Annotated in this window: 40 protein-coding genes and 1 pseudogene; 18 read left to right on the top strand and 23 right to left on the bottom strand. The window is 70.5% G+C overall.

Annotated elements, in window-relative coordinates:
- Positions 1 to 113: 113 nt before the first annotated feature.
- A complete protein-coding gene (locus ADX84_RS15575) occupies positions 114 to 1,082 on the top strand; it encodes a nitroreductase/quinone reductase family protein (RefSeq protein WP_199776608.1) in 969 nt (322 codons plus the stop codon).
- Between the two features lie 75 nt (positions 1,083 to 1,157).
- Here ADX84_RS15575 and ADX84_RS15580 read toward each other — a convergent pair whose 3' ends face one another.
- From ADX84_RS15580 to ADX84_RS15615, 8 genes are all read right to left on the bottom strand, one after another.
- Positions 1,158 to 2,069 (bottom strand): type II secretion system F family protein, encoded by a 912-nt coding sequence (locus ADX84_RS15580; protein ID WP_049574500.1) that lies wholly within the window; start codon positions 2,067 to 2,069, stop codon positions 1,158 to 1,160.
- A 57-nt stretch (positions 2,070 to 2,126) separates the two neighbouring features.
- Positions 2,127 to 3,059, bottom strand: coding sequence for a type II secretion system F family protein (locus tag ADX84_RS15585; protein ID WP_049574503.1), 933 nt, complete (start codon positions 3,057 to 3,059; stop codon positions 2,127 to 2,129).
- A gap of 82 nt (positions 3,060 to 3,141) precedes the next feature.
- Complete coding sequence (locus ADX84_RS15590) at positions 3,142 to 4,467, bottom strand: CpaF family protein (RefSeq protein ID WP_049574506.1); 1,326 nt, start codon at positions 4,465 to 4,467, stop codon at positions 3,142 to 3,144.
- A 53-nt stretch (positions 4,468 to 4,520) separates the two neighbouring features.
- Entirely contained in the window at positions 4,521 to 4,886 is a 366-nt protein-coding gene (locus tag ADX84_RS15595) for a TadE/TadG family type IV pilus assembly protein (RefSeq protein ID WP_049574624.1), read from the bottom strand.
- Between the two features lie 122 nt (positions 4,887 to 5,008).
- A complete protein-coding gene (locus ADX84_RS15600) occupies positions 5,009 to 5,386 on the bottom strand; it encodes a pilus assembly protein TadE (RefSeq protein WP_049574627.1) in 378 nt (125 codons plus the stop codon).
- A 58-nt stretch (positions 5,387 to 5,444) separates the two neighbouring features.
- Positions 5,445 to 6,848: an AAA family ATPase gene (locus tag ADX84_RS15605; RefSeq protein WP_049574510.1), complete on the bottom strand. Its 1,404-nt coding sequence runs from the start codon at positions 6,846 to 6,848 to the stop codon at positions 5,445 to 5,447.
- Entirely contained in the window at positions 6,845 to 7,633 is a 789-nt protein-coding gene (gene cpaB, locus ADX84_RS15610; protein ID WP_049574514.1) for a Flp pilus assembly protein CpaB, read from the bottom strand. The genes ADX84_RS15605 and cpaB overlap by 4 nt, the downstream gene beginning before the upstream one ends.
- 215 nt (positions 7,634 to 7,848) lie before the next feature.
- Positions 7,849 to 8,727, bottom strand: a complete 879-nt coding sequence (locus ADX84_RS15615; RefSeq protein WP_369801089.1) for a hypothetical protein — start codon at positions 8,725 to 8,727, stop codon at positions 7,849 to 7,851.
- Positions 8,728 to 9,440: 713 nt separating this feature from the next.
- Here ADX84_RS15615 and ADX84_RS15620 point away from each other — a divergent pair.
- Together ADX84_RS15620 and ADX84_RS15625 are read left to right on the top strand one after the other, a co-directional pair.
- Complete coding sequence (locus ADX84_RS15620) at positions 9,441 to 9,920, top strand: YkvA family protein (RefSeq protein ID WP_049574519.1); 480 nt, start codon at positions 9,441 to 9,443, stop codon at positions 9,918 to 9,920.
- 70 nt (positions 9,921 to 9,990) lie between these two features.
- On the top strand, positions 9,991 to 11,199 hold the full coding sequence (locus tag ADX84_RS15625; RefSeq protein WP_049574523.1) for a TAXI family TRAP transporter solute-binding subunit: 1,209 nt from the start codon (positions 9,991 to 9,993) through the stop codon (positions 11,197 to 11,199).
- Between the two features lie 41 nt (positions 11,200 to 11,240).
- Here ADX84_RS15625 and ADX84_RS15630 read toward each other — a convergent pair whose 3' ends face one another.
- The 4 genes from ADX84_RS15630 to ADX84_RS15645 all read right to left on the bottom strand — a co-directional run bounded on the left by ADX84_RS15630 (position 11,241) and on the right by ADX84_RS15645 (position 16,451).
- Positions 11,241 to 12,719 (bottom strand): PEP/pyruvate-binding domain-containing protein, encoded by a 1,479-nt coding sequence (locus ADX84_RS15630; RefSeq protein ID WP_053107299.1) that lies wholly within the window; start codon positions 12,717 to 12,719, stop codon positions 11,241 to 11,243.
- 23 nt (positions 12,720 to 12,742) lie between these two features.
- Positions 12,743 to 13,375, bottom strand: a complete 633-nt coding sequence (locus ADX84_RS15635) for a hypothetical protein (protein ID WP_049574526.1) — start codon at positions 13,373 to 13,375, stop codon at positions 12,743 to 12,745.
- 188 nt (positions 13,376 to 13,563) lie between these two features.
- Complete coding sequence (locus tag ADX84_RS15640) at positions 13,564 to 13,860, bottom strand: YciI family protein (RefSeq protein ID WP_049574529.1); 297 nt, start codon at positions 13,858 to 13,860, stop codon at positions 13,564 to 13,566.
- 521 nt (positions 13,861 to 14,381) lie between these two features.
- Positions 14,382 to 16,451 carry an acyltransferase family protein gene (locus ADX84_RS15645; protein ID WP_234003995.1) on the bottom strand — a complete coding sequence of 690 codons (2,070 nt, stop codon included), beginning with the start codon at positions 16,449 to 16,451 and terminating at the stop codon, positions 14,382 to 14,384.
- A gap of 366 nt (positions 16,452 to 16,817) precedes the next feature.
- On the opposite strand from ADX84_RS15645, the gene ADX84_RS15650 reads away from it, so the two are divergent.
- Genes ADX84_RS15650 through ADX84_RS15660 form a run of 3 tightly spaced genes read left to right on the top strand, consistent with a single transcriptional unit; the run spans position 16,818 to position 20,853 of the window.
- Complete coding sequence (locus ADX84_RS15650; RefSeq protein WP_369801090.1) at positions 16,818 to 17,567, top strand: toll/interleukin-1 receptor domain-containing protein; 750 nt, start codon at positions 16,818 to 16,820, stop codon at positions 17,565 to 17,567.
- The gene (locus ADX84_RS15655; RefSeq protein WP_049574540.1) at positions 17,564 to 19,675 is read left to right on the top strand and encodes a hypothetical protein; all 2,112 of its coding nucleotides are present in this window, start codon (positions 17,564 to 17,566) and stop codon (positions 19,673 to 19,675) included. Before ADX84_RS15650 ends, ADX84_RS15655 begins: the two co-directional genes overlap by 4 nt.
- Positions 19,672 to 20,853: a hypothetical protein gene (locus ADX84_RS15660; RefSeq protein ID WP_049574544.1), complete on the top strand. Its 1,182-nt coding sequence runs from the start codon at positions 19,672 to 19,674 to the stop codon at positions 20,851 to 20,853. The genes ADX84_RS15655 and ADX84_RS15660 overlap by 4 nt, the downstream gene beginning before the upstream one ends.
- Before the next feature lie 95 nt (positions 20,854 to 20,948).
- Here ADX84_RS15660 and ADX84_RS15665 read toward each other — a convergent pair whose 3' ends face one another.
- Positions 20,949 to 22,274 (bottom strand): helix-turn-helix domain-containing protein, encoded by a 1,326-nt coding sequence (locus ADX84_RS15665; RefSeq protein ID WP_049574551.1) that lies wholly within the window; start codon positions 22,272 to 22,274, stop codon positions 20,949 to 20,951.
- Positions 22,275 to 22,589: 315 nt separating this feature from the next.
- Here ADX84_RS15665 and ADX84_RS15670 point away from each other — a divergent pair, with 315 nt between their 5' ends.
- On the top strand, positions 22,590 to 23,639 hold the full coding sequence (locus tag ADX84_RS15670) for a hypothetical protein (protein ID WP_049574554.1): 1,050 nt from the start codon (positions 22,590 to 22,592) through the stop codon (positions 23,637 to 23,639).
- 153 nt (positions 23,640 to 23,792) lie between these two features.
- On the opposite strand, the gene ADX84_RS15675 is transcribed toward ADX84_RS15670, so the two are convergent.
- Positions 23,793 to 24,998 carry an ROK family transcriptional regulator gene (locus ADX84_RS15675; RefSeq protein ID WP_049574557.1) on the bottom strand — a complete coding sequence of 402 codons (1,206 nt, stop codon included), beginning with the start codon at positions 24,996 to 24,998 and terminating at the stop codon, positions 23,793 to 23,795.
- A gap of 171 nt (positions 24,999 to 25,169) precedes the next feature.
- Here ADX84_RS15675 and ADX84_RS15680 point away from each other — a divergent pair, with 171 nt between their 5' ends.
- From ADX84_RS15680 to ADX84_RS15690, 3 genes are all read left to right on the top strand, one after another.
- A complete protein-coding gene (locus tag ADX84_RS15680) occupies positions 25,170 to 26,534 on the top strand; it encodes an extracellular solute-binding protein (protein ID WP_049574560.1) in 1,365 nt (454 codons plus the stop codon).
- A 3-nt stretch (positions 26,535 to 26,537) separates the two neighbouring features.
- Entirely contained in the window at positions 26,538 to 27,431 is an 894-nt protein-coding gene (locus ADX84_RS15685; RefSeq protein ID WP_049574563.1) for a carbohydrate ABC transporter permease, read from the top strand.
- A 71-nt stretch (positions 27,432 to 27,502) separates the two neighbouring features.
- On the top strand, positions 27,503 to 28,336 hold the full coding sequence (locus tag ADX84_RS15690; RefSeq protein ID WP_049574567.1) for a carbohydrate ABC transporter permease: 834 nt from the start codon (positions 27,503 to 27,505) through the stop codon (positions 28,334 to 28,336).
- A 69-nt stretch (positions 28,337 to 28,405) separates the two neighbouring features.
- Here the strand turns inward: ADX84_RS15690 and ADX84_RS15695 are convergent, their stop codons facing one another.
- Positions 28,406 to 31,495: a glycoside hydrolase family 38 C-terminal domain-containing protein gene (locus ADX84_RS15695; protein WP_049574571.1), complete on the bottom strand. Its 3,090-nt coding sequence runs from the start codon at positions 31,493 to 31,495 to the stop codon at positions 28,406 to 28,408.
- A 789-nt stretch (positions 31,496 to 32,284) separates the two neighbouring features.
- Here ADX84_RS15695 and ADX84_RS15700 point away from each other — a divergent pair.
- From ADX84_RS15700 to ADX84_RS15710, 3 genes are all read left to right on the top strand, one after another.
- On the top strand, positions 32,285 to 32,977 hold the full coding sequence (locus ADX84_RS15700; RefSeq protein WP_049574574.1) for a GntR family transcriptional regulator: 693 nt from the start codon (positions 32,285 to 32,287) through the stop codon (positions 32,975 to 32,977).
- A gap of 145 nt (positions 32,978 to 33,122) precedes the next feature.
- Positions 33,123 to 34,475 carry an MFS transporter gene (locus ADX84_RS15705; protein ID WP_049574577.1) on the top strand — a complete coding sequence of 451 codons (1,353 nt, stop codon included), beginning with the start codon at positions 33,123 to 33,125 and terminating at the stop codon, positions 34,473 to 34,475.
- Positions 34,472 to 35,404 (top strand): ornithine cyclodeaminase family protein, encoded by a 933-nt coding sequence (locus ADX84_RS15710; RefSeq protein WP_049574581.1) that lies wholly within the window; start codon positions 34,472 to 34,474, stop codon positions 35,402 to 35,404. Before ADX84_RS15705 ends, ADX84_RS15710 begins: the two co-directional genes overlap by 4 nt.
- A gap of 335 nt (positions 35,405 to 35,739) precedes the next feature.
- Here ADX84_RS15710 and ADX84_RS15715 read toward each other — a convergent pair whose 3' ends face one another.
- The 3 genes from ADX84_RS15715 to ADX84_RS15725 are packed head-to-tail and all read right to left on the bottom strand — an operon-like array spanning position 35,740 to position 38,883.
- On the bottom strand, positions 35,740 to 37,290 hold the full coding sequence (locus ADX84_RS15715; RefSeq protein ID WP_049574584.1) for a tripartite tricarboxylate transporter permease: 1,551 nt from the start codon (positions 37,288 to 37,290) through the stop codon (positions 35,740 to 35,742).
- A 1-nt stretch (position 37,291) separates the two neighbouring features.
- Positions 37,292 to 37,894: a tripartite tricarboxylate transporter TctB family protein gene (locus ADX84_RS15720; protein WP_234003997.1), complete on the bottom strand. Its 603-nt coding sequence runs from the start codon at positions 37,892 to 37,894 to the stop codon at positions 37,292 to 37,294.
- Complete coding sequence (locus ADX84_RS15725; protein WP_049574587.1) at positions 37,891 to 38,883, bottom strand: tripartite tricarboxylate transporter substrate binding protein; 993 nt, start codon at positions 38,881 to 38,883, stop codon at positions 37,891 to 37,893. The genes ADX84_RS15720 and ADX84_RS15725 overlap by 4 nt, the downstream gene beginning before the upstream one ends.
- A gap of 269 nt (positions 38,884 to 39,152) precedes the next feature.
- Here ADX84_RS15725 and ADX84_RS15730 point away from each other — a divergent pair, with 269 nt between their 5' ends.
- Genes ADX84_RS15730 through ADX84_RS15740 form a run of 3 tightly spaced genes read left to right on the top strand, consistent with a single transcriptional unit; the run spans position 39,153 to position 42,033 of the window.
- Positions 39,153 to 39,968 (top strand): IclR family transcriptional regulator, encoded by an 816-nt coding sequence (locus ADX84_RS15730; RefSeq protein ID WP_234003998.1) that lies wholly within the window; start codon positions 39,153 to 39,155, stop codon positions 39,966 to 39,968.
- Entirely contained in the window at positions 39,965 to 41,191 is a 1,227-nt protein-coding gene (locus ADX84_RS15735; RefSeq protein ID WP_049574593.1) for a CaiB/BaiF CoA-transferase family protein, read from the top strand. The genes ADX84_RS15730 and ADX84_RS15735 overlap by 4 nt, the downstream gene beginning before the upstream one ends.
- On the top strand, positions 41,188 to 42,033 hold the full coding sequence (locus ADX84_RS15740; protein ID WP_049574597.1) for a citryl-CoA lyase: 846 nt from the start codon (positions 41,188 to 41,190) through the stop codon (positions 42,031 to 42,033). Before ADX84_RS15735 ends, ADX84_RS15740 begins: the two co-directional genes overlap by 4 nt.
- 75 nt (positions 42,034 to 42,108) lie before the next feature.
- Here ADX84_RS15740 and ADX84_RS26680 read toward each other — a convergent pair whose 3' ends face one another.
- From ADX84_RS26680 to ADX84_RS26685, 3 genes and pseudogenes are all read right to left on the bottom strand, one after another.
- Positions 42,109 to 42,207 carry a DUF664 domain-containing protein gene (locus ADX84_RS26680; protein ID WP_234003999.1) on the bottom strand — a complete coding sequence of 33 codons (99 nt, stop codon included), beginning with the start codon at positions 42,205 to 42,207 and terminating at the stop codon, positions 42,109 to 42,111.
- On the bottom strand, positions 42,183 to 42,542 hold the full coding sequence (locus ADX84_RS26365; RefSeq protein WP_234004002.1) for a DUF664 domain-containing protein: 360 nt from the start codon (positions 42,540 to 42,542) through the stop codon (positions 42,183 to 42,185). Before ADX84_RS26365 ends, ADX84_RS26680 begins: the two co-directional genes overlap by 25 nt.
- Before the next feature lie 361 nt (positions 42,543 to 42,903).
- Positions 42,904 to 43,311 (bottom strand): annotated as a pseudogene (locus tag ADX84_RS26685) (class I SAM-dependent methyltransferase); the annotation flags it as partial.
- Between the two features lie 506 nt (positions 43,312 to 43,817).
- On the opposite strand from ADX84_RS26685, the gene ADX84_RS26070 reads away from it, so the two are divergent.
- Positions 43,818 to 44,702, top strand: a complete 885-nt coding sequence (locus ADX84_RS26070; RefSeq protein ID WP_234004001.1) for a DNRLRE domain-containing protein — start codon at positions 43,818 to 43,820, stop codon at positions 44,700 to 44,702.
- 381 nt (positions 44,703 to 45,083) lie between these two features.
- Here the strand turns inward: ADX84_RS26070 and ADX84_RS15755 are convergent, their stop codons facing one another.
- Entirely contained in the window at positions 45,084 to 45,710 is a 627-nt protein-coding gene (locus ADX84_RS15755) for a dihydrofolate reductase family protein (RefSeq protein WP_049574607.1), read from the bottom strand.
- A gap of 125 nt (positions 45,711 to 45,835) precedes the next feature.
- On the opposite strand from ADX84_RS15755, the gene ADX84_RS15760 reads away from it, so the two are divergent.
- Positions 45,836 to 46,231 carry a hypothetical protein gene (locus tag ADX84_RS15760; RefSeq protein ID WP_234004000.1) on the top strand — a complete coding sequence of 132 codons (396 nt, stop codon included), beginning with the start codon at positions 45,836 to 45,838 and terminating at the stop codon, positions 46,229 to 46,231.
- Positions 46,232 to 46,460: 229 nt separating this feature from the next.
- On the opposite strand, the gene ADX84_RS15765 is transcribed toward ADX84_RS15760, so the two are convergent.
- Complete coding sequence (locus ADX84_RS15765; RefSeq protein ID WP_049574616.1) at positions 46,461 to 46,655, bottom strand: hypothetical protein; 195 nt, start codon at positions 46,653 to 46,655, stop codon at positions 46,461 to 46,463.
- Between the last annotated feature and the right edge of the window lie 149 nt (positions 46,656 to 46,804).

Raw genomic sequence — 46,804 nt, forward strand, 5'->3', positions numbered from 1 at the left:
CGACCGCCGCCGTGCCCTGCCCCCGACCCGTACGGCCTCGCCCGGAAGGCGAGCGCGACGACCGCGCCCCCGGGGACGTCCGCCTCCACGACCTTCAGTGAGAGGACCGTTTCTTGACGCAGAACGACAACCAGCAGACGACCGAGGACCACACCGAGGCGGGCCAGCCGCCCGTCGGCCCCCACGAGCGCCCCGAGCCGGGAGTGAGCCCCTGGAACGCGCCGGTGGTGGCGGAGTTCCGAGCCAACGGCGGCCACGTGAGCGGTCCGTTCGCCGGAGGCGACCTGCTGCTGCTCACCACCACCGGTGCGCGCTCGGGCCGGGAACACACCAACCCGCTCGGCTTCGCGCGGATCGACGACCGCGTCTACGTGGTGGGTTCCGCCGGGGGCTCCGCGAAGGACCCCGACTGGTACCGCAACCTGCTCTCACGCCCCATGGTGACCGTGGAACTACCGGGAGAGGACTCCCGGGAGTGCGTCGCGGTTCCGCTGGCGGGCGGGGAACGCGACCTGGTGTTCGAGGAGATCGTCCGCCGCCACCCGGGCTACGGCGACTACCAGGACCAGGTGGAGCGTCGACTCCCGGTGGTGGAACTCCAGCCCTCACCGGGGTTCGGCTCCGGTGAGGTGCGCAACCTCGCCGACAAGCTGTTCCAGATCCACGCGTGGTTGCGCGGCCAGCTCGCCAACGTGCGCGGGGACGCCGAGCGCTACCTCGCCGAGCGCGACGCGGCGACGACCGCGCCGCCGATCGGGCTCAACCTCCAGATCCGTCAGCACTGCCTGGCCTTCTGCGAGTCCCTGCACTTCCACCACACCAGTGAGGACGCCATGTTCCCCCGCCTGGCCGAGGGCTTCCCGCACCTGCGGGAACCCGTCGAGCGCCTGGTGGAGGAGCACCGTGTGGTCGACCGCGTCCGGGGTGAGTTGGAGGGGCTGCTCGCCGACGTGCGCACCGCCGATCCCGTGCGGTTCATGGCCGAACTGGACCGGCTGACCGAGGAACTCGAGGCCCACCTGGACTTCGAGGAGGAAGCCCTCATCCCGACGCTGTCCGCTATCCCCTTCCCGCCCGAGTAACGCCCGTGCCGTGGGGCCCGGGAACCGCCAGCCGGTCCCCGGGCCCCACGTACGCCCGCACCGGCGCCGGTCGCCCTACCCCCCGAACAGAGTGCCGAGGTTGATCTCGGTGCCCAGGAACATGGAACCGACGATGAGGATCAGCAGACCGGGCAGCAGGGTCGCGGCGGTCACCATCGTCACCCTCGGGTTGAGGCGCTGGGCCTTGCGGCGCATGTACTGGGCGTCGGCCAGGCGCATGTCCTTGCTGATGTCCACCAGGGTGTCGCTCAGCGGGGCGCCGAGCTCCTCGGCCTGTTGGATGGCGGTGACGAACTTGCTGAGTGACTCGTTGCGGTTGCGGCGGCGCAGGGTCTCGAAGGCCTCCCGGCGCGACGTGCCCAGCTCCATCTGTCGCAGCGCGATCGTGAACTCGTCCGCCAGCACCCCCGGCATCGACACCGCCACCCGGGCGACGGCGGCCCGGAACGACATGCCCGCGCTCACCGTCACCGCGAGCACGTCCAGGAAGTCGGGCAGCTGCGTCTGCACCTCGTCGGCGCGCTCCTGGGTCTGCACGTACAGGTTGAGGTCGGTCAGACCCGTGAAGGCCAAGGCCAGGAGGGCGAGCATCGGGCTGGAGTCCGCCACCAGCACCAGTACGGCGAGGGAACCGTAGACGGCCACCTCACCGACCTTGCGACGCACGTACCGTTCCGTGGTCAGACCGTCAGGGCGCCCAGCCGCCTCGATACGGGAGGAGACGGAGGCCTTCAACGCCTCGCTCATCGAGGCCATCAGGGCTTTGGAGAAGGGGCGCCCGATTCGCTCGGTGATGCGGTGCAGGAAGAAGGTCTCGTCGCTCTTGGTGGTCACCGGAGCGTTGACCGGGTCGTCCACGGTCACCCGCGTCTGCGACTGGGTCAGGTAGAGGCCGTAGACACCGAGCAGCACGACCAGGGCCGAGGCGAGCGCGGCCGCCAGGGGTATCAGGAGCGGGAGGTTCATGGGTGTCCTTCGAGGGGGCGGGGGTCCCGGAGGACCGGGACGTGGTGCGGTCGGGCGCTACATCTTGAACCTGGTGATGCGGGCGACCAGCGCGAAACCGGTGGCGTACAGCGCCGCCACGACCAGCAGCACCGCGATCCCGGCCCCGGAGCTGGTCATCGTGCGCATGATCCCCGGCTCGATTCCGTTGACCATGAACAGGGCGCCCACCGACATGAACGCGAGCGCCCACACGGTGGAGGTCGTCTCGCTGAGGATGGTGCTCACCTCACGCCGGGTCTCCTTGCGGCTCTCCAACGTGCCGGAGATGTTGCGCAGGGCCGTCACGAGCGAACCGCCGGACCTGGACGCCACCACCAGGGTGGACAACAGCACGCCCAGCTCCCGAGAGGGCATGCGCTGGCGCAGGTCCGCGATGGCCTCCTCGAAGCTCGCACCCAGCTTCATCGACTCCGCCATCCGGCCGAGTTCCTCTCCGGCCGGGCCGTCCAGTTCGTCGGCGGCGATGGCCACCGCCGTCGGCAGCGCCAGCCCCGCGGAGGTCGCGTTGCCCAGTACACGGGCCAGGTCGGGCAGCTGGTTGGTGAACTCCTCCCGGCGCTTGACCTCGGCCCTGCGCAGGTAGGAGAAGAACAGGAACGCCACGCCCGCCGCGGCCAGCAGACCGAAGAACGGCGCGAGGACATGCCACACCACCAGGACCGTCAGCAGCGTTCCGGACACGAGCGCCACGACGAACGTGGCCGGGCGAATGTCCGTGCCCGAGCGCGCCATGCGACGAGCGAGCCGCGCACCCCACTGCGTGCGCCGCAAACGTGCGTCCAACCTGGCCAGGGGGGTGGACGCCTCGTACTCCGCCTGGTCCAGGGCGCTGCGGGCGGCGATCAGCCGCCGCTGCTCGGCGCTGGCCACGAACTCCCACAGAGCCCACAGCATCAGGAACAGAACCAGGGCGAGGCCGCCGAGGATCGCCGGAACCTGCCAGTTCACGCGGACTCCCTTCGGACCGGTACCGCCGCGCGGCCCGGTGTCGTACTTCGCTGTCGCGTCCGCGTGGACGCTGTTCGGGCCCTCACTGGCTGCCCTGCGGGCGGTCGTCGGACACGACCCCGAACACGGACGGGATGCTCTCCCCCACGTGGTACATCCGAGCGGCCACGTGGCGGGGCAGGGGATGGTGCCGGTACCGCCCCTCGACGGTGCGGTCGGGATTGGCAGGCAACGCCGCGAACTCCATGAGCCGATCCAGACGGAACTCCTCGCGGCGGCGCGAGGAGACCACGGCGATCTCGTTGATCCGCCGCGCCCCGTCCGGCCAGCGGCCCAGGTGCACCACCGCGTCCACGGCGTTGTTGATCTGGTCGCGGATCGCGTCGTAGGGGATGTTCCCCTCGCCGAGGGTCGCCAGGGTCTGCAACCGGTAGATGGCGTCGTCCGCCGAGTTGGCGTGCACCGTCACCAGTGAGCCGTCGTGGCCGGTGTTCATCGCCTGGAGCATGTCGATGGTCTCGGGGCCGCGGACCTCGCCGACGATGATGCGGTCCGGACGCATCCGCAGCGCGTTGCGCACGAGGTCGCGGATGGCGATCTCGCCCCGCCCCTCGATGTTGGCGGGCCGTGACTCCAGCCGCACGACGTGCTCCTGCATCAGCTGGAGCTCGGCGGAGTCCTCGATCGTGACGATCCGCTCCTGGCTCGGTACGAAGGCCGACAGAGCGTTCAGGAAGGTCGTCTTACCGGTACCGGTACCGCCCGACACCACGATGTTGAACCGTGCGCGCACCATCGCCGACAGCAGCACCCCGGTCGCCTGGTCCAGGCTGCCCATCCGTACGAGTTCCTCGATGGGGTAGGGCTTGGGGAAACGCCGGATGGTCAGGACCGGCCCGGACAGGGACAGCGGCGGGATGATCACGTTGACCCGCTCCCCACTGGGCAGACGGGCGTCCACCATCGGTGAGGACTCGTCCACGCGCCGGTTGACCAGCGACACGATCCGGTCGATGGTCTGGTACAGCTGCTCCTCGCCGTTGAAGGCGGCGTCGATGCGCTCCATACGGCCGCCGCGTTCCACGAACACGTTGTCGGGGCCGTTGACCATGATCTCGGTGATGCTCTCGTCGGCCAGCAACGGCTCCAGCACACCCAGCCCCAGGGCCTCGTCCACTACCCGGCGGATCAGCACCGACCGTTCGCGGTCCGAGAGCACCGGGCCCTCACGGGACAGGAGGTGCCCCACGACTCGCTCCAGGCGGACACGGCGCTGTGCCAGCGTCAGCTGGGTCAGGTCCTCCAGGTTGATCTCCTCGAGGAGGCGCCGACGCCAGTGCGTCACGCTGCCACGGTCCGCGCGCTCCTCGACGCCGCGGTCCTCCTCCAAACGGTCCTTCAGGCCCATGCCCCTCGTCTCCTCCCTCGCCGCTGCCGTCCTGGTGTTCCGGTTGGCTCGCCTCACACGTTCGGCATGTCCACCCGTCGGGTCAGAGTCAGGTTCAGCTCCACTGACGAGAACACGATCGGCAGTGGGTGCGAGACCTCCACGAAGTACCCTTCACTGTCGTTGGCCCCGCTGGTGATGGTGGCGTCGTCCAACCAGCCGGGCAGGGCGGTACGGGCGGCGTCCTCGGCCCCGGACAGCTGCTGGGTTCCCGCGGCCCGGGCGCCCGCCCTGGCGGCCGACTCGATGCGTTCGATCGCCACGAAGGCCAGGAACACCTCGATGGCCACCACCACGGTGAGCAGCAGGACCGGCAGGATCGCGGCGAACTCCAGGATGGGTCCGCCCCGGTCCGAGCGCGGACGGCCGCCGAACAGCAGGCGTCGGAGCCGCCGATGCCCGGGGGGACGTGTGCCGGAGCCGCGTGTCCCTGTTCCGCTTGCGGCGGTGCGGCTGCCGGGTCGCCGGGACGCCTGGACTCGCTCGGAGGAGGGTGCGCCGTTCAGGGTGCCTCCACCCCCTCCGGATCCGTGGTCCCGCGCGGCGCAACCTCGGTGACCACCTTCGCCTCCCCGGTGATCGGCCACGGAGCCGTCACACCTGGAAGAAACACCGGCATGTCCAGGCTCACCCGGGCGAACCGGGCACCGTCCCGCTCAACGACCTCCGTGGTCAGTACGTCCTCGCCGTCCCAGGGCGCGCGCACCCGCTTGCGCGCCTCCTCGTCGATGCGCGCCATGTCGTCCGGGGTGACGGAGGCCTGCCGGGCCGCTTCGGCCGCTCCGTGGGAGGCGTACATGGAGGTGACGCCGATCAGCAGCACCTGCCAGACCAGAGCCAGCGCCAGCATCATGAACGGCACCATGGCCGCGAACTCCACGAAGATCGCGCCTTGGTCGTCCCGGAGGCCCCGGTGTCTCCGGAGTCCCCCGCGCTCCTCAGACACCGATTCCTCCCCCCGACCGTTGGGTGCCCTGCCCCCAGGGGGAGGGGCCGGTCGGCCGGCTCTGGCTCCCGGTGGTGGTCGGATCGGGGCCCATGGCGTTGAGGAAGCCGGACACGTCCCTGGTGGTCGGACCCGACGACGGTTGGGGCCGGGAGGCCCGCCCGGCCAGCCCCTGCGGGAGTTCGGCCGAGGGCGTGGTGTGGCCGCCCAACCCGGTGCCGCCCGCGACGGCGGTGGGCGGCACGAGCAGGTCCAGTTCCGACGCGAGCCGGGCGAAGGCCTTGCGCAGTCCCTCGTCGGTCACCCGTGTGGGGTCACCGCTGTTCTCCCCGGGCTCCAGCGCCCGGTAGGCGGCGGGGACGGGCGTGCGCAGCACCTTGGTACCCAGCAGCTGCTGGAGGAACTCCGGCTGGATCTCGTTCTTGCGGCTGTGCCGGGTGACCAGCGAGTGGACATCCTCGTGCGAGCGGATCTGGAGGCGTTCCCACATCGCCATCAGCCGCTGGGCGCCCCGCAGTGCGGGAACGTCCGGGGTCACCGTCACCACGGAGCTGTCGGCCACCTCCACCGCCATCGCGGTCGCCTCGTTCATGGTGGAGCCGCAGTCGACGATCACCAGTTCGTAGCGGGAGCGCAGGGCGCTCAGGACGCGGCGGGTGGCCCGTGCGGTGACGTCCTCGCCGCGCTCGCCGTGCTGGGGCGCCAGGAGCACGTGGGGGCCGCGCGGGTCCACGTAGAGGGTCTCGGCGAGCATGCCGGGACTGATGTCGTCGGCGGCGTCCACCAGGTCCGTGATGGACCTGCGGTGCTGGAGGTTGAGGAAGGCGGGCAGGTCACCGGCCTGGAGGTCCAGGTCGACCAGGCACACCAGCCGGTCCCGGCGGGCCGCCGCCATCGCCAGGTGCACCGTGCAGGTGGTGGTGCCCACTCCGCCCTTGGCTCCGCTGAGTGTCACGATCCGACCGCGCACCCCCGAGGTGGGCAGGTCAAGCGACGCCGACTCCAGGTGGCGTCGCAGGGTTCGCGACCACTCGGCGGCCCTGGCCACCCGGGTCTCCAGCTCGGTGGCCCCGGAGTCGGCGGGGAGCACGCCCCGGGCGCCCGACTCCATGGCCGCCGTGAAGGTCTCCGGGTCCATCGACGGTGAGACCAGCAGGATCGCCAACTGCGGATGGCGGTGGGACAGGTCCCGGATCGTGTCGAAGACCGGTGCCGGACCCAGCTCCTGGTGGATGAGGACCACGTCCAGGTCGGGGTACTCGCCCGCTCCGCTGATCAGATCCGTGCTCGTGAGGCGGGACGAGACGAGGTCGGCCCCGGCCAGCTCCTCGAAGCGCGCCGCGATCACCATCTCCGTCTCGGAGGTGGGCATCCCCGCCAGGACTCGGAAGTTCACTGGTACTTACCCCCATGCGGCATGCGCCGCTCGTCGCTCTGTTCGTCCGAACCGGATCCGCCGCCCGAGTTCTCGAAGACACCTTCGAAGTCACCGCTGCACACCTGGGTGTCACCGGGGTCGCCCCCGCCCGCCGCGCTCACCAGGCCCATGCGGAGCTTGGTGGCGAACTCCTCGGCGTAGGCGAGCTGGAGCGCGGTCTGCGGGTCGAGCCGGAAGGTCACCGGCACGACGCCCGCCACTCCGCCGGCTTCGGACTCCTGACTGCGCAGCTCCCCGATCTCCAGGACCTCCACCTCGGTGACGATCCGGGTGGCGCAGGCCTCGCCGTGGTCGCGCGCCTGGAAGGTGCCGTAGATGTCCACGACCGAACCGCGCTGGACCTTGCCCGCGATACCGGTCTCGGCGTTGACCATGATCGCGATCTCCCGCTCACCCGCGGTCAGGGTCGGCTGGGGCTTGAGCATGCCGTGTTGGAGGATCGACCCCTCGGCCAGGTGGCTCGCGGCCACCAGCTCCTGCCCCTCAGGGGTCTCGATCTCGTCCAGGTCGGAGATGAAGACCTCCGGGTCGAAGTACGAGGCGGGAACCTCGACGGTCGTGTAGGAGTCCTGTCCCAGCGGTTGGTTGGCGTCGACGTCCTCGACCAGTTCCAGGACGGTGGCGACCCTGCCCACCTGGTCCTGCTGGCTGTTGAGGTAGGTGAAGACGGAGGCGAACACGGCGACGGCGCCGATAGCGGCCACGACCATGAGCAGGACGCCGCGTCGCTGACGGGGGTTCATAGGGGGTGGTATCCGTTTCCGTGTCGTCGGGGGCCGTCCGTCCTGGAGTCGGAGCGGCGAGCCCTAGCGGGAGTAGGTTCTGGGGGATTCCGTGTGGGGTGCGCCGTCCGGGTCCGTGGCGCCCTCCGACGGGTTCGGCGGAGCGGACGGTCGTTGTCCGTGCGCCGGTTCGGGGGGCGCCCCGGCGGCGTAGGCCAGGGCCTGGGGGTGGGCGCTCAGCGCCACGAACTCGACGTACTTGTGGGTGCCCCAGTAGGTGTGCCGGTGTGGTGGGCCGCGGTGGGGGCTTCGCCGCCGACCCCGCGACAGAACGGGCACGGGCTGGCGGTCACGGGTTCACCGCACCAGGCGCACTCCGTCGCCCTGAGCGCCCCGGCGGCGTAGGCCAGGGCCTGGGGGTGGGCGCTCAGCGCCACGAACTCGACGTACTTGTGGGTGCCCCAGTAGGTGCTGCCGAGGGGTTGGACCGGCAGGGTCCGGGTGGCCACCGGCTGGATGGCCTGGGGCAGGTTCTCGTCGAACACCCGGGTGATGCTCGGGTCCGGGGTGGAGTACAGCAGCTGTACCGGCTGCACCGGGCGGAAGGGGACGCTGACGGCGTCGGAGGGGCGCAGACGGCCCACCCGGGCGGAGGGAGCGCAGTAGGCGAGGAAGGAGACCGCGGGCGCGTACGAACCCATGTGCTGGCGCAGGCTCGTGGGCAGGGTGGACAGCCCGGACACCGTTCTCAGCCAGGCCCCCGCCAACAGGTGCTTGGGCAGTTCCGCGCTGAGCGCGGCCACCATCCCCGGGGGCAGGTAGGGGGACAGGTAGGCGAGCTGGTCGGCGATGAGGGAGAGGGCGAGCGGGGACAGGTCGACGCTGATCCCGGCGATGTGGTCGGTGCGCAGGGCGGCCCGCGCGAAGTCGACCGCCTTGCGGGCGTCGGTGGACTGCCAGGCGGGATAGAGCGCCACGACCCGGCGGCCCGCGCGCACCTCCTCCTTGGCGAAGACGACGAAGGCGGCGCTGCGTGCGCCCACGTCGTCGCCTGTCATGGCGAACCGCCGTGCTCCGGTCTCGCCCACGTGGCCCGTGCTGGGGATGTCCGCCAACAGGGCTACGGTCGTCGCCGACCGCGGTAGGGCATTGGACACTGGAAAGGCTCCATCGGTTCTGCGCGCTCGGGCGATGTCGGTTGCTTCAGAGACGCCCCGCGTCTCAGGTGCCACTCGGACGCATCGTAACGAATGGGTGCGGCACTGCGGGAGGCCCGGTAATCACCACCTTGGGGCACGGGTTGCGCCATGTGGTGCGTTTTCGTCAATGAGGCCAAGGTGACCCGGTGAACGGGATGGGGTCCTCGGGCTGGTAGGGGGCGGGGGAGTCGGTCGCGTGCCCGGAACGCCCAGGTCGGTTCGGCCGAGTTTCATTGAGTTGCGACACGATCTTATGCCTTCGTTCCATTTGTCCTCTTCGGATCATGGCTCCGCTTCGGGTCTCCGGCCCGTGTTCACTGGGCGTTCGTCGGTGTCGGTGCTGGTCGGATGGTCGCGGCCCGCCGGGATGGCGGATCGGATCGGCGACGGCCAGTGGCGGCGAGAGGTGCGAGGAGAGGCGGATGCGCCCGTCCTTTCAGGATGCCCCTCCGGCGCCGGAGTCACCAGTGCCGCCGGTCCTTCTGTGGACAACTGCCGACAGGGGAGGGGCGGGGCGGGGATGTCGCGTCGGTCTCGTTCGGGGTTGTCTTCCACACGACGGGGAACGATCGAGGGTGACTTCGCGTCATATCTTGAGAAGTCACTTGCCCCCTGAGGAGACGAACACGATGCGCAAGGCAAACCGGGCCGCCGCCGGTGCGGCCGCTTGGCAGGTCATCCAGAACACGGACAGCAAGGTCTCGCTGTGGGAGCGGGTCCGGGCGGTCCCCCGCATGCTCGGTGCCAAGCTGCGCGGGCGCTACCCGGAGCTCGGCGGCGGCAAGCTCTTCGCGATGCTCGTCCTGGTCGGCTACATCATCTCCCCGATCGACTTCGTACCGGAGCTGATCTTCTCGGTGTTCGGCCTGGTCGACGACGTCGCCGTCGCCGTCTGGCTCACCACCATGGCGCTGGGGGAGAGCGAGCGCTTCGTCGTCTGGGAGCGCGGGCAGCAGGCGCAGGAGGCCTTCGGCCGGGCCAACCAGCCCGGTCAGTACCCCGGTCAGGGCGCTCACCCGGGCCAGCACCCGGGGCAGGACGAGTACCAGGCGCAGGGACGGCACACCGGACCGGAGCAGACGGCCGCCCACCAGCGGCAGAGGCACTGACCGAATCGTCCACAACGCCCCTCAACCTGCGGGGGGAAGAAGAACGAAACACTGTCCTTGAAAGGGCATCGTGGACACATCCCCCAACCTGCCCGACCCCTGGCGTCCCCAGCAGGAACACGGTTCACCGGAGTTCCCGGACCACGACGTGGCCCCGAACCCGCTGGCCGCCCACCACCGGCTCGCTGTGGATTCCCCTCCCCCGGGGCGGATCAGGACTCCGCTGATCGTCGGAGCCACGGTGCTCGCGGTCGCCCTGTTCGGCGGAGCCCTCTACTGGGCGCTCCCGGGTCTCCTCGGCCAACCCGAGCCCGCGGTCGTTGGCGAGCGGACGGTTCCCTACGCGGGCGACTACCTGCTCGGCGAACCCACCTGGTACCTGGCGCACTCCCGCCTGTCCCGGGAGATCTGCGAGACGTGGACCGACGCCATCGCCGAGGTCGCCTTCTCCGAGCAGGTCGCCCACGATCTCATGGACCCCAGCGTGGAGTTCCTCGCCCTGGAGAAGGAGGTCGCGGCGCCCAGGAACGGCGCGGCCTACCGCAACGACGTGGTCCTCACCCACAACACCTGGTACACCCAGCTCCGGGACGGAACCCTCGACGTGCGGGACGGCGACCCGGTCGGGGAGCCACGCGACATCCTGGTCCTGGGCAACGTCTCCGCCTGGACCCTCCAGTACGTGGTCAGGGCCGACTCCGGTATCCACTCCCTCGACGACCTGGCCGGCAGCACGGCCGTCGTCGCCTGGGACGACCCGGAGACCCTCGAACTGAGTGACCTGACCCTGCTCTCGGCCGGGGTGGACCCGTGGTCCATGGACGTGGCCTCGGGCCACGACTTCGACACCGACACCCCACAGCAGCCCTTCATCGACGGGGACGCCGACGTCTACGTCCTCTGGGACCGCGTCGAGAACGCGGAGCTCGACCATCTGGAGCGGCAGGGGATGGAGTTGCGTGTCCTGGAGGTCCCGGAGGAGGTGGTGGCCACGGTCAGCCGCGTCGACGCCTCCTACACGAACCTCACCGTGGAGGCGGGCGCCGTGCCAGGACAGGACGGGAACACCAACCTCCTGGCTTCCTGGGAGACCCTGTACGCGCACACCGACCTTGACGAGGACCTGGCCTACGAACTGGTACGCGCCGTCTACGAGGAACTCGGCGCCAACGCGCCCAATGAACGGATCGCGACCGTGGAGCAGGCGCTGAGCGGAGTGGGGGCGGAGAGCGTCCACCCGGGCGCGGCCCGCTACCTCAGCGAACGCGGGGTGCTCTGACCGGGCCCGGGGCTCGCTAACCGCCCTGGGACAACCGGCGGTCAGCGGCCGGGGTGCCGTCGAACCCTGGTGGGCGCACGTCCCTGACCGCGCAGCGCGGTGTGTGCGGCGTGCAGTCGGGCCTCCTCGGTGTCCGCATCCCTCGGCGTGCCCGGACACGAGCCCTCTCCGGGGCTCCCCGCCACCTCGTCGGCCCACTCGAGCAGCCGCCCCAGCTGGGGAGAGCCCTCGCCGGAGGAGACCCGGGTACGGCCCAGGACCAGCTCACCCCCGGTTCCGTCGACGGTCACGAGCACGCCCTCGGGGACGGGGCGGTCACCCACCCGGATCCCGTCGGATCCCACGGTCAGCTGCCCCACCCCGACCACGGCCGGGGTGCCCATGGACCGGGCGACCACGGCGGCGTGGCTGGCAGGGCCGCCCCGTGCGGTGACGATCCCGGCCGAGGCGGCCAGACCGCGCATGTCCGACGGGGAGGTCTCCGGACGGAACAGGACCACCGGCCCCCGCGCCGCCATGCTGACGGCCCGGTCGGCACTGGTCACCACCCGGCCGACCGCCACCCCCGGACAGGCGCCCAGGCCCCGGGCGAGCGGGGGCCGTCCGTCGGGCAGGACGGCTCGGGCGGTGCGCGCGTGCCGCAGGTGCTGGGGGGAGACCCGCAGCAGGGCCGCGGCACGGCTGAGCACACCGGCCTCGGCGAGGTCGACCGCGACACGGACGGCGGCGGCCCCGACGAGTCGCGCGGGGCGCAGTTGGAGCATCCACAGCCGCCCCGACTCGTAGGTGAACTCGACGTAGCAGGCGTCGCGGTGGTGCTCCGCGACGCTGTCCAGGGCGGCCACGAGGTCCGCCCACACGGTGGGTTCCCGGTGGGCGAGGTCCCGTAGGGGGCTGGTCAGCGCGGTGCCGGAGACCACGGCGTCCCCCTGGCTGCCGAACAGCACCTCGCCGAAGGGCACGTGTTCACCGGTGTTGGGGTCGTGGGTGAAGGCGACCCCGCTGCCGCTGCGGGCGTCCCGGTCGCCGAGCACCATCGCCTGTACGGTCACGGCGGTGCCGAGGTCGTGGGGTACGCCGTGCACCGCGCGGTAGGTCCTGGCGCGCGGGGTGTCCCAGGAGGAGAACACCTCCGAGATCGCCCGGTACAGCCCTTCCAACCGGCCCTCCTCGCCGCCGGGGTCCGTGGTGGGCAGGCCGAGGTTGAGGATCGTCGTCATCATCCCGGGCATGGACACGGCGGCCCCGGAGCGGACGGACACCGTGAGGGGGTCGTGCGGGTCGCCGAACCGGCGTCCGGTCTCGGCCTCCAGCGCGGTGACGGCGGCGGCGATCTCGGTGCGAGCCCCATCGGGGAATCGGCCCTCGTCCAGGAAGGCACGGCAGGCCTCCGTGGTGACGACGAAGCCCGCTGGTACCGGTAGGTCCAGGCGCCTCAGGGTGAGGAGCCCGTGGGCCTTGCCGCCCAACAGTTCCGGGCCCTGCCCGACCCGTGCCGAGAGCGGATAGGTCCACGTCATCGCGACCGTCCTTCCTGGATCCGTCAGTACCGGGGGATGCCGAGGGTGACCAGCAGGTCCTCGTGGAGCTGGGCCCACACCGCGTGGTAGGAGGCCGTGCCGTCCGCGACCTGGTCCAGGGCCCCCGCCCGGGCACGGGTGAGGGCGCCAGCGAGCCGGACCCGGTAGCGGCCGAAGCGGACCAGGCGGGCTGACAGGTCGGCGCAGACGGCGGCGAGGCGTTGGTCGAGGTCGGAGAACAGATCGAGGACCCGGGCGTCGTGGTCCGCGTCGGTGTGGTCGTTCGGGGTCGGTACGCCGTCCACGAGCCGCAGCTGCCAGGCCGTGCAGAGGTCGAGCAGCTCCGGATTCAGTTCCAGGAAGCCCTCGTAGGCGCGTTCCACGAGGGGACGGGCGCCGGTGGAGTCGAGTTCGGCGGTGATCCGTGCGGCGCCCGCCGCGCGTCCGGCCCCGCTCAGTCCCCAGCCGCCGAAGGCCCCTCCGGTGCGGGTGACCAGTCCTGAGACGGCGAGGTCGATCAGCTCGGACTCGGTCTCGTCCTCGCTGAGACCGGTCACCTCGGCGAGCCGTACGGTGCCGGAGAATCCGGCGCAGCGCAGGGCGTGCAGGGCCAGCAGGTCCGCGCCGGTGGTGTGCGGTGTGGTCTCGGGTTCCATGGCCCCCCTTCCAGGCAGCCCGTTTAAGATACTCCAATCATCTGGATGATGAAACCATGTGGAATCGCAGGCGGGGTCGGGCCCGGCCGGGTCTCACCGTGCGCGGGGTCGCGGCGGGCGTGCACCGCTGTTCGCCCATGGGTGCGCCCCTCCACGAGAGGGCCGCACCCAGGTGGGTGCTCGGGGTGTCAGAACTCCTTGGCGAGCGGGCCCAGGACCGGGATCCACTCACGCACCGAAACGTCGGCGACCAGGCCCTCGACACGGAAGGGGTCGGGCTCGGTGTGGGCCAGGGCCTCCTTGGCGGAGTCCGCTCGGAAGAGCAGCAGGGCGCCGGGGGCGTCGTCGGGGCCGAAGGGTCCCGAGCAGAGGTTCACGTCCTGCTGGGAGAGCTCGTCGAGGTAGGCGCGGTGGGCGGGGCGGTGCTGGTCGCGTGCCTCGGTGCTGTTCTCGGCGTAGGTGTAGGTGAGGGCGTAGACGGCCATGGTGGGTGCCTTCTTTCTGGCTGCCCGGGGGCAGGGGTGGTCGGTCCGGAGCCAGGATGCCAGGTCCCGTGGTGGTGGGGTCGGGTCTCCTCCCGTCGGGCCCGCTTCGAGGGGGTGGCCGCGCCCCGTCCGGAGATCCGTTGAGCACGCTGTTGCCTGGGATGCGTGACTGGACCCGGCCGATGTTCGCTCCTTGTTCAACGGGTGCGGGGCGAACACATCTGGACGAGGGGTCGGGGTGTTCTCGCTGGCCAGGTCGGCGTCAGGGGAGTCCGTACTCACCCGCACCCTGAGAATCCTCCGTGCCTCCAGCTTCCTCCGCCGCGCTCACCGTCTCCGAGGCCGCCCGCCGCGCCGAACTCCCGATGGTCACACCGCACCGTGACCGATCAACCAGCTCACCGCTCCAGCGGCGGGGAGCACCTACCTCGCCGAGGCCCACACCGGCTGGCTCGTTGCGCACACCAACTTCGACTCCGTCAACGGCGCCACGCTCCTCGGATCCGCCGAACGCATCGCCCTCAGGACCGGTCCAGGGCCTGATCCATCCGCGTGCCCAGGGAGTCGGCGAGCAACCGGGCGTAGGTCTCGGTGAGGTGGTGCGAGTCCCGGTAGACCACCACGTTCCCCACGACGGCCGGACAGGAGTCGTCCGTGCAGATCAGGTCGTTGAGGTTGACCAGTTCGGCACCCTCCACCTCCAGGGCCGCCAGCTCCTGGGGGTCGTCCAGCTCCAGCGCGGCCGACGCCGGCCGGTCACAGGCGGCGAGGTCGTCCGCGTACTTCGCGAGGCAGTCCAGCACGTCGGAGGTCGTGCGGGGGGTGTCCCGGATCACGACGATCGGGGTGTCCGGACCGGCGACCTCCTCCCACAGCTCGGCCATCCCCTCCGCCATGGCGTCGCGCGCCTCCGGCCCGGACTCGAAACCGTACGGGAGCGCGGCAGCCGAGGAACTGGTCACCACCAGGTCCGGCCCCAGTTCCCCGATCTCGTCGACGACCGCCCGGTTCCACTCCTGGCACTCCTCGTAGGGAGCCCCCTCGCGGCCCATCTCAGCGGCCGTGAACGCGCAGGCCGACTTGTTGAACACCACCAGACGCCACCCCCGGTCCTGGGCCAGCGAGTCCAGGGCGGGGAACCACTGGGTGCTGTGGGAGTCCCCGGTGAGCGCCACTGTGGTCTCCGCGTCGTCGGGTCCGTAGACACACGGATCGGAGGGGTCTCGCCTGTCGAAGCCCGCGTGGCATCCGTCGTCGTACGCCTCGGGTGTGTCGTCCTCCGCGCCGATCGGTGAGGGGTACATCCAGGCCCCTTCGGGAGAGGGCAGGCCGATCCCCTTCGGCCCCACGTGCACGGTCGGATCGAAGTCGCTCGCCTGGAAGCTCTCCACGCGCAGCAGACCCGCGGCGGAGACCGCGGCCACGGAGAGGATGCCCACCAGGGCAACGGCCAACGCGCCGCGCCCGGTGCGCACCAGGCCGTGCCGGGCCACCGGGTCCTCCACCCACAGCTTGGTCAGCCAGGCCAGCAGGATCGACGACGCCGCGACCGTCGCGATCCCCAGCGGCCCCAGGGTCTGCCTCTCCAGTACGACCAGGGCGAACACGATCAGCGGCCAGTGCCACAGGTACAGGGCGTAGGAGATGTCCCCGACGAACCTGGCCGGTCCGGTACTCAGCACCATCGCCGCGGAGGGGCCCTCCGGCCGTTCGGCGGCGATCACGGCCACGCAGCCCAGTACGGGCAGCAGCGCCGCGTACCCGGGGAAGGGGGTGCCGGAGTCATAGAGCACCGCGGAGGCCACCACGGCGGTCAGTCCCGCCCACCCCAACGGCAGCCGCAGCGCACGCGGGAGTCCGCGGTCGGCCAGGTACACCGCCAGGAGCCCGCCCGCCGCCAGTTCCCAGGCTCGGGTGGTGGGCAGGAAGTAAGCAGAGGGGTCGCCACTCGCGGTCATCGCCACCGAGCACACCAACGAGGCGGCGAACACCGAGGCCAGCACCACCGTGAGCACCCGGAGCCCACCGGAGAGCCCACGCAGGAAGAGCGCCCACAGCACGAACAGCAGCGGCCAGAGCAGGTAGAACTGCTCCTCCACCGACAGCGACCAGAAGTGCTGCACCGGGCTGGGAGCCGTCTCGGCCGCCAGGTAGTCCAGCGTCTGATCGGCCAGGTACAGGTTCTCCACGTACGCGGCGGAGGCCAACGTCTGCCAGGCGGTGTCGCCCAGCCGGGTCACAGGCAGGAGCACCAGCGCGGCGGCCCCCGTCGCCAGGAGCACAACCGTCGCGGCAGGGAGCAGGCGCTTGACCCGTCGCACGTAGAACCCGGCCAGCGACACCCTGCCGTGCTCCCGCACCTCACGTAGGAGCAACGAGGTGATGAGGAATCCGGAGATCACGAAGAACACGTCGACGCCCACGTAGCCGCCCGGCAGCAGGTCCGGGTTCAGGTGGTAGACGAGCACGAGCAGCACGGCGACGGCGCGCAGCCCCTGCACCTCGGGTCGGAAACGGCTCCCACCACTCCGGGGCCCGGGCCGCTCCGAGGCGGACCGGACCTGCGGCGAAGTGAAGTCGGGTGATCGCATGCCGTCATACTGCGCCCCGGCGCCGCTTTTGGGGAGTGAACTCGGGAGACCTTTCGCCAGTGTTTCCTGAGTCTTCGCCCTCCCGAGGGACACCGCTCCACTCACGTGCCCTGGGGCCCTCCGGTGGCCCCACCGGGCGGCGCTGGAACCGATCCGCGCGAGAGTTTCCCGTTTCCCCTGGGAAAGACTGCGGGAAACAAGCCCAACGGCCTTTCTGAATCGACAGTTTGGCCACATTATCGGAGCGCTGGCGAAAGAGGGGTGGCGGCTATATGGGTCGCCGTCGAAAGCCCTGTCTGTTTGCCAGTCGCGTCAGGTGATGAGGATTTCGTCGAGTGCGGAGGAATGTCCATGCACAGCTGTTTCGTGAACTATCGAACCGGTGACGGGGAGCAGGTAGCGGCACTCATCGGCCGGGAACTCTCCCAGCGGTTCGGTGAGGAGGAGGTTTTTCGGGCCAGTGATTCGATTCCGGCCGGAGTCGACTTCGAACAGCGGCTTCGAAAAGCTGTGCGAGCGTGCGAGGTGCTGTTGGCGATCGTCGGTCCGCGGTGGCTGGAGAAGCGAGAAAGTGACGGGTTGAGGGCGATCGACGACCCGGGCGACTGGACGCGCTGGGAGATCGCGGCGGCCTTCGAGGCAGGGGTGACGGTGATCCCCTTGCTGAGCGAGTCCACTCCGCGTCTACGTGCCGCAGACCTGCCCGACGAACTCGCCCCGCTCGCTCGCTGCCAGTACCGGCGACTGCGCCACCGGAACAGCGGCACCGACCTCGACGAGATCGCCGAGGCTGTTCTCATCGCCGCCCCTGAGCTGGAGGAACGAGTGCGCGCCCGCGAAGAGGAACGGACCATGGAGGAGAAGTCCGCGAGCCCGACGGGCAACACCATGGGCGACGTCAGGGGGGTCGCGACCCAGGCCAGGGACTACCGAAACGACGGAGTGGTCGTCAACGGCGAACACGCGACCACCCACGCCGGAACTGGGGACATCAACCAGAACTCCACCGTGAACCACGTCGCGGGAGACCACAACTCGACCGTCAACAACGTGTCCGGTGACCAGCGAGTCAGGGACCAGATCTCCGGCCGCGTTGACAGGCGGGGGCGCGAGTGACGACCCAGGAGACCGAACGCCCGCAGGGGGAGGCGGGCATGTCCGTGAACGGCGAGCATGCCACCACCCACGCCGGAACGGGCGACGTCAACCGGGACTCGACAGTCAACCGCGTCGCCGGTGACTGGCACTCTCAGACCAACTACTACTTCAGTCGTCCCGATGTCGGCTCCTACTCGGCGCGCCTCAGTCTCGACGCCGAAGGCCGGGTGCACTACGTCAAGGAACGCAGGGTCGTCCCCGGGGACCGGTTGGTCACCCTCCGACGGCGGTTCGTCGCGCCGGACGGTTTCGAGGAGGAGAGGTGCCGCACCGACATCGCCCGCCACGGGGCAGTCGTCCTCAGCGCCTCACCCGGTGACGGAGCCAGGTCCGCTGCTCTGATGATCCTGGCCCCCAGAAACGCTGAGTCGGACCAGGACGTTCGGGACGATCTCGTCGAGACTGGCGCCGATGGTCGGCCCGTTCTTGGAGCGGAACCGCTCAAAGGCGGGGAACGCCTGCTCGTCGACCTCACCAGGGAGAGTGGGGTCTCCCCGGCTTCTGTGTGCGACGAGCTGGAGGGGCTGCGGGTACGGGCTCATCGCTCGGCAGCCTCCCTCGTGGTGCTGGTGGAGCGCGGGGACGAGGAGAGACTCCCCGAATCCCTGAAGGACCGGGTGGTGCCCCTCAACCGCCCCGATCCGCTCGCCGTGTTGGACAGGCACCTCGATTCTCGCGACGTGCCGGGGTTCTTTCCCGACCGTGCCACGGAGAACGTCCTTGACTGGGCCGTCACCGCCTCCATGAGCGAGGTTGAGAGGGTTGCCAGGCGCGCGTCGACCGCTCGGAAGGAAGCCGCGTACGAGGGGACGATCGACGACTGGCTGGGAAAGGCCCTGGAGCCGGGGGAACCGCCCCCGCCCGAGAACCTGGAGCACACCAAGGGACGTGCCCGGGCGATTCTGCTCGCTTCCTCACTGATGGAGGGGGCGCCGGTCGAGCACCTGGCCGTTGGTGTGGAGTCCCTGCTCTCCCAGATCTCCTTCCCGGAGGACGACACACCGCTGCTCAACCGCCCAGGATTCCAGGAGGAACTGCGCCTCGGCGGGATCGTGGTGGGGTCCGAACGGAGGGTGCGCTTCTCACGCCCGGGGCGCGGCAGGGCGCTGCGATCGGCGTTCTGGGACGCGCACCCCCAGCTCCATGGCGCGTTCGGCGAGTGGGTGGACACCCTCATGGCCGACGGTTCCCTGACGCCCTCGGACCGGGACCGGCTGGCGGAGCGTTGGGCCGAACAGACGCTGCGGATCGCGGACCCCGGGGCGCTCCTCCTCCGTGCGGAGCGGTGGGCCACGCGGAAGGGCCGGAGCGCTCCGCAGGCCGCCGTGCTCCTGACAACCATGCTGCGCGACGACCGATATGGGAGGGACGTTCGCCAGTTCCTCTACACGAAGGCGCAGAACGCAACGCTCTCCTCCGAGTTCGGTCAGGTTCTGGTCGCCGTGTGCGCCCAGGAGCTGGCCGAGACCCATCCCGGACAGGCCCTGATCCGGTTGCACATGCTCGCAGGGAGCAGGGAAGGCGCGGTGGCCGACGCGGCCCGCGCCGAACTGGGCACCCTGGCGATGAAGGCCCCCTTGTACCTCCAACTCCTCCGCAGGGTCTGCGAGCGTCTCCGTGACCACGGCCCCAGGCCGGACTGGCAACACGACACGGAACGGGAGCTGCTCTGGGACCTGGCTGATCCTGATCGCATAGCCGGGGTCCAGCGAGGCCGACACGACACCAGCGAAGTGCGGCGGTGGCTCACCGAGGGGTTGGGCGCCCTCTTCCGCCGTGAACGCGCCTTGACGAAGACCTACGCGGCCCGGTGGATCGGGTTCGGGAGGCAGCTGATGGGGATCCTCGTGAACGCCTCCGTCCTCGCGGGGACCCTCCCCTCGCTCTACACCGCCGGACTGCGCTGGCGGGACGAGACAGCCACCTCGGAGGAGAGGGAACGGCGCCGCGCGGACGGAGAGCACCTCGTCCGGATGGTCGACGAGGTGGAGGGCCTGGGCAGCCGGACGCCCGCCATGGCGCACGGGCCGAATGGCGCCGCGGCGCCAAGGAAGGAGGACGGATGAGTTCCACGCTTCGACGCGTCGCTGTCCTGGCTGGGGTGGCGGTCCCGCTGGGCCTGGTGCTGTACCTGACCATCCAGTGGTGGGCGTTGCTGTTGGCACCTCCCCTGGTGCTCATCGGTGTGCTCGCGCTCATGCTCAGCAGTACCAGGCCGGCGCTCCCGGGCGAGACCGCGCCGCGTCCGGACCGGTTCGTGGAGAGCGGACCGAAGAGCACCCGGATCAGGCCGTCCCTGGTATGCAGCCGGGACAGCGAGTACCCGTTCGTCTTCTCCGCCGTGGTCCGGTGGCGGTGGACGGGAGAACCGGACCACCGGCTGCGCAATCCCGACGGGCTGGCCGGGCAGCTGGTCATCGACCAGGCCCGACAGGTGTGCGCGAACTACCGGCCCGAGCAACACGATGTGGCGCTTCACGAGGTCGCGGCCTCCCTGGGGGTCTCCCACCAGGGGTTCGGTGGCGCCGTGGAGGTGTGGGCCGAGGACGTGACGCTCTCACTCTCCGAGGAGGACGAGACACGTCTGAGCCGTATCGCCACGGCTCGGAAGGAAGGGGTCCTGTGGGAGGTGGAGCGTTCGGTGGAGGCCGCCAAACGCAGGTACTACGCGGACGACGTCCTCGCGACGCCCGGTAGCGCGATCGTCTGGGACCTGGTGCGTGGTGACGCGGACATCAACCGGACCCACGGTCTGATCGAGATCCTCACCCGTGTGGCCGAGGCGTCGAAGGGCGCCGATCCGGCTGACCTCCTGGAGCGCCTGCGCGTCGCGTCACCGGAGGCCTTCTCCTTCCTCAACGGGACCGTGCCCGGGGGCCTCGCACCGGATCGCCCTTTGTGGGAGTGGCCGCAGGAGCGGGACTGGGCGGATGAGGTGACCGTCAGTCCTCCCACGAGCGACGGGGGAGCCGCGGGGGCGGAAGTCGGCCTCGCCGGTGCGGTCGGGAGGCTCATGGACGATGTCGAGGGCATCGAGGACGAGGATCTGCGAGCCCAGGTCGTGGAGCGGTGGGCCAGGACCTTCGAGTCGGCCTCGCTGTACGAGACCGCCGAACTGATCCGGCGCCGCCACCCCCTTGGCCACGAAGTCGGAGACGACGGTGACGGATCACCCCTGGTGGGTGTCACGTACATCGCCCCGGAGGCCGTTCCCTCTCCCAACGGCAACGGTGTGCCCCTCTGACCAAAGCCCCCGCGACGGAGCTTGTGAGCAGGGCCGGGCCCGAGAGCACCTCGGGCACGGCCCCTCTCAGCGTTCCTGAAACAGCCCCGCACCGTTCAGACGGCGCTCAGAGCGGTGACCAGCGTCGGGGAGAGCTCACGCACCGACCGGTGGCCGTGGTGACGCGCCAGGGTCTGGTGCAGACGGCGCAGGTCCAGACGGACGGTGGCCGAGTCGACCCCCGTCCCCTCGGGTAGGAGTTCGGTGGCGATCTCGCAGGAGTTCTCCACCTCCCCCGACAGGGCGTGGGCGAGCGCCCGGCGAACCCCGAACCTGGTCCGGGCCCGGACCGCGCCCCCTGGCAGTGACGCGCACTCCTGGTCCAGGATCGCGGCGGCCTCCTCCACACGGCCCAGGTCGACGAGGCACCACCCCCGGGTGACCCCCACCGGATCACTGACGTTGCGCGACCCGAGGATCTCCGGCCCTCCCGCTTCGGAGTCGCCACGGGTGGCCCGGTCGGCCGCCAGGTGCTCCCGGGCCCGCTCCAGAGATCTCTCGCAGGACACCAGATCGCCGACCAGTGCGTGGCCCTGTGCCTCGCGCTTGGCGGCGAGGCCGAGGACCCGGGGAGAGCTCGCCCGGCCCCGTTGCGCGCGCTGGGCCAGAGCGACGGTCTGCGGCCCGTCGTGCGCGTACATGGTCATCAGGGCCCGCCGCACCAGCGCGTACTCGCCCATTTCGGAGTCATCACCGGCACCGGCCAGTGACACGGCGGTGTCGGTCCACCACAGGGCTCGCTGTTCCGCTCCGCTCTCCTGAGCCATCCACCCCGCGTACTCGGCGAACCGAGCGGCCAGCCGCAGCGCGGCGTTCCGCTGTGCCGGGGGAGCGGACCTCGCCAGTTGGCGGAGCGCGTTGGTCTGGACCGCGGCGATGGGGAACACCATCGACGGGGCCACGTGCTGCCCCATGTTCCTCAGCTCGCCCAACTGCACGCGGAAACTGGCCAGCGCGGGTTGGGCGTCGCCGCTTGCCTCCCCTCCAGGGCGGTCCGGTGCGGCACCGCTCCCGAGTCCGGCGCCCAGCACGCCCAGCGCGCTGAGGGAGAGGGCGGTGCGGCGGTCCATTCCGGCGAAGCCCGTTTCTCCGCTCGGGGTCATACTCATGAGCCATACCTCCTGGTCGACGCTGGGAGGCTCCGCCTGGTCGGCTCGGTCGGCCTGGTCTGCCCGTTCCGCGGTGGTGACCGGAGCGAGTGCGGCCAGCCGCCCGTCGGCTCCGAGAGCCGCGTCGCAGGCCCGCACCAGGTCCTGGGAGGGGTTCTTCGCCCCGGTCTCCACCTTGCTCAGGTGACTCTTGCTGAAGTGCACCCTCCGGTTCAGCTCTTCGAGGGTCATCCCGGCTTCCTGCCGACGTCGGCGGAGCTCGGCACCGAACATTCTTGTCACCTTTCGGGGGGTGGAGCGGGGGTGTTCCGGTGCCTTCACCAGAGGCGGAGGGAAACGCGTCGGGGGCGGGTGGTCGGGGCACCGGTTTGGCACTGGGGTCATATCCGGTGCGTCGAGCGGGGAAACGGGGACCGGGCCCAGGGCGTCCCTCCGGGCGCAACAGACCCGGAGGGGGAGAAAGCGGGCCCTGAACGGGATCGAAGTGGGGTCCGACTCGGCGTTGGTGACGCGTTCACGCCGGTCTTCGGGCAGACTGGCCTGAGGAACCTTCCTTCCGAACCCCTGCCCCGCACGAGGAGACACCCCGTGGCCACCTTCGCCCGTATCCGCCTGACGGCGGTCATCGTGGTGTTGATCGTCCCGGCGGTGCTGTTTCCGCTGGTCGGAGGATGGACGCTGCTCTGGTTGCCCTGCGCGATGGCGCTACTGGGCCTGGCCCTGGCGCGACCGGAGGTGCTGGCGGCCGCGCTGGATTCGGTGACAGGCGGTGGCGGGGTCGACAAGGGCGAGCAGCGGGAGGAGAGCGACGTGCGAGGTTCTGGGGACGAACTCCGGGACCGCTCGGACCAGGGGGACGAGCCCGCGCCCATGGAGGCGCCGCGCGGCCAGAGCGGAACCCTCGGTGTCCGCACGCGTCGGATCGAGCTTCCGAGCGCCGTGGACGACTACACCTTCGGCTTCTCCGCGCTGGTGCACTGGCGTTGGGCCCACCGGGTCGACCTGAGTCTGCGCAACCCGGCGGGCCCGGCGGTCCGCTCGGTCGTGCTGCGCGCCCGTGAGATCCTGCGCGACGTCCGCCCCGGGGAACGCGCGCTGGCCGAGAGCGAACTCGAGTCGGTGTTCGCGGTGGAGGAGCCGGTCGCCGGGGGCACGATCCAGGTGTGGGCGGAGAACGTCCGCCTGGAACTGGACGAGGAGGACGAGGAACGCCTGGGCCGCATGGCGCACCTGCGCAAGGACCGTGCGCTGTGGGTCGCCGAGCAGGAGGCCGCGCGGGTCCGCGAGTCGCTGTCCGACGAGCCCGGCCTCGAACTCGACCTGGAACCGGAGCCGCGTTTCCCCCTTCCGGCGCACGATCTGTCCGACCTGCTGGAGGAGCCCGAGCCCGCCGTCCCCACCGCTGGTAGCGGGGTGGACGAGGAGGGCTACGAGAGCTACTGGTGGCCCGCCGAGGAGGACGCGGAGGAAGGTGGCATGGAGCAGGACGTCCAGGTCGCCATCCTGCGCGGGCTCATCGACTCCGTCGAGGGGGAGGGCGAACGCGCGGCGTTCGTCCGCGAGCAGGTGGAGATCCTGGAGCGGAGCGGCTTCCCGGACGTCGCCGAACGCATCCAGTCCGTCTACCCCGAGCGGTAGCTCCCCTCCTCAACCGCCACCGCCGACGGGCTGTGTGCCAGGATCCTGCTCGGGGACGAGGACCTCGACGAGGCCCGGGTCGCGCAGACCCTCCGCCACGCGCTGGGCGAGGACCGATCCCAGGGGCCACCGGCGAGCCCGCACCCGCACGGACTAGCTGGTGAACTCGGGAGCGTACGCCGAGTGCAACACCAGCGCCGCCGCTCCGATGGCGCCGACGTCCTCGCCGATGCGCGACGTCTCCACCCGCACCCGCCGCATGGATCGGGCGATCGAGCGCCCGGACACGGCGTCGAGCAGTGCGGCGCCGTACACCTCCCCGACGTGCGACATCCCCCAGCCACCGAGCACCACCAGAGGCACGTCGACCAGGTTGAGCAGGGTGGTCGCGGCCTGGCCGAGGCGGCGTCCCGCGGCGGACACCACCTCCAGTGCCACCGAGTCGCCCGCGTGCGCCTCGCGGCACACCCTGCGGTACGCGGCCACCGTGCGGGCCTGGCCGCGCTCGAAGTCCGCCGGACCCTCCCCACGCAGTCTGGCCGCGTCCGAGGCGACCGCGTGCGGTGCGATGTAGGTCTCCAGGCAGCCCCGGTTGCCGCAGGGGCACTCCGGTCCATTCGGATCCACCGTCACGTGGCCGATCTCGGCGGCGTTCAGTGTGGCCCCGCGGTAGACGCGTCCGTCCAGGACGAGTCCTCCGCCCACCCCGGTCCCCACGTAGACGAAGGCCATGTCCGGGGAGCGCTCCTCGCCGCCCGACCACCGTTCGCCGATGGTGGCGGCGGTGGCGTCGTTGTCGATGACCACCTTCAGCCCGGTGCCCTCGGCCAGCGCCTCACGCAGCGGCACCGATCTCCACCCGGGCAGGTGGGGCGGGGTCACCGCGCCGCCCTCGGTGTCCAGCGGGCCGGGTGTGGCCACCCCGAGCCCCAGGATGCGGTCGGGGACGTTCGCCTCCGCGACGATGGCGCGCACCGAGCGGCTGAGGGCGTCGATCACCCGCTGCGGCCCCTGCGACGTGGGGGTGCGTCGACGACTCCGCGCGACGACCCGCCCGGCCAGGTCCGTGACGACCAGAGTGGTGGAAGCGGGGTCGATGTGCATACCGACCGCGTAGTAGGCGCCCGCGTTGAGCCGGAGCACCGTCGCCGGTTTGCCGCCGCGTGAGCTGGCCCGCCCGTCCTCCAGGACCAGACCGTCCTCCAGGAGCCTGCGCACGATGTTGGACACGGTCTGGGCGGTCAGGCCGGTCTGCTCGGCCAGTTCCACCCGGCTGATCCCGTCGGAGCGGCGCACGGCGTCGAGCACCCTGCTCTGGTTCAGCCCGCCCAGCCACAGCAGGTTGGTGCTTGTACGCATACGCCGATTCCCTCCGCCCGCTCGGGCCGCCGACTGACCACATGAGGGTAACCGCCCCGGAAGAGCCCACTTCACCCATTGTCTTTATCCAAGGTTTTTAGTAAGCAAGTGATGTGAGTCACGTGTCGGGGCCTCGGGTGCCCGGCACCCACTTCTGCGCGAGGGGCCACGATGAGGAGAATCCGACGGAACACCATCCGTGCGGCGGTCGCCGTCCCGCTCCTGGCGCTGGTCGCCTCGGGGTGCTCGACCGCCGCCGACCGGGACGAGAACACGGTCCGCGTCGTCTACCAGAAGTTCGGCACCTTCATCGCGATGGACTCGCTGATGCGCCAGGTCAAGGAGGAGTTCGAGGACGCCAACCCCGGTGTCACCGTCGAACTCAACGCCATCGAGGCGCAGGCCGAGGACTACCAGACGCAGGTCAACCTCATGAACGGTTCGCCCAGCGAGGCACCGGACCTGATCTACCAGGACACGTTCACCATCAACCAGGACGCCGACGCCGGGTACCTGATGCCGCTCGACGACCACTTCGACGCCTGGGACGAACGCGACCAGTACAGCGACCAGGAGGCGGTGGCGGTCACCTCGCTGGACGGCCAGCGCTACGGTGTGATGCTCGGCACCGACGTACGCGGCCTCTGGTACAACACCGAACTGCTGGAGCAGGCCGGGATCGACACGCCCTGGGAGCCCGCGACCTGGGACGACGTCCTGGACGCGGCTCGCACCGTCCGCGCCGAACTCGGGGACGACGTGGTCCCGCTCAACGTCTACTCCGGCACCCCCGCCGGTGAGATGGCTTCCCTCCAGGGCTTCCAGATGCTCCTCAGCGGCACCGAGGGCACCCTCTTCGACGACGATTCGGAACAGTGGGTCACCGGCAGCACCGGGTTCACCGACTCCCTGGACTTCCTTCGCACCCTCTACGACGAGGACCTCACCCTCGACCCCCAGGACGCTCTCGACGCCAACGTCGGCACGGTCAACAACGAGGAGCGCATCCCCTCCGGAGGGATGGCGATCAGCCTGGAGGGTTCCTGGGCCACCCAGTCCTGGATCGAGGAGGCCAACCAGCCCTGGCCCGAGTGGGAGGAGGTCATGGAGTTCACCCCGATGCCCACCCAGAACGGTCAGGGCGCCGGAGCCACCAGCATGTCCGGTGGCTGGGCGCTCTCCATGGGCGCCAACGCCACCGACCCCGGCCTCGCCTGGGAGGTCATGACGTACGCGCTCAACCAGGAGAACGGCGTCAAGTTCGCCGTCGAGGGCGGGCAGATCCCGGTCCGCGCGGACGTCGCCGAGGACCCGGCCTTCCTGGAGGACTCGCCCAAGGCGGAGGAGTTCGCCGCCCTGGTCGACATCACCGGCTTCCGCCCCGCCTACAGCGAGTACCCGAGGATCTCGCTGGCGGTCCAGGAGGCGATGGAGAGCGTGATGCTCGAACAGGCCACCCCGGAGGAGGCCGCCCAGGTCTACGCCGAAGAGGTGGAGGGCATCGTCGGGCCCGACAACGTCACGACGGGTTCGTGACCGGTGGCCACCGTCCGGTCCCGCCGTCCCCTGGCCGGGGTGGCGCGGTGGGCCGTCCCGATGGCCCCGGCCCTGTTCCTGCTCCTCGCCTTCTTCGCGGGGCCCATCCTGTGGACGGTCTGGGCCTCCCTCACCAACGCGGCCCTGACCGGAGCGCAGGCCGCCCAGACCGAGTTCGTGGGGCTCGACAACTTCACCGAACTCCTCTCCGACCCCCGCTTTCGGACCGCCACCGTCCTCACCGTGCTCTTCCTGGTGGGCTGCGTGTTCGGGCAGACGGTGCTGGGCCTGACCCTGGCCCTGCTGCTCCAGAACCGCAACGGCGCGGTCCGGGCCACGGTGGGCGCGATCGTGGTCGGCGCGTGGGTGGTCCCCGAGGTCGTGGCCGGGTTCGTCTGGTACGCCTTCCTGGAACGGGAGGGCACCCTCAACACGGTCCTGGGCTGGTTCGGCACCGGCCCCCAGAACTGGCTCTTCGCGGCCCCGCTCCTGGCGGTGGTGCTGGCCAACGTCTGGAAGGGGACCGCCTTCTCGATGATGACCTACTCGGCGGGGCTGTCCGAGGTCCCCGAGGACCTCAAGGAGGCGGCGCGGGTGGACGGCGCCTCCGCCTTCCAGGTGCTGTGGCACGTCGTGATCCCGCTCCTGCGTCGGACCCTGGCCACCACCCTGCTGCTCATCACGCTCCAGACGGTGCAGGTCTTCACCCTGATCTTCGTGATGACGTCGGGCGGGCCGGGCTCCCGGAGCACCACGCTCCCGCTGCTGATGTACCAGGAGGCGCTGCGCATGGGCGACCTGGGCTACGGCACCGCCATCGCGTTGGCACTGCTCGTGGTCGCCGGGCTGTTCTCGATCGTCTACGTGTGGATGCTCCGTAAGGAGGAGGACCGGTGAGCGACGAAACCAGCCGGGGGCACGACCCCGGAAGGAGGGCGGCCGAGGCGGGTCGGAGGCGGGCGCGCGCCGTGGTCAGCGCCCCGAGCCGGGCCGCGGGCGGCCTGCTCGCCTACCTGGTCCTCGGCGTGCTCGCGGTGCTGTTCCTGGTACCGATGCTGTGGATGGTCTTCGCGGCGGTGGACCCCGAGCCCTCGCTGCGCGCCAGCCCGCCCTCGGGGTTCACCCTGGACCACTTCACGGCCATCATGACCCCGGAGATCGTCTACCTGCCGATCTGGAACAGCATCCTGACCTGTGGGGGAGCCGCGCTCATCACGGCCGTGTGCTCGATGCTGGCCGCCTACCCGCTCTCCAGGTACAACCTCCGGTTCAGGAAGCCGTTCCTGTACACGGTGCTGTTCGCCACCGGGCTGCCCGTCACCGCCATCATGGTTCCGGTCTATGGGATGTTCGTGCAGGCCAACCTGCTGAACTCCCTCGTCGCGACGACGCTGTTCCTGGCCGCCAGCACGCTGCCCTTCGGGATCTGGCTCACCAAGAACTTCATCGACGGCATCCCCCTCTCCCTGGAGGAAGCCGCGTGGGTGGACGGGGCCTCGGCCTGGCAGTCGATCCGCTACCTGGTGGCCCCGCTGCTCGCACCGGGGCTGGCGGTGGTCGCGATCTTCACCCTCGTCACCACCTGGGGCAACTTCTTCGTCCCCTTCATCCTGCTCACGAGCCCGGAGAAGATGCCAGCGGCGGTCCGCGTGTTCACCTTCTTCGGTCAGTACGGATCGGTCCGCTACGGCGAACTGGCCGCGTACTCACTGCTCTACACCGTTCCCGTGGTCGTGCTGTACATGGCCGTCTCACGAGCCCTGGGCGGCCGGTTCGCGCTGGGCGGCGCGATCAAGGGGTAGCCCACCGCATCGCCCCGATGAGGGCCGGGGTCCGGGCTCGGGACGGCGAGCCCGGACCCCGGGGTCGGATCAGCGCTCGAAGCGCAGGGTCAGGATCTGGAAGGGGCGCAGGGAGACCGACACGAGGCCGGGACCCGTGTCGTCGGCCCCGGAGGCACCGGCCGAGTGCAGTTCCGGGGCCTCCGGGTAGTCCTCCTCCAGCAGGTTCACCGCGCGCACCCCCGAGACGGGGAACCCGGTGCCCACCGAGGTGTGGGCACGCCCGCCACGGGCCTCGTACAGGCGCACCACCACGTCGCCGGAGCGGTCGTCGGCGAGCTTGACCGACTCCACCACCACACCGGGGTCGTCCACCGTCACCAACGGCTCCACCACGGCGTCGCCTGGCAGTTCCCGGACCGGGAGGTTGATCCGGTAGCCCTCACGGACGGCGTCCTCGATCTCCGCACCCGGGGCCAGGGCGTACCGGAACCGGTGTTCGCCCTGGTCGGTGTCGGGGTCGGGGAACCGCGGCGCCCGCAGCAGGGACAGACGGACCGTGGTCGTGGTGCCGCCGTCGCCTCGCACGTCACGCGTCACGTCGTGCCCGTAGGTGGAGTCGTTGAGCACCGCCACGCCGTAGCCGGGTTCGGCAACGTGCACCCAGCGGTGGGCGCAGATCTCGAACTTGGCCGAGTCCCAGGAGGTGTTGGTGTGCGCGGGCCGCCTGACGTGGCCGAACTGGATCTCCGACGACGACTCGTGCGCGCGCACGTCCAGGGGGAAGGCGGCCTTGAGGAACTTCTCCCGCTCGTGCCAGTCCACGACCGTCTCCACGTCCAGGCGCCGGGCGCCGGCTGCCAGGGAGAGCACCTGGACCACCGAGGAGTCCCCGAAGGAGCGGGTGACCCTCAGCGCGGCGGTTCCCGAACCAGCCGGTTCGGGCTCGACGCCGTCGGCCTCGGTGAGGTCCACGGTGGTGTTGCGGTAGAACTCGTCCACGTCCCAGGCGTCCCACTGGTTGGGCAGGTCCTGGTGTACCTGGAGCAGGTTCCCCGGCTGTCCCGGAGCAAGCACCTCTCGGCCCGGCGCCCCCTCTCCCCGGTCCAGGATCGAGGTGACCAGCCCCCGCTCGTCCACCCGGACCGTCAGGAGCCCGTTGTCGAGCACGAACCCTCCCGGGGTCTCCGGGTCCGGGCTGAGGGCAGCCTGCCCCGAGGCCCCGTTCCCCATGCGCGCACGGGGGAGCGCCCCCAACGCGGGAACGCCGTCGCGTTCGTGCGGGGTCGGGTTGAAGACCACGCCGCCCGCTGCTCCGTCCCCGCCGTCACCGGACAGCGCCTCCTGCGCGTGCCGGATGATCTCCCCGAGCTCCTCCGCGACCCGCGCGTAGGTCTGCGCGGCCTCCCGGTGCACCCAGGCGATGGAACTCCCCGGCAGGATGTCGTGGAACTGGTTGAGCAGGACCGTCCGCCAGACCTCCTCGATCCGCTCGTACGGGTAGGGGGCGCCCACCCGCACCGCGGCCGTGGCGGCCCACAGCTCGGCCTCGCGCAGCAGGTGCTCCGAACGCCTGTTCCCCTGCTTGGTGGCGGTCTGGCTGGTGTACGTCCCCCGGTGGAACTCCAGGTAGAGCTCGCCCAACCACACCGGGGCGTCCGGGTACTCCTCGTGCGCCTTGGCGAAGAACCGCTCCGGGTGCTCGATCTCCACCGTCGGCGAACCCTCCAGGTCACGCAGGCGAGCCGCCCGGGCCAGCATCTCGCGGGTGGGGCCGCCACCCCCGTCCCCGTGGCCGAACGGCACGAGGGAACGCGACGCACCGCCCTTGTCCCGGAAGTTGCGCGAGGCGTGCGCGAGTTCGGCGCCGGTGAGTTCGGAGTTGTAGGTGTCCACCGGGGGGAAGTGGGTGAACACGCGGGTGCCGTCCAGTCCCTCCCACCAGAAGGTGTGGTGCGGGAACTGGTTGACCTGGCTCCAGGAGATCTTCTGGGTGAGGAACCAGCGTGAGCCGGACAGCCGCACCAGCTGGGGGAGGGCGGCAGAGTAGCCGAAGGAGTCGGGCAGCCACACCTCCTGGGTGTCCACCCCGAGTTCGTCGCGGAAGAAGCGCTTGCCGAAGACGAACTGGCGGGCCAGGGCCTCCGAACCGGGCATGTTGGTGTCAGATTCCACCCACATGCCCCCGACCGGGACGAACCGCCCCGCCTCGGCGGCCCGGACGACCCGCGAGAACACGTCAGGACGGTGTTCCTTGAGCCAGGCCCACTGCTGGGCCTGCGACATCGCGAACACGAACTCCGGGTGGTCGTCCATCAGCGCGACCACGTTCGCGCTGGTCCGTGCCACCTTGCGGACCGTTTCACGCAGCGGCCAGAGCCATGCTGAGTCGATGTGGGCGTGCCCGATGGCGGACACCCGGTGGGAGCTGGCCGAGGCGGGGGAGCTCAGCGCCGGGGCCAGGACCTCCCGCGCCCGCTCCGCCGTTCCGGGGACGTCCTGGAGGTCCAGGGCGTCCAGGGCCCGGCCCAGGGCGCGCAACAGCTCCCAACGGCGGGGGTCCCCGGTGTCGAGTTCGCGCATGAGACCGCCGGCCACCTCCAGGTCGATGGCCAGCTCCCACACCTGCTGTTCGAAGACGGCCAGGTCCGCTCGGGTCAGCCGGTACAGGGGCCGGTCCTCCGGTCCGCGCCCGGAGCCCAGGTCGGTGGGCTGGAACGGGGGGTTGCCGAGGATGACCGGGTTGGCGGCCGCCTCCACGTGGAACTCGACGGTCTCCCCGCCGCTCACAGGGGTGCCGACCGGAATCCACGCGTTGCGGGGGTTGAGACCCTTGACCACGCTGCCGTCGGCGAGGTGCACCAGACCTTCGCACTGGAAGCCCGGCATGGCGTCGTCGAAGCCGAGGTCGACCACGGCCTCCACGGTCCGGCCCGACCACTCGGCGGGTACCCGACCACGCAGCCGGAACCAGGTGGTGCCCCAGGCGGGCCCCCAGGCGTCGCCCACACGTGCGGGTTCGTGGGGCGCCCCGATGCCCTCCTCGGCGGGAACCGGTTCTCCCGGCGCGTCCCAGCGGGCCACCTCCAGGGGGATCGACGTCGTGTACACCGCGGGCCATACGCGTTCCCGCAGGACGCGGTCCAGTCGTGCCTCGGTCAGCCGCCGGTCGTCGTGCACGGTGGGTCTCCGTTCGGTCGTCCCCTGGCAGATGCCGCGTACATTGCCAGCGCGATGTCACTTCGTCAATGCTTTGGACGAAGTGGGTTCCTCCGGTGTCGGCGCAGGGGCCAGAGTGAGCCCCTTCGGTCCTGGTCAGTGGCGGTTCGGCGGGACCGTTGTCGCCTCCCCTGGTGAGAGGGAACCGGATGAGGGAGCACACCCGCCATGAGGTCCGATGCGGCACTTCGGCGGAGTGGGATCGTGCACGTCGCGAGCCAGCTGGGGTCGGCCGGTCCGACGTGGCCGAGGGCCACCGGCCCGCTGCCACCAGTGAGGTCGTCGTCGAGTCCGACACCCCGGAGTCCCCGGGGCTCGACGTGGGGGGACACCGTCCGGATCACCGCCACCCGGATCACCGACACCCCGGACCAACGGTTCCTGGCGGGACACGGGGCAGGAGCCCACCCCGGCAGGAGCCCACCCCGGTGGGGGCCCACCGGGGAGGCCCGGTGGTGGGCAGCGTAGAACCGGGCTTCCGGCCGTTGACCGGGGTGCGGCACACCTTCCGCGCCCCCGAAAACGACCTTGCCGAGGACCGCACCCTCACAGTGCTGGCCAAGTGCGGCCTCCCCGGTCTCCCTGGCCTCTCCGGCTTCCCCGGCCTCCGTGCGCCCCGTCCTCCCGTGACCCTCCGTTTCGTCCTTGCGCTCTCCTCGTCCGCATCCGGAACGGGACTTGCGAGCGGGTCGGCCTCGGGCGCGTGGCATCCTGGGAGGGACGCAGTCCGGTCGAGGAGGACAACAGCACATGAGCATCGACGCGTCGCGCGACCGGTCGCGACCGGTCCTCGGTTCGCTCACCGAGCACGCGAGCCTGCGCGCCCGGGTGACCGACGTCCTGCGTGAGGCCATGATCGCCGGTGAGCTCGAGCCCGGTGTCGTCTACTCGGCCCCCGTCCTGGCCGAACGCCTCGGCGTCTCCGCGACCCCGGTGCGCGAGGCCATGATGGAGCTGACCCAGGAGGGACTGGTCGAGACCCTGCGCCACCGCGGCTACCGCGTGGTGGAGTTCAGCGACGTCGCCCTCGACGAACTCATCGAGCTCCGCGCGCTCATCGAGGTCCCCACGGTGGGCCGCGTCGCCGCGACCGCCACCGCGGGGCAGATCGCCGCGCTGCGTCCGATCGCGGACCGGCTGACCGAGACCGCCGAGACGGGGCAACTGCGCGAGTTCATCGCCAACGACATGGCGTTCCACCTCCAGCTGCTGTCCATCGCGGGCAACCAGAAGCTGGTCGACGAGGTACGAAGGCTGCGGGGGATGTCGCGGCTGTCGGCGCTGCGGGGGCTGTACGAGGAGGGCCGTCTGGTCGACACCGCGCAGGAGCACCACGCCCTGCTGGACCGCATCGAAGCCGGTGACACAGCGGGTTCCGCGGCCCTCATGCGACATCACCTCGGTCATGTCCGAGGGGTCTGGGCGGGCCGCGCGGAGATCTGACGGACGACGGCGCCGAACACGAAACAGGTAGCTGAGCTGCTTCGATTCGGTCACGGGCCTTGATTCGGGGGAGGTGCAATTGTACGTTGCACTGGTTCCCATCTTGAGGCCCCTCTTCATCGGGCCCTGATCCGAGGAGTTGTGAGTGGCCTCGCAGCACTCGGTGGTCGGTAAACCGGCCACCAACCGCCGTGTACTCTTTGGCAGCCTCAGCGGCAGCGCGATCGAGTGGTTCGATTTCTTCCTCTACGCCACCGCCGCGGCGCTCATCTTCGACAAGCAGTTCTTCCCCAACGACGATCCCGTGATCTCGTTGATGCTGTCGTACCTGACCCTGTCGCTCACCTTCTTCATCCGGCCGTTCGGCGGGATCGTCTTCTCCCACATCGGTGACCGGATCGGGCGCAAGAAGACCCTCGTCATCACCCTGTCGCTCATGGGCGGCGCCACCGTGGCGATCGGTCTGCTGCCCACCTACGAGCAGGTCGGCCTCCTGGCCCCGGTGCTGCTGATCCTGTGCCGGATCATCCAGGGCCTCGCGATCGGCGGCGAGTGGGGCGGCGCCCTGCTGCTGGCCTACGAGTACGCCCCCGAGAACCGCCGCGGTTTCTTCGGCTCGGTGCCCCAGACCGGCATCACCATCGGCATGCTCATGTCGACGGTCGCCTTCGGCCTGGTCAGCCTCCTCCCGGACGGCGCCTTCGAGTCCTGGGGCTGGCGTCTCCCGTTCATCGCCAGCATCGTCCTCGTCTTCGTCGGCCTGTGGATCCGCAAGGGCCTGGCCGAGACTCCCGCCTTCCGTGAGGCCAAGGAGAGCGGCGACGTCGCCAAGCTGCCCATCCGGGACACGCTCCGCGACCACTGGCGCTCCGTGCTCGTGGCCGTCGGCGCCAAGGTCGTCGAGACCGCCCCGTTCTACATCTTCGCGACCTTCGTCGTCAGCTACGCCACCGGCACGCTCGACATCCAGCAGTCGGTGGTCCTCAACGCGGTCAGCGCGGGCGCACTGGTCAGCACCTTCGGCATCCTGCTCATGGGCGCGCTCTCCGACCGCGTCGGCCGCCCGAAGGTCTACCTCGGCGGCACCCTGCTCATCGCCCTGTTCGCGGCGCCCTTCTTCATGCTGTTGGACCTCCAGATGAGCTGGGCCGTGTACGCGGCCGTCGTGATCGCCCTCGGTGTGGCCTGGCCCCCGGTCACCGCCACCCTCGGCACCCTCACCTCCGAGATCTTCACGACCCGGGTGCGCTACACCGGCGTGACGCTCGGCTACCAGATCGGCGCCGCCCTCGCCGGCGGCACCGCCCCGCTGCTCGCCACCTGGCTGCTGGCCCGCTTCGACGGAGCCTGGTGGCCGATCGCCACCTACCTGGTGATCCTCGCCGTCATCTCCTTCGCCGCCGTCGCCGTGTCCGGCCGGGTGGTGCGCAAGGAGAGTGCCCTGATCGCGGCCCGTGAAGCGGCCGAGCGCAACGAGAAGTCCGAGGTTTCCGCATGACCCAGACACCCACCGGCCTGCCCTTCGTCAGCGCGGAGGAAGTCCGTGAGCGGATCGGGCCCAAGCGGGCCTTCGAACTGATCGAGCGGGCCCTGCTCGACGGATTCGACCCCTCACAGGACCCGGCGCGGTCCCACGCGGGGGCCGGGGACGGCCACCTGCTGCTCATGCCCTCGACCCTGGGTGACTGGGTCGGTGTCAAGGTCGCGTCCGTGTCCCCGGACAACCCCGCGCGCGACCTGCCCCGCATCCAGGCCGTCTACCTGCTGATGGACGCCCGGACCCTCACCCCGAGGCTGATGGTCGACGGTGTCACGCTCACCTCGCTGCGCACCCCGGCCACCTCCGCCGTGGCGGCCGACCGCCTGGCCGCCCCGGAGGCGTCCCGCCTCGTGGTCTTCGGCAGTGGTCCGCAGGCGGTCGAGCACGTCGTCGCCGTGGCGGGCATCCGTGAGCTCACGAGCGTCCGGATGGTGGGCCGCACCCCGCACCGGGTGGACGCCGCCATCAGCGAGCTCGCCGGACGCGGGATCACCGCCGAGACGGGCACCGTGGCCGACGTCGCCGAGGCCGACATCGTCGTGTGCGCCACCTCCACCAAGGACCCGCTCTTCGACGGTTCCCTGGTCCGCGACGGCGCCTGTGTGGTCGCCATCGGATCGCACCAGGCCGATCGACGCGAACTCGACGCCGCGCTGATGGGCCGCTCCCTCGTGGTGGTGGAGGAGAGCGACGCCGCCCTGCGCGAGTGCGGGGACGTCGTCATCGCCATCGACGAGGGCACCCTCACCAAGGCCGACCTCGTCGGTATCGCCCCGCTGGTCCGGGGCGAGGTGACCCGCCGCACCGACCGTCCCAACGTCTTCAAGGGCTCCGGCATGTCGTGGGAGGACCTGGCCGTCGCCGTGGGTGTCGCGCCCACTCTCTGACCGGTCCTCGGGCGGACCAGTCGCCCGGGCCGGTCCGTCCTGTCGGCCCGCGTGACACGGGGGTTGCGCACCGCGAGTCACTCGCGGTGCGCAACCCCTTTCTCGTGCCCAGCCCCGTGGCGGGCTCCTCGATCGGTGGGCAGCTCACGGCTCAGCCGCGGCTGCTGTCGACCACGGATTCCGGGCCCTGGCCACCGGCGGCTCCGGCACCATCGCCTGACGGGCGCCCGCGGGCTCCGCGCTCGCGCACTGATCCCCGACCCGGGCGAGGCCACGGAGCCGATCCGACCAGGCGGAACCGCCCGTGCCCTGCTCCGGGCACGGGCGGGCCTGGATCACGCCGACGGGCTGGTCTCCCGTTCCACCGGGACGGAGCGCCGGGCCGCGCGTATCCGGGCGACCACGACGATGCCGACGGCCAGCAGGATGACGGCGTAGATGCCCAGGGTGATGGGCCCGGTGAACATGACTCCGACGTCCCCCTGACCGATCGCCAGTCCGCGACGCAGTTCGGTCTCCGCGAGGGGGCCGAGGATGACGGCGATCAGCACCGGGGCGACGGGGATCGAGTACCTGCGCATCATGAACCCCAACAGCCCGAGGAGGATCAGCAGCCACAGGTCGGTGACTGAGTAGGAGGAGGCGTAGACACCGAGCACCGCGAAGCCGGTGATCCCCGCGTACAGGTACCTCTTGGGGATGAGCAGCAGCTTGGCCCACAGCGGGGCGAAGGGCAGGTTGAGGATCAGCAGCATCACGCTGCCCACGAAGAGGCTGGCCAGGAGCGCCCACACGAGGTCCGCGTTGCGCTCGAACAGGAGGGGGCCGGGCTGCATGCCGTACTGCTGGAACGCGGCGAGCATGATCGCCGCCGTGGCCGACGTCGGCAACCCCAGCCCGAGGAGCGCGCCCATGGCGGTGCCCGCGGTCGCGCTGGCTGCGGCCTCCGGAGCCGCCACGCCCTCGATGGCGCCCTTGCCGAACTCGTCGGGGCGTTTGCCGCGCCGGGCCCGCAGCTGGGAGAGCTTGCGCTCCGTCCCGTAGGCCAGGAAGGTCGGGATCTCCGAGCCCCCGGCCGGGATGGTGCCGAACGGAAGGCCGAAGCCCAGTCCGCGCACCCAGGCGGGGATGGCCCGGCGCAGGTCACCGGGCTTGAGCCAGAGGGATCCGCCGGTCCGGACCAGCTGGGCGTCGTCCCGCTGCCGGTGGATCCGCGAGGCCACGTGGAGCACCTCGCCCAGGGCCAGCAGCCCGACGGTCACGGTCACGATGCCGACCCCCTCGAAGAGCGAGGGCACACCGAGGGTGAACCGCGCGGCGCCGCTCTGCGCGTCGATGCCGACCATCGCGATCGCGAGCCCCAGGGAGAGGGCGATGAGACCGCGGATCATGGACTGGGCGACGACGGCAGAGGTCGCCACGAAGGCGAAGACCGCCAGGGCGAAGTACTCGGCGGGACCGAACCGCAGGGCGATGTCGATGATGACACCGGAGAAGAACGCGACCACGGCCGTGGAGACCACCGCGCCGAGGAACGCCCCGATCGCGGAGGTCGCCAGTGCCTGGGAGGCTTTGCCGCGCAGCGCCATCCTGTGGCCCTCGATCGCGGTGGCGATGGCCGAGCTGTTGCCCGGCGTGTTCATCAGGATGGACGTGGTGGAGTCACCGAAGAGCCCGCCGTAGTAGACGGCGGTGAACATGATGAAGGCGCCCGTGGGGTCGAGCTTGAACGTGACCGGGAGCAGGAGGGCCACGGCCATCGCCGAGCCCAGGCCGGGCAGGACTCCGACCGCCGTGCCGAGGACCACGCCGACGAAGGCCCACAGCAGGTTCTCGGGGGTCAGGGCGGCGGCGAACCCGCCGCCGAGGAGTACGAGTGTGTCCATGTCAGAGCACCCCGCCCAGGATCCCCGAGGGGAGGTTCAGACCCAGGCCCGCGACGAACGCGAGTTGCACGACCGCCGAGTAGACCAGCGCGACCGCCGCCTCGAACAGTGAGCGCCTGCCTCCGAACGCCGTGCTGACACCGAAGAACAGCAGGGCGCCGGACAGCAGCCAGCCCAGGGGTTGCAGCAACAGGGTGAAGGCGATGACCGAACCCAGCACGAGGCCGACCGTGCGCCAGTAACTGTGGGTCGCGGTGCGCCGGTCCTCCTGGCCCTCGACCAGGTCACCGACGATCCCCGCGCTCTCCGCGCCGTTGTCGCCGTTGGCCGGAGGAACGGCCGGGTCACGGGCGACCTGGACGACCAGCAGCGCTCCGAGCACCACCATCAGTCCGGACACCAGCCCCGGGAAGAGCTGGGGGCCGGGCCCGGTGGAGGTGTCCGGGACGTGCATGGCCATGGTCTGCGCCGCGAGGAAGACACCGACCCCGACGACGAGCAGGCCGACGAAGACCTCGCTGCGCCCCCGCAACCAGGAGCGGGCCGGGTGGGAGGTCGCCGTGTGCGGTGACGCGGGCGGCGCTGGTTCTCTCAGTGGGTTCATGACAGCCCCAGGTCCTTGGTGACTTCGGTGATACGGGTGATCTCTTCGTCCAGGAAGGCCTCGAACTCCGGGCCGGACTGGAAGGTGTCGTCCCACCGGTTGCGTTCGAGGGTGTCCTGCCACTCGGGGGTGGCGACCATCTCCTCGACGATGGCCGTCAGCTCCGCGCGTTCCTCCTCGGTGATCCCGGGCGGTGCCATGAAGCCCCTCCAGTTGGGGAGCACGGCGTCCACGCCCTGTTCGGGGAGGGTGGGGTGCTCTTCCAGACCGGTCACCCGTTCGTGGGCCGAGACGCCAAGGACCCGAAGACTTCCCGTCTCCACCTGGTCGCTGAACTCGTTGTAGCCCGAGACGCCCACGTCGATGCTTCCTGAAAGAAGGGAGGTGAGCGCCTGGGCGCCGCCCGCGAAGGGGATGTAGTTGACGTCGGTCGGACGCAGGCCCTGTGACTGGGCGGCGAGCCCGGCGAGCAGGTGGTCGGTGCCCCCGAGCGAACCGCCGCCCACGGCCACCGCTCCGGGGTCCTCCTCCCAGGCCTCGACCAGGTCGTTCATGTCCTGGAGCGGTGAGTCGTCACGGACCACGAAGACCTCGTAGTCGTCCGCCACCCGGGCGATGGGTACGACGTCCTCCAGTGTCTGGGCGGAGTCGTTGACGATGATGCCGCCGATCATGACGGTCCCGGTGGTCATCAGGGTGGTCGCCTCGCCCTCGCGCCGCACTGTCTGGGCGAGGCCGATGGTGCCACCGGCGCCGGGTAGGTTCACGACCTGGGTGTTGGCCACGACGTCGTTCAGACGCATCGCGTGCTGCGCCTCCCGTGCGACGAGGTCCCAGCCGCCGCCCGGGTCGGCGGGCACCACGATGTCCACCCGGGCGCGGGCCTCGGAGTCGTGCGCCTGCGAGAGCGCGGCGTTCGCCGCGGCGGCACCCACGACGAGGGTCGCGCACACGGCCCCCACCGCACGCAGGGTGCGCTGCTTGTCCATTCTCACTCCCTCTCGACCCCAGTGGTCCACCAGGTGGACCTAATGGGCCGCTGATTGGTTCAGAGAATGATGCAAATCACTCGGGGGCGTGTCAATGCGTCCGGGAAATCTTTCCTTAACGAAGTCGTCACGCCAGTTGGGGTGTGTTCTGCCTGGGCAGAGGTCCTGCGTTGGGTGAACCGGTTTCCCGGGTGCCCCTGGCGGTTCCTGTGTCCGTGGGTTAGCCTGACCCTCATTAAGACCATCTAGTAGTCCAATGAGTCCACCAGGTGGACCACGACGGGAGGGTGATGGCCGGGGACACCGAAGGGGGAGTGCGCAGCGTGGTGCGCGCGCTCGACCTGCTGGACCTCTATGACGAGAGGAACCAGCGCTACACCACGCGTGAGCTGGTGGAACTGACCGGGCTGGCCAAGACCACCGTCCTCCGCCTGGTCGGAACCCTCGAACAACGCGGGTTGCTCTGGTCCGGATCGGACGGCCGCGTCGGAGCCGGACCGGGACTGCTGCGCTGGGCGCGCCTGGCCCACGCCGTCTGGCAGGTGCCCGAGTCGATCCGCGTGATCATGCGGGACCTCACCGTCGAGACCTCCGAGACCGTCAACCTCTACGTGCGCGCGGACACCGTTCGTGTCTGCGTCGCACAGGAGGAGGGTCCCCAACGGCTCCGCCACGTCGTGAACACCGGCGACGAGATGCCCCTCTGGGGCGGGGCGGCCAGCAAGGTGCTCCTGGGCGGAGCCCCGGAGTCGGTGGTCAGGAGGGTCGCCGCGGCCTCGCCTCACGGACCGCAGTACCTCGACCGCCTGCTCACCGAGATCGCCGAGGCCCGGAGCCGGGGGTACTCGGTCAGTCACGGCGAACGCGAACACGGCGCCTCCGGGGTCGCGGCTCCCGTCCATGGGGCCGCCGGAGGTCCGGCACCCGTCGCCGCACTCGCGGTCGGCGGGCCCACCGCCCGCTTCACCGAGGCCTCCGTCCGAGCCTTCAGCGGTGCGGTGCGCGAGGCGGCGGAACGCATCGGCCGGATCGGGTTCGACCCGGGGTCGGAGAACGTGGCGAGCGACGACAAGGAGAACGGATGAGCCCCGCGACAGCCGCGCGTGACGCCCTCCCCCTGGCGGGGGTCCGCGTCCTGGACCTGACCAACGTGCTGGCCGGGCCCTACGCCGGGTACCAGCTCTCCCTGATGGGGGCGGACGTCGTGAAGGTGGAGGTGCCCGGCGCGGGCGACCTCGCACGACAGCTCGGAGCCTCCTCGGAACTCAACGACGAGCGTGTGGGAGCGTCCTTCCTCGCCCAGAACGCAGGGAAGCGGTCACTGACCCTGAACCTCAAGTCGGACGCGGGGCGCCAGGTCATGCGCACCCTGGTGAGCGACTCGGACGTGCTGTTGGAGAATTTCCGCCCGGGGGTTATGGAACGCCTGGGCTTCGACTGGGAGACCCTGCGCGAACTCAATCCCGGCCTGGTGTACTGCTCCGTGTCCGGGTTCGGCTCCGACGGTCCGCTGAGCGACCGGCCCGCCTACGACCAGATCATCCAGGGGCTGTCCGGCATGATGGACGCCACCGGGACCGAGGAGACCGGCCCCCTCCGAGCAGGGTTCCCCATCGCCGACGTCCTGGGCGGACTGGCCGCCGCGTTCGCGGTCGGCAGCGCCCTGGTGCGACGTGAACGCACGGGCGAGGGCACCCGTCTCGACGTCTCGATGCTGGAGACCGCCATCACCGCCATGGGCTGGGGCGTCTCCAACTACCTCTCGGCGGGAGTGGAGCCCTCCCGCATCGGCAACGAGAACGCCACCGCTGCCCCGTCCGGCACCTTCACCACCGGCGAGGGCACGCTCAACATCGCGGCCAACAAGCAGGAGCAGTTCGAGACCCTGTGCCGCCTCCTCCAGGCCTCCGAACTCGTGGCCGACCCCCGCTTCGCCACACGGGAGAACCGCAAGGCCCACCGGGTCGCGCTGCGCGGTGAACTCGAGGAGCGTCTGGCGGGTCGGAGCGCGGCGGACTGGGAGACGGTCCTCTCCGACGCCGGGGTGCCCGCGGCCCGTGTGCTCAGCGTCCGCGAAGCCCTCGAACTCGAACACGTCGAGCACCGGGGCCTGGTCCGCACGCTTGCTTTCCCCGGCCAGGACGACCGTGAACTGCACGTCCTTGGCAGCGGTGTGCACGTGGACGGGACCTCCCTGGGTCCCGACCGCTCTCCACCGCTCCTTGGCGAACACACCGATCAGGTCCTCCGCGAAGCCGGTTACGAACAGAGCGAGGTCAACGCGCTCAGAGAGGCGGGTGTGGTGTGAACGCTTCGGACACCCCGAGCATGACCCACGAGGAGATCGGCGACTGGTGGTCGACCTCCCTGACACGCATCGCCCCCGGTGAGATCGAACTGCGCGGCTACCCCGTTCAGGACGTCATCGGCCGCCACGGCTTCGTCGAGGTGGTCTGGCTCATGCTCAGGGGGGAACTGCCCGAGCCAGCCCAGTCCCGCATGCTCGAGTCCGCGCTGGTGGCCGGGGTCGACCACGGCCCCCAGGCGCCCTCCATCGCGGCCGCGCGGATGGCCGCCACCTGCGGGCTGGGGCTCAACAACGCGGTCGCCAGCGGCGTCAACCTCCTGGGGGACGTGCACGGGGGCGCGGGGCAGCAGTGCGTCGCCCTCCTCGACAGGATGGCCGAACTGCGCTCCGAGGGAACCGACGCCGACGACGTGGCCGAGGCGATCGTGGCCGAGTACCGGGAGAGGGGCGGCTACGTCCCCGGCTTCGGGCACCGTTTCCACCCCAGGGACCCCCGCAGGGACCCCCTCCTGGGGATGGTGCGGGACGCGGTGCGCGACGGCATCGTCGACGCCGGTCCACTGGAGTCCGCGCTGGCCTTGGAGAAAGCCTTGGAGGGGCGCAGGGGCAGGCCCGTGCCCATGAACATCGACGGCGCCACGGCCGTCGTCTACGCCTGTCTCGGCTTCGAAGCCGAACTGGCGCGCGGACTCTTCGTCCTCTCGCGGTCGGTCGGGATCCTGGCGCACGCCTGGGAGGAGAGCAACAGCGGCGCGAGGATCAAGGGCCCCCTCCCGCGTACGGTCCTGGCTGGCTACACCGGTCCGTCGACCCGCCTGCCGGGCGAGGTCCTCGACGACTGACGGGTCGCGGGGGCGTCCCGGCCGGTGCGAGCGCGCACCGGCCGGGGCGAGGGCCGTTCCCGTTCCGGAAGGGGATCAGCGGCCGGTGCGGCCGTCGATCCTCTCGCGGAGGATGTCGAGGTGCCCGGCGTGACGACCGGTCTCCTCGATCATGTGCGCCAGCGCCGACCGCATCGATGGCCCGGGACTGCCCCGGAGGCCGTCGTGCGCGGGTCGGCCGAGGCCTCGCAGGCGGCGATGGCCCTGTTCGCGGCGGCGACGGCGTCGCGGTAGCCCTGGAGCACCTCCTCGGTGGTACGGTCCGGACCGGCACGGAACGTCGCCGCCCAGTCGACGTTCTCCTCACCCAGGAACCCGCGGCGCTCGACGCGGGTCAGGTGCGCGATCAGGCCGAGAAGGTGGGTCCCCGAGGCCACGCCAGGGGCGCGTACGTGTTCCTCCGGCGCCCCCTCGACCTTGGTCAGGGCGCTTTCGCGCAGCCAGGAATCCGGTGAGGACCTCCTTCTCACCGGGCCCGGTCCTGGGCGGTGGGCGGTCGCGTCGTGACCGGGCGGACATGGTGCTCCCTTCGTGGCGGTGTGGGCGATCAAACCCGTTCGGTTCTCGGAGTCGTCCCCGGCTGGAGGCGTGCCGCCACCACGTTGTCGACCACCGTCGCGGAGCGGCCTTCGGGTCCGTGCGCGAGTCGTGTGCGTTGTTCGACCACGGCGGTCCACTCCGGCCCGAGGCCGAGCGAACGCCACAGGTCGTGGTCGGATGGTCGTCGTGCCGGTTCCATGACCAGGGCGCGCTCGAACCGTGGTCGACGACGAGCAGGATCCCCGTGTCGCGGACCGACCGCGCGGACGCGCGTAGGACCTCGTCCCTGGCGAGGCCGGTCGTGGCGTGGAAGTAGTTGGTGTGGACGAGGTCGACGGGGCCGGTGTCGGGCGCGGAGGACGCCAGGTCGTGGGCCTCCACGTCGAGGCGTTCCTCGATCCCGGCCAGCCGGGACCACTCGGCCAGGACGTCGAGCACGTGTTCCGAGACATCCACCGCCGTGACCCGCCACCCCCGCGCGGCCAACCACAGGGAGTCCCCGCCGTGTCCGCACGCGAGTTCAAGGGCCCGGGGCGCTCTTCGGCGCTGAGCCGGGACGAGCGCCAGTTCTCCCGCGAGCGCGACGAAGGCAGCGTTGGGCAGGGGAGGGGGCGTCGAAGGACTCTCGTCCCTGTACTGCTGGTCCCAGAACTCCCGTGCGGGAGAGGGGACCCCGGTTTCGGTTCGCATGAAGCCCATGCTGGGCGGCGGGGGCGGTTCCGTGCACGGTTCCGTGCGGATCTGCAACGGCGTCCCGATCCGGGGAGCGGTGGAGCGGTCGAACGCCCTCGATTTTCGGTTTGAAACGATTCCTATTTTGGTTGGTTCCGAATGAGTGGCGGCGGAAAACGAAGGCGCTCCCGGCCCCGGGAGCGGCCTCCAGTGGTCCTCGTTTGTCTTGTGTGGTAATGGTGGTTTTGGTCCGCCTGTATATCCCCGTTGTTTGTCTGGTGCGGTGTGAATTTGGTAAATTCCTCTTAGTTGAAGGCGCGGCACGATGCCTCGCCGGAATTGCTTTCGGTCGTAGTTGGAATGTGTAGGCACTAACCGTGATGCGTCGTACCCTGACCCGCGCGACGGCGGCCTGTGCGACCTACGCCCTGGTTCTCTCACTGGGGGTGGGCGCCCCCGTCGCTGCTGACGAGAAGCCCCCCACCGTCGAGGGAAGTGCTCCGGACTCCAGTGTCTTCGGAGTCACCCCGGCCATGGGACAATCGCGCGACCGGAGCGACGTCACCTCCCCTGTGGACCCTTCCGAAACCGCGCGCGACGACGGTGGCCGAATTGAGGCCGGGAGTTCGCTGTGGACCCACGTGGACCGCGCGTTTCCGGACCAACCTTCCAGTGGGACCGAAACCGGAAGCGTGGGTACCGGGCGGCTCGCGTGGGATCGGGTCTACACTCGTAGAGCCTTTTTCCGATTCCCGGTGGAACTCGGTTCCGATTCTCTGCTGGAATCCGCAGTCCTGCGTACCGAGGTGGCGTGGTCCTACGACTGTGAAAGCGACTCCGCAGTGGAGTTGCACCGGGTCGACCCGTTCGACGAGGACACCACCTGGAACGAACAGCCGGAGTCCCAGGGGCTGCTCGACACCCGGAACGTGCGGGGCGGGCACGCGGCCTGTCCGCTGCACGGCGGCGTGGAGTTCGACCTGACCGAGGCCTACCAGCGGGCCCTGGACAACGGAGAACGCCACCTGCACCTGCGGCTCGGGGCGGCGGACGAGTCCGGGAACACCGCCTGGCGCCGCTTCGACGTCGAGGACACCCCGCCGGTACTGGTGGTCGACCACGGCCCCGCACCGGCCCGGGGCATCGCTCCCATCGAGCCCTCCGAGGCGGCGGCGCCACTCGACGACGGCACCCTCCCGGGCGAGGACCCCTCGAACCCGGCACAGCCTCCCACCGTCCTGGTGGGAACCACCGACCTCCTGATCCGAGGCCCCCTGCCCGACGACCCGCCCAGGAGCGGCGGCGAGCGGATCCGTACCCCGTGGGCGGAACAGGCGGACCGCACGACCGATGACCATCGGTGGGGGACCACGACCCTGGCTCGGGGACCCCCACCCGGCACGCCGATCGACGACTGACCCCCGGTTGGGCGACCGAGGGAATCGGTTGAGCAAGGACGACACCCCTCTCCTCCGACGAGTCACCTCGTTGGGCGGAGGAACGCGTCGGCGGCCAGCCCGTTGGGGAGCACCATGGTGGGGGAGCTCCCGAGCGGCAGAGGAGTCCGTACCGTCCGCGCACCGGCCACACGGCGCAGTGGCCGTTCGCGGCGGACAGTCCGGCCCCACGCCAGTCGGAGAGGCGGTCGTCCCGCATACCGGACGTGCCCGACGCAGCACCGGTGGGGTGCTGCCTCGGGAAGCCGCGGAGGCCCGTTGTCACCTGTGTGCTTGGGTGCCACACAGACGTGCTTCGGGCCACCGCGGACGTTCGCGTGCCAGAAACCGCCCGTTGTCCGGCTACTGGGTCAGTGAGTCCAGACCCTCGTAGTCCGCCAGCGGCGCCGCCCCGGTGGAGGCGTACTCCAGCAGGACCAGCCCCGACGGGGTGTGGTCCCGCTCGACCAACCGGAACCCGGCACTCCCGGAGGGGTGCGTGAACAGTCTCCGGCCCTCACCCACCACTGTGGGCGCCACGACCAGGCGAAGCGTGTCGACCAGACCCGAAGCCACAAGAAAGCCGCCGAGTCGAGCGCTGCCGTGGATCTGCACCTCGCGGCCGGGCCGATCCCTCAACCTGCCCACGGCCGCGACCGGGTCCCCACCCAGCAAGGTGGTCGGGTCCCAGGAGCCCTCCTCCAGGGTGGAGCTCACGACGTACTTGGGAAGCGAGTTCATCCTGACCGTGAACGGGTCGGGTTCGGTGATCCGCGGCCAGTCACGCGCGAACGCCTCATACGTGCGTCGGCCGAACAGCAGCCCGTCCGCGTGGTCGAGCCACTCCGACGCGGTCCGCACGAACGCCGCGTCCATGAAGGGCACGAACCACCCGCCCCGGGTGAAGCCGTCGGAGGTGTCCTCGTCGGCCGAGCCGGGCCCCTGGCTGACACCGTCGAGGGAGACGAACTGGGTGAGGGTGATCTTCACGCTGGCTCCTCTCCGACGGCCGCGCCTGGGCCGACGAGAACGCCAGTCTCACACGGAGAGGGCCACCATCCCCGTCTCCACGCCGTACGCCCCTTCTGTCGTAGGGGCTCCGTATCGTTCGGGGCATGAGTTCAGGACTGATGGCCTTCAGCGTCGACCTCGACAAGATCTCCCGCCCCGCCTCCGAGACGGTGCGTTCGCAGTGCGAGATGTACGGCACCTTCCTCCACAACGCCTGCTTCTACCCGGTGAAGTACTGGTGGCTCGGAGAGGTGGACGAGACCCTCTCGGGCCTCGGCGTGAACGAGGTGCGGGTCGAGTACCTGGCGGGCGACCAGGACGACGGCGACTCCTGGTCCGCCAAGTCCGTGAGTCTGGCGGACGAGCAGGCACGTGCGGTGACCCCGGCACAGATCGCGGAGATCGAGGACCCGTACATGCGTGAGGCGGTCACCTCGGTCCTGGGCTGGATCCGCACCGCAGCCAGTCGCGGACACGGAATCATCGGCTTCTTCCACTGACCGGCTGCCGGCCCTGCTCACCTCGTCCGCACCTTCTCCGCCCCACACGGCGATCAGCTCCGGTAGTGAAGCAGTGCCCGGGCGCGGAGCAGGGCCTGTCGTCTGCCTGAAAGCCAGAATCCTCGGTCGGCTCAACGAGCCGCCCGAGGACACAGGTGGAAATCTCAAGCTGCGCCCCTGTTGTCTCGCGAGGGGCTTGGCATCGGCGAACGCCTCTTGCGCGGTCGTGCTACACGGACCGCTGGTGCGCCTTCCACGCCCGGTGGAGTTCACGCCGACGCTCGTATTCCCTCTTCGCGCGGAGCCTGGGATCGGCCTCGGGGCTGAGGGCCGCCGGGCCCATGACCTGTAGGAGCGCGTAGTTGATGCGGAATCCCGTCCTGTACAGCAACGAGAACGAGTCTTTCCCAAGCGGCTTGTCCATGGCCGTTCACCTCACTGTTCGCCGGGATCGCGGACGCGCGCCGCGAGAGCGCGGTCGAGCAGAGAATCCATCTCGGTGAAGTCCGGGGCCTTCCCCGATCAGCAGCGTACCCGCCCGTTTTTCGCCGCCCCGGTCGGACCGACCGCCAC

Source organism: Nocardiopsis sp. SBT366 (assembly GCF_001083815.1).
In the GTDB taxonomy this organism is placed as follows: Bacteria; Actinomycetota; Actinomycetes; order Streptosporangiales; family Streptosporangiaceae; genus Nocardiopsis; species Nocardiopsis prasina.

Excerpts from the sequence above, each read along its gene's own strand:
- ADX84_RS15580 (WP_049574500.1), bottom strand. The coding sequence starts at position 2,069 with ATGAACCTCCCGCTCCTGATACCCCTGGCGGCCGCGCTCGCCTCGGCC.
- ADX84_RS15590 (WP_049574506.1), bottom strand. The coding sequence starts at position 4,467 with ATGGGCCTGAAGGACCGTTTGGAGGAGGACCGCGGCGTCGAGGAGCGC.
- cpaB (WP_049574514.1), bottom strand. The coding sequence starts at position 7,633 with ATGAACCCCCGTCAGCGACGCGGCGTCCTGCTCATGGTCGTGGCCGCT.
- ADX84_RS15620 (WP_049574519.1), top strand. The coding sequence starts at position 9,441 with ATGCGCAAGGCAAACCGGGCCGCCGCCGGTGCGGCCGCTTGGCAGGTC.
- ADX84_RS15630 (WP_053107299.1), bottom strand. The coding sequence starts at position 12,719 with ATGACGTGGACCTATCCGCTCTCGGCACGGGTCGGGCAGGGCCCGGAA.
- ADX84_RS15635 (WP_049574526.1), bottom strand. The coding sequence starts at position 13,375 with ATGGAACCCGAGACCACACCGCACACCACCGGCGCGGACCTGCTGGCC.
- ADX84_RS15640 (WP_049574529.1), bottom strand. The coding sequence starts at position 13,860 with ATGGCCGTCTACGCCCTCACCTACACCTACGCCGAGAACAGCACCGAG.
- ADX84_RS15645 (WP_234003995.1), bottom strand. The coding sequence starts at position 16,451 with ATGCGATCACCCGACTTCACTTCGCCGCAGGTCCGGTCCGCCTCGGAG.
- ADX84_RS15660 (WP_049574544.1), top strand. The coding sequence starts at position 19,672 with ATGAGTTCCACGCTTCGACGCGTCGCTGTCCTGGCTGGGGTGGCGGTC.
- ADX84_RS15665 (WP_049574551.1), bottom strand. The coding sequence starts at position 22,274 with ATGTTCGGTGCCGAGCTCCGCCGACGTCGGCAGGAAGCCGGGATGACC.
- ADX84_RS15675 (WP_049574557.1), bottom strand. The coding sequence starts at position 24,998 with ATGCGTACAAGCACCAACCTGCTGTGGCTGGGCGGGCTGAACCAGAGC.
- ADX84_RS15680 (WP_049574560.1), top strand. The coding sequence starts at position 25,170 with ATGAGGAGAATCCGACGGAACACCATCCGTGCGGCGGTCGCCGTCCCG.
- ADX84_RS15700 (WP_049574574.1), top strand. The coding sequence starts at position 32,285 with ATGAGCATCGACGCGTCGCGCGACCGGTCGCGACCGGTCCTCGGTTCG.
- ADX84_RS15710 (WP_049574581.1), top strand. The coding sequence starts at position 34,472 with ATGACCCAGACACCCACCGGCCTGCCCTTCGTCAGCGCGGAGGAAGTC.
- ADX84_RS15715 (WP_049574584.1), bottom strand. The coding sequence starts at position 37,290 with ATGGACACACTCGTACTCCTCGGCGGCGGGTTCGCCGCCGCCCTGACC.
- ADX84_RS15720 (WP_234003997.1), bottom strand. The coding sequence starts at position 37,894 with ATGAACCCACTGAGAGAACCAGCGCCGCCCGCGTCACCGCACACGGCG.
- ADX84_RS15725 (WP_049574587.1), bottom strand. The coding sequence starts at position 38,883 with ATGGACAAGCAGCGCACCCTGCGTGCGGTGGGGGCCGTGTGCGCGACC.
- ADX84_RS15735 (WP_049574593.1), top strand. The coding sequence starts at position 39,965 with ATGAGCCCCGCGACAGCCGCGCGTGACGCCCTCCCCCTGGCGGGGGTC.
- ADX84_RS26680 (WP_234003999.1), bottom strand. The coding sequence starts at position 42,207 with ATGCGGTCGGCGCTGGCGCACATGATCGAGGAGACCGGTCGTCACGCC.
- ADX84_RS26070 (WP_234004001.1), top strand. The coding sequence starts at position 43,818 with ATGGGACAATCGCGCGACCGGAGCGACGTCACCTCCCCTGTGGACCCT.
- ADX84_RS15760 (WP_234004000.1), top strand. The coding sequence starts at position 45,836 with ATGAGTTCAGGACTGATGGCCTTCAGCGTCGACCTCGACAAGATCTCC.
- ADX84_RS15765 (WP_049574616.1), bottom strand. The coding sequence starts at position 46,655 with ATGGACAAGCCGCTTGGGAAAGACTCGTTCTCGTTGCTGTACAGGACG.